This window comes from Microbacterium sp. ARD32, from assembly GCF_031844385.1.
Lineage (GTDB): Bacteria > Actinomycetota > Actinomycetes > Actinomycetales > Microbacteriaceae > Microbacterium.
The window spans coordinates 1-55,961 of the sequence record NZ_JAUZVD010000002.1 but is presented as its reverse complement, the minus strand read 5'-3'; the positions used below and the strand labels follow the sequence as shown (position 1 = coordinate 55,961).

At 67.4% G+C, this 55,961-nt stretch carries 52 protein-coding genes and 1 CRISPR repeat array (1 of these 53 running past the window's edge); of the genes, 24 read left to right on the top strand and 28 right to left on the bottom strand.

Annotation, left to right across the window (positions count from 1 at the left end; translation table 11 throughout):
• The 3 genes in view from Q9R19_RS08495 to Q9R19_RS08485 are tightly spaced (at most 59 nt apart) and all read left to right on the top strand, a layout consistent with a single transcriptional unit that may run on beyond the window.
• Positions 1 to 351: the 3' end of a family 20 glycosylhydrolase gene (locus Q9R19_RS08495; protein WP_311255953.1), read on the top strand. It extends 996 nt beyond the left edge of the window; only the last 351 of its 1,347 coding nucleotides appear in the window; its start codon lies off the left edge, out of view; its stop codon occupies positions 349 to 351.
• 59 nt (positions 352 to 410) lie between these two features.
• Complete coding sequence (locus tag Q9R19_RS08490; RefSeq protein WP_311255952.1) at positions 411 to 1,439, top strand: epimerase; 1,029 nt, start codon at positions 411 to 413, stop codon at positions 1,437 to 1,439.
• Positions 1,439 to 2,500, top strand: coding sequence for a dihydrodipicolinate synthase family protein (locus Q9R19_RS08485; protein WP_311255951.1), 1,062 nt, complete (start codon positions 1,439 to 1,441; stop codon positions 2,498 to 2,500). The genes Q9R19_RS08490 and Q9R19_RS08485 overlap by 1 nt, the downstream gene beginning before the upstream one ends.
• 140 nt (positions 2,501 to 2,640) lie before the next feature.
• Here Q9R19_RS08485 and Q9R19_RS08480 read toward each other — a convergent pair whose 3' ends face one another.
• Positions 2,641 to 2,988: a TraR/DksA C4-type zinc finger protein gene (locus Q9R19_RS08480; RefSeq protein WP_311255950.1), complete on the bottom strand. Its 348-nt coding sequence runs from the start codon at positions 2,986 to 2,988 to the stop codon at positions 2,641 to 2,643.
• A gap of 98 nt (positions 2,989 to 3,086) precedes the next feature.
• Between Q9R19_RS08480 and gnd the strand changes: the two genes are divergently transcribed.
• The 4 genes from gnd to Q9R19_RS08460 all read left to right on the top strand — a co-directional run bounded on the left by gnd (position 3,087) and on the right by Q9R19_RS08460 (position 6,390).
• The gene (gene gnd, locus Q9R19_RS08475) at positions 3,087 to 4,142 is read left to right on the top strand and encodes a phosphogluconate dehydrogenase (NAD(+)-dependent, decarboxylating) (protein WP_311255949.1); all 1,056 of its coding nucleotides are present in this window, start codon (positions 3,087 to 3,089) and stop codon (positions 4,140 to 4,142) included.
• Positions 4,143 to 4,155: 13 nt separating this feature from the next.
• Positions 4,156 to 4,512 carry a DUF5655 domain-containing protein gene (locus Q9R19_RS08470; protein WP_311255948.1) on the top strand — a complete coding sequence of 119 codons (357 nt, stop codon included), beginning with the start codon at positions 4,156 to 4,158 and terminating at the stop codon, positions 4,510 to 4,512.
• Between the two features lie 223 nt (positions 4,513 to 4,735).
• A complete protein-coding gene (locus Q9R19_RS08465) occupies positions 4,736 to 5,323 on the top strand; it encodes a LacI family DNA-binding transcriptional regulator (RefSeq protein ID WP_311255947.1) in 588 nt (195 codons plus the stop codon).
• Positions 5,324 to 5,424: 101 nt separating this feature from the next.
• Entirely contained in the window at positions 5,425 to 6,390 is a 966-nt protein-coding gene (locus Q9R19_RS08460; RefSeq protein WP_311255946.1) for an acetylxylan esterase, read from the top strand.
• 144 nt (positions 6,391 to 6,534) lie between these two features.
• On the opposite strand, the gene Q9R19_RS08455 is transcribed toward Q9R19_RS08460, so the two are convergent.
• From Q9R19_RS08455 to cas3, 11 genes are all read right to left on the bottom strand, one after another.
• On the bottom strand, positions 6,535 to 6,768 hold the full coding sequence (locus Q9R19_RS08455) for a hypothetical protein (RefSeq protein WP_311255945.1): 234 nt from the start codon (positions 6,766 to 6,768) through the stop codon (positions 6,535 to 6,537).
• A gap of 4 nt (positions 6,769 to 6,772) precedes the next feature.
• Entirely contained in the window at positions 6,773 to 6,913 is a 141-nt protein-coding gene (locus tag Q9R19_RS08450) for a hypothetical protein (RefSeq protein WP_311255944.1), read from the bottom strand.
• 7 nt (positions 6,914 to 6,920) lie between these two features.
• Entirely contained in the window at positions 6,921 to 9,233 is a 2,313-nt protein-coding gene (purL, locus tag Q9R19_RS08445) for a phosphoribosylformylglycinamidine synthase subunit PurL (RefSeq protein WP_311255943.1), read from the bottom strand.
• A 274-nt stretch (positions 9,234 to 9,507) separates the two neighbouring features.
• The gene (gene cas2e / locus Q9R19_RS08440) at positions 9,508 to 9,861 is read right to left on the bottom strand and encodes a type I-E CRISPR-associated endoribonuclease Cas2e (RefSeq protein ID WP_311255942.1); all 354 of its coding nucleotides are present in this window, start codon (positions 9,859 to 9,861) and stop codon (positions 9,508 to 9,510) included.
• Positions 9,861 to 10,805, bottom strand: coding sequence for a type I-E CRISPR-associated endonuclease Cas1e (gene cas1e, locus Q9R19_RS08435; protein ID WP_311255941.1), 945 nt, complete (start codon positions 10,803 to 10,805; stop codon positions 9,861 to 9,863). The genes cas2e and cas1e overlap by 1 nt, the downstream gene beginning before the upstream one ends.
• A 4-nt stretch (positions 10,806 to 10,809) precedes the next feature.
• Positions 10,810 to 11,484, bottom strand: coding sequence for a type I-E CRISPR-associated protein Cas6/Cse3/CasE (gene cas6e / locus Q9R19_RS08430; RefSeq protein WP_311255940.1), 675 nt, complete (start codon positions 11,482 to 11,484; stop codon positions 10,810 to 10,812).
• Entirely contained in the window at positions 11,484 to 12,221 is a 738-nt protein-coding gene (cas5e, locus tag Q9R19_RS08425; protein WP_311255939.1) for a type I-E CRISPR-associated protein Cas5/CasD, read from the bottom strand. Before cas5e ends, cas6e begins: the two co-directional genes overlap by 1 nt.
• Before the next feature lie 10 nt (positions 12,222 to 12,231).
• Positions 12,232 to 13,359 carry a type I-E CRISPR-associated protein Cas7/Cse4/CasC gene (cas7e, locus tag Q9R19_RS08420; RefSeq protein ID WP_311255938.1) on the bottom strand — a complete coding sequence of 376 codons (1,128 nt, stop codon included), beginning with the start codon at positions 13,357 to 13,359 and terminating at the stop codon, positions 12,232 to 12,234.
• Positions 13,360 to 13,389: 30 nt separating this feature from the next.
• The gene (gene casB, locus Q9R19_RS08415) at positions 13,390 to 14,040 is read right to left on the bottom strand and encodes a type I-E CRISPR-associated protein Cse2/CasB (RefSeq protein ID WP_311255937.1); all 651 of its coding nucleotides are present in this window, start codon (positions 14,038 to 14,040) and stop codon (positions 13,390 to 13,392) included.
• A complete protein-coding gene (gene casA / locus Q9R19_RS08410; protein WP_311255936.1) occupies positions 14,037 to 15,674 on the bottom strand; it encodes a type I-E CRISPR-associated protein Cse1/CasA in 1,638 nt (545 codons plus the stop codon). The genes casB and casA overlap by 4 nt, the downstream gene beginning before the upstream one ends.
• A gap of 313 nt (positions 15,675 to 15,987) precedes the next feature.
• Positions 15,988 to 18,867, bottom strand: coding sequence for a CRISPR-associated helicase Cas3' (cas3, locus tag Q9R19_RS08405; RefSeq protein ID WP_311255935.1), 2,880 nt, complete (start codon positions 18,865 to 18,867; stop codon positions 15,988 to 15,990).
• 116 nt (positions 18,868 to 18,983) lie between these two features.
• A CRISPR array of direct repeats spans positions 18,984 to 24,533; the repeat unit is 25 nt; unit sequence CTCCCCGCTGCGCGGGGATGATCCC.
• Positions 24,534 to 24,632: 99 nt separating this feature from the next.
• On the opposite strand from cas3, the gene Q9R19_RS08400 reads away from it, so the two are divergent.
• Positions 24,633 to 25,187, top strand: coding sequence for a YrdB family protein (locus Q9R19_RS08400; protein WP_311255934.1), 555 nt, complete (start codon positions 24,633 to 24,635; stop codon positions 25,185 to 25,187).
• 103 nt (positions 25,188 to 25,290) lie between these two features.
• Here Q9R19_RS08400 and Q9R19_RS08395 read toward each other — a convergent pair whose 3' ends face one another.
• A complete protein-coding gene (locus tag Q9R19_RS08395; RefSeq protein WP_311255933.1) occupies positions 25,291 to 26,145 on the bottom strand; it encodes a helix-turn-helix transcriptional regulator in 855 nt (284 codons plus the stop codon).
• Between the two features lie 100 nt (positions 26,146 to 26,245).
• On the opposite strand from Q9R19_RS08395, the gene Q9R19_RS08390 reads away from it, so the two are divergent.
• Complete coding sequence (locus tag Q9R19_RS08390; protein WP_311255932.1) at positions 26,246 to 27,013, top strand: SDR family NAD(P)-dependent oxidoreductase; 768 nt, start codon at positions 26,246 to 26,248, stop codon at positions 27,011 to 27,013.
• Positions 27,014 to 27,149: 136 nt separating this feature from the next.
• Here the strand turns inward: Q9R19_RS08390 and Q9R19_RS08385 are convergent, their stop codons facing one another.
• Both Q9R19_RS08385 and Q9R19_RS08380 read right to left on the bottom strand, forming a co-directional pair.
• Positions 27,150 to 27,635 (bottom strand): pyridoxamine 5'-phosphate oxidase family protein, encoded by a 486-nt coding sequence (locus Q9R19_RS08385; protein ID WP_311255931.1) that lies wholly within the window; start codon positions 27,633 to 27,635, stop codon positions 27,150 to 27,152.
• A 136-nt stretch (positions 27,636 to 27,771) separates the two neighbouring features.
• Positions 27,772 to 28,722 carry a WYL domain-containing protein gene (locus Q9R19_RS08380; protein WP_311255930.1) on the bottom strand — a complete coding sequence of 317 codons (951 nt, stop codon included), beginning with the start codon at positions 28,720 to 28,722 and terminating at the stop codon, positions 27,772 to 27,774.
• A gap of 108 nt (positions 28,723 to 28,830) precedes the next feature.
• Between Q9R19_RS08380 and Q9R19_RS08375 the strand changes: the two genes are divergently transcribed.
• A complete protein-coding gene (locus tag Q9R19_RS08375) occupies positions 28,831 to 29,289 on the top strand; it encodes a VOC family protein (protein ID WP_311255929.1) in 459 nt (152 codons plus the stop codon).
• A 207-nt stretch (positions 29,290 to 29,496) separates the two neighbouring features.
• Here the strand turns inward: Q9R19_RS08375 and Q9R19_RS08370 are convergent, their stop codons facing one another.
• Entirely contained in the window at positions 29,497 to 30,369 is an 873-nt protein-coding gene (locus tag Q9R19_RS08370) for an oxidoreductase (RefSeq protein WP_311255928.1), read from the bottom strand.
• A 26-nt stretch (positions 30,370 to 30,395) separates the two neighbouring features.
• Here Q9R19_RS08370 and Q9R19_RS08365 point away from each other — a divergent pair, with 26 nt between their 5' ends.
• Entirely contained in the window at positions 30,396 to 30,926 is a 531-nt protein-coding gene (locus Q9R19_RS08365) for a helix-turn-helix domain-containing protein (RefSeq protein WP_311255927.1), read from the top strand.
• A 73-nt stretch (positions 30,927 to 30,999) separates the two neighbouring features.
• Here Q9R19_RS08365 and Q9R19_RS08360 read toward each other — a convergent pair whose 3' ends face one another.
• From Q9R19_RS08360 to Q9R19_RS08340, 5 genes are all read right to left on the bottom strand, one after another.
• Entirely contained in the window at positions 31,000 to 32,724 is a 1,725-nt protein-coding gene (locus tag Q9R19_RS08360) for a DNA/RNA helicase domain-containing protein (RefSeq protein WP_311255926.1), read from the bottom strand.
• The gene (locus Q9R19_RS08355) at positions 32,721 to 33,041 is read right to left on the bottom strand and encodes a nucleotide pyrophosphohydrolase (protein WP_311255925.1); all 321 of its coding nucleotides are present in this window, start codon (positions 33,039 to 33,041) and stop codon (positions 32,721 to 32,723) included. The genes Q9R19_RS08360 and Q9R19_RS08355 overlap by 4 nt, the downstream gene beginning before the upstream one ends.
• Before the next feature lie 21 nt (positions 33,042 to 33,062).
• Positions 33,063 to 35,969, bottom strand: coding sequence for a DEAD/DEAH box helicase (locus Q9R19_RS08350; RefSeq protein WP_311255924.1), 2,907 nt, complete (start codon positions 35,967 to 35,969; stop codon positions 33,063 to 33,065).
• Positions 35,970 to 35,977: 8 nt separating this feature from the next.
• Positions 35,978 to 36,376: a (deoxy)nucleoside triphosphate pyrophosphohydrolase gene (locus Q9R19_RS08345; RefSeq protein WP_311255923.1), complete on the bottom strand. Its 399-nt coding sequence runs from the start codon at positions 36,374 to 36,376 to the stop codon at positions 35,978 to 35,980.
• A 99-nt stretch (positions 36,377 to 36,475) separates the two neighbouring features.
• Positions 36,476 to 37,501, bottom strand: a complete 1,026-nt coding sequence (locus Q9R19_RS08340; RefSeq protein WP_311255922.1) for a restriction endonuclease — start codon at positions 37,499 to 37,501, stop codon at positions 36,476 to 36,478.
• 66 nt (positions 37,502 to 37,567) lie between these two features.
• On the opposite strand from Q9R19_RS08340, the gene Q9R19_RS08335 reads away from it, so the two are divergent.
• Together Q9R19_RS08335 and Q9R19_RS08330 are read left to right on the top strand one after the other, a co-directional pair.
• A complete protein-coding gene (locus Q9R19_RS08335; RefSeq protein WP_311255921.1) occupies positions 37,568 to 37,861 on the top strand; it encodes a hypothetical protein in 294 nt (97 codons plus the stop codon).
• Between the two features lie 66 nt (positions 37,862 to 37,927).
• Complete coding sequence (locus tag Q9R19_RS08330) at positions 37,928 to 38,317, top strand: DUF2510 domain-containing protein (protein ID WP_311255920.1); 390 nt, start codon at positions 37,928 to 37,930, stop codon at positions 38,315 to 38,317.
• Between the two features lie 60 nt (positions 38,318 to 38,377).
• Here Q9R19_RS08330 and Q9R19_RS08325 read toward each other — a convergent pair whose 3' ends face one another.
• Positions 38,378 to 39,247 (bottom strand): hypothetical protein, encoded by an 870-nt coding sequence (locus Q9R19_RS08325; RefSeq protein WP_311255919.1) that lies wholly within the window; start codon positions 39,245 to 39,247, stop codon positions 38,378 to 38,380.
• A gap of 231 nt (positions 39,248 to 39,478) precedes the next feature.
• On the bottom strand, positions 39,479 to 39,922 hold the full coding sequence (locus Q9R19_RS08320; protein WP_311255918.1) for a MarR family transcriptional regulator: 444 nt from the start codon (positions 39,920 to 39,922) through the stop codon (positions 39,479 to 39,481).
• 62 nt (positions 39,923 to 39,984) lie between these two features.
• Here Q9R19_RS08320 and Q9R19_RS08315 point away from each other — a divergent pair, with 62 nt between their 5' ends.
• Both Q9R19_RS08315 and Q9R19_RS08310 read left to right on the top strand, forming a co-directional pair.
• Positions 39,985 to 40,353, top strand: a complete 369-nt coding sequence (locus Q9R19_RS08315) for a VOC family protein (protein WP_311255917.1) — start codon at positions 39,985 to 39,987, stop codon at positions 40,351 to 40,353.
• Between the two features lie 52 nt (positions 40,354 to 40,405).
• Positions 40,406 to 41,356 carry a PfkB family carbohydrate kinase gene (locus Q9R19_RS08310; protein WP_311255916.1) on the top strand — a complete coding sequence of 317 codons (951 nt, stop codon included), beginning with the start codon at positions 40,406 to 40,408 and terminating at the stop codon, positions 41,354 to 41,356.
• 15 nt (positions 41,357 to 41,371) lie between these two features.
• Here Q9R19_RS08310 and Q9R19_RS08305 read toward each other — a convergent pair whose 3' ends face one another.
• On the bottom strand, positions 41,372 to 41,578 hold the full coding sequence (locus Q9R19_RS08305; RefSeq protein WP_311255915.1) for a hypothetical protein: 207 nt from the start codon (positions 41,576 to 41,578) through the stop codon (positions 41,372 to 41,374).
• 259 nt (positions 41,579 to 41,837) lie between these two features.
• On the opposite strand from Q9R19_RS08305, the gene Q9R19_RS08300 reads away from it, so the two are divergent.
• From Q9R19_RS08300 to Q9R19_RS08275, 6 genes are all read left to right on the top strand, one after another.
• Positions 41,838 to 42,593 carry a DUF2520 domain-containing protein gene (locus Q9R19_RS08300; protein ID WP_311255914.1) on the top strand — a complete coding sequence of 252 codons (756 nt, stop codon included), beginning with the start codon at positions 41,838 to 41,840 and terminating at the stop codon, positions 42,591 to 42,593.
• Positions 42,590 to 43,456, top strand: a complete 867-nt coding sequence (panC, locus tag Q9R19_RS08295) for a pantoate--beta-alanine ligase (protein ID WP_311255913.1) — start codon at positions 42,590 to 42,592, stop codon at positions 43,454 to 43,456. Before Q9R19_RS08300 ends, panC begins: the two co-directional genes overlap by 4 nt.
• Positions 43,456 to 43,848, top strand: coding sequence for an aspartate 1-decarboxylase (panD, locus tag Q9R19_RS08290; RefSeq protein ID WP_311255912.1), 393 nt, complete (start codon positions 43,456 to 43,458; stop codon positions 43,846 to 43,848). Before panC ends, panD begins: the two co-directional genes overlap by 1 nt.
• Entirely contained in the window at positions 43,845 to 44,711 is an 867-nt protein-coding gene (panB, locus tag Q9R19_RS08285) for a 3-methyl-2-oxobutanoate hydroxymethyltransferase (RefSeq protein ID WP_311255911.1), read from the top strand. Before panD ends, panB begins: the two co-directional genes overlap by 4 nt.
• Positions 44,712 to 45,036: 325 nt before the next feature.
• Positions 45,037 to 45,606 carry a PadR family transcriptional regulator gene (locus Q9R19_RS08280; RefSeq protein WP_311255910.1) on the top strand — a complete coding sequence of 190 codons (570 nt, stop codon included), beginning with the start codon at positions 45,037 to 45,039 and terminating at the stop codon, positions 45,604 to 45,606.
• Positions 45,607 to 45,626: 20 nt separating this feature from the next.
• Positions 45,627 to 47,402, top strand: a complete 1,776-nt coding sequence (locus tag Q9R19_RS08275; RefSeq protein WP_311255909.1) for an AarF/UbiB family protein — start codon at positions 45,627 to 45,629, stop codon at positions 47,400 to 47,402.
• Between the two features lie 24 nt (positions 47,403 to 47,426).
• On the opposite strand, the gene Q9R19_RS08270 is transcribed toward Q9R19_RS08275, so the two are convergent.
• Both Q9R19_RS08270 and Q9R19_RS08265 read right to left on the bottom strand, forming a co-directional pair.
• Complete coding sequence (locus Q9R19_RS08270; protein WP_311255908.1) at positions 47,427 to 48,107, bottom strand: hypothetical protein; 681 nt, start codon at positions 48,105 to 48,107, stop codon at positions 47,427 to 47,429.
• A 53-nt stretch (positions 48,108 to 48,160) separates the two neighbouring features.
• Entirely contained in the window at positions 48,161 to 48,772 is a 612-nt protein-coding gene (locus Q9R19_RS08265; protein ID WP_311255907.1) for a CGNR zinc finger domain-containing protein, read from the bottom strand.
• 103 nt (positions 48,773 to 48,875) lie between these two features.
• On the opposite strand from Q9R19_RS08265, the gene Q9R19_RS08260 reads away from it, so the two are divergent.
• The gene (locus Q9R19_RS08260) at positions 48,876 to 50,105 is read left to right on the top strand and encodes an MFS transporter (RefSeq protein WP_311255906.1); all 1,230 of its coding nucleotides are present in this window, start codon (positions 48,876 to 48,878) and stop codon (positions 50,103 to 50,105) included.
• Here the strand turns inward: Q9R19_RS08260 and Q9R19_RS08255 are convergent, their stop codons facing one another.
• The gene (locus Q9R19_RS08255; RefSeq protein ID WP_311255905.1) at positions 50,106 to 51,023 is read right to left on the bottom strand and encodes an SDR family NAD(P)-dependent oxidoreductase; all 918 of its coding nucleotides are present in this window, start codon (positions 51,021 to 51,023) and stop codon (positions 50,106 to 50,108) included.
• Between the two features lie 99 nt (positions 51,024 to 51,122).
• Between Q9R19_RS08255 and Q9R19_RS08250 the strand changes: the two genes are divergently transcribed.
• Together Q9R19_RS08250 and Q9R19_RS08245 are read left to right on the top strand one after the other, a co-directional pair.
• Positions 51,123 to 51,698: a TetR/AcrR family transcriptional regulator gene (locus Q9R19_RS08250; RefSeq protein ID WP_311255904.1), complete on the top strand. Its 576-nt coding sequence runs from the start codon at positions 51,123 to 51,125 to the stop codon at positions 51,696 to 51,698.
• A gap of 322 nt (positions 51,699 to 52,020) precedes the next feature.
• Positions 52,021 to 52,809: a hypothetical protein gene (locus Q9R19_RS08245; protein WP_311255903.1), complete on the top strand. Its 789-nt coding sequence runs from the start codon at positions 52,021 to 52,023 to the stop codon at positions 52,807 to 52,809.
• A gap of 440 nt (positions 52,810 to 53,249) precedes the next feature.
• On the opposite strand, the gene Q9R19_RS08240 is transcribed toward Q9R19_RS08245, so the two are convergent.
• Positions 53,250 to 55,748: a hypothetical protein gene (locus Q9R19_RS08240; RefSeq protein WP_311255902.1), complete on the bottom strand. Its 2,499-nt coding sequence runs from the start codon at positions 55,746 to 55,748 to the stop codon at positions 53,250 to 53,252.
• Positions 55,749 to 55,961 lie beyond the last annotated feature (213 nt).

Here is a 55,961-nt window from a genome sequence, read left to right as displayed (position 1 = left end):
GAGGTCCTCTCAGAGGAGGCGATCGCCGTCTCGTGGCTGGCCGAAGACGGCGGGCTGGCAGCCGCGGCGCGAGGAGCGCAGGTGATCACTGCCGACCACACCCGCACATATCTCAACTATCTCTCGAGCGAGCGGGATCCGAACCCGTATGCCTGCGGCATCGTGCTCGACGAGGCGACGGCGGCCGGCTTCCGCCCCGCCCCCGATGGGGCGGCCGCGCGCGTCGCCGCGCGCTTCCTCGGGGGTCAGGCGCAGTTGTGGACGGAATACGCACCGCATCGCGAGTCGCGCGAGAGCCTGATGTTCCCGCGGCTGGATCGCATCGCCGAGGCCCTCTGGAACGGTGCCTGATCCACTAACCGCGACGACGCAGATCGCGTCGGCGGATCGAAAGGACGAGAACGATCGCCATGAAACCCTTCACCTCTGAGGCCGAGCTGGAAGAGGCGCTCGCCACGCCGAGTGCCGGTCTGATCGAAGACCTCGAGAACGGCTCGGGCGACCTTGTCATCCTCGGGGCCGGCGGCAAGATGGGACCGACACTGGCGATGCTCGCCCGTCGTGCGCTCGATGCGGCCGGGCGACGCGATGACGCGGTGCACGCCGTGTCGCGATTCGGCGATGCGCAGGTGCGTGCGCGCCTGGAGAGTGCCGGGGTGAACGTCGTCCCGTTCGACCTGATCGAGAACGACGACTTCTCGACGCTGCCGGATGCCCCGAACGTGGTCTTCATGGTGGGCGCCAAGTTCGGCGCCGCCACGGCGCCCTCGTGGGCGTGGGAGGTCAACGCGGCACTGCCCGACCGTGTCGCACGGAGATACCGCGACAGTGCCATCGCGGTGATGTCCACCGGCAACGTCTATCCCTTCGTCGCGCCCGCATCCGGCGGCGCATCCGAGGACACCGCCCCGGCTCCGGTCGGCGAGTACGCCCAGTCGTGTCTCGGCCGCGAGCGCGTGTTCGAGTTCGGAGCGCAGCAGCGCGGCACGCGGGTCTCGATCGTCCGGCTGAACTACGCGATCGACCTGCGCTATGGGGTGCTCGCTGACATCGCCAGTGTGGTGCACGCGGGTCATCCGGTCTCCGTGGCGACGGCGAATGTCAACGTGGTGTGGCAGGGGTATGCGAACGAGATCGTGCTCCGCAGCCTGTCGCACGCGACCGCAGACGTGTTCACCGTCAACCTCACCGGACCCGAGATGCTGAGCGTCGCCTCTATCGCGAGCCGCTTCGGCGAGCTCTTCGACCGTCAGGTGCAGCTCGTTGACGAGCCGCAGCCGACGGCGCTGCTGAACGACTCCCGGCGCTGCATGGCCCTGTTCGGGTACCCCTCGGTCTCCGCGGATGATCTGATCGCTCTTCAGGCCGCGTGGCTCACCGCAGGTCTGCCGATGTCGGCGAAGCCCACCAAGTGGGCCGTTCGCGACGGGCGGTTCTGATGGCCATCCCGCCGCTGCGCGACGCAGCCGCACGCACGCTCGCGAGAGGAGCGGTGATCCCCGCGCATCCGCTCGCCCTCACCGCGGAACGGCGAATGGATGAACGCCGTCAGCGTGCTCTCACACGGTACTACCTCGCGGCCGGCGCGGGCGGTCTCGCCGTCGGTGTTCACACGACCCAGTTCGAGATCAGGGACTCGCAGCATGCTCTCCTCGAGCCGGTGCTGGCGCTCGCCGCGGAAGAGCTCGATGCGCACCACGACCCGGATGTCCTGCGCATCGCGGGCGTCGCGGGCGACGTCCGCCAGGCTGTCGCGGAAGCCGAGCTGGCGCGCGAGCTCGGTTACGACGCGGTGCTCGTCAGCCCGCGGGTGCCCGGAGCGGATCCGAGGATGCTGCTCGATCGTGCACGCGCCATCGGCGAGATCCTGCCCGTGATCGGGTTCTACCTTCAGGCGGCCATCGGCGGGCCGGTGCTCGATCGCGGCTTCTGGCGCGAATTCGCCGCGATCTCCTCAGTGGTGGCTGTCAAGGCTGCGCCATTCGACCGCTACCGCACCCTCGAGCTGGTGCGCGGCGTCGGGGAATCGGGTCGGGCCGACGAGGTCGCCCTGTACACCGGAAACGACGATGCGATCGTCTCGGACCTCATGTCCGAGTTCCACGTCGACTCGCCGCAGGGTCGGCGCACCCTGCGGTTCGCCGGTGGCCTGCTCGGACAGTGGGCGGTGGGCACGCGCGCCGCGGTGGGGCTGCTGGAACGTGCGCGGCGTTCGGCGGCAGCGGATGCCGACGCCCGCGCGAGCCTGCTCAGACAGGGTGCCGACCTGGTGGACGTCAACCAGGCCGTGTTCGATCCCGGCAACGACTTCCGCGGAGTCATCGCGGGCGTGCACGAGATGCTGCGACAGCAGGGGCTGCTCAAGGGAACCTGGTGCCTGGATCCGCAGGAGGCGCTGTCGCCCGGTCAGGCCGAGGAGATCGCGCGGGTGCGCACTGCCTATCCGGAGCTCAACGACGACGACTTCATCGCGCAGCATCTGGACGAGTGGCTGAGCTGACAGGGAGAATCGAGCCCCGGCATTCTCGCCCCTGCTGGACTACCTCGCCCCTGCTCGTTTACGCAACTGCGCAGGGGCGAGGATGCTGAGCGGGGGCGGCGACAGACTCGCGCCGCGTCGGCGACTTACCCGCCGCGCGGTCAAACCGCCTTCTCGGCGCACGGGACGCACAGCTCCGCGAACGGGCGCACCTCCAGGCGGCCGGCCGGGATTGGCTTCCCGCACGAAGCGCAGATTCCGTACGTCCCGGCATCCCACCGCGCGAGGGCGTCGTCGAACCGGCGCACCTCGTCGGCCGCGGCATCCGACAGCGCCGACAGCCGAGACCACTCCGACGACAGCGTCACGCCCTCGGGGTCGTGCTCGTCGTCGTCGTTCGCGCCCTGCCGGTCGCGCACGAGCGCGGCCAGGGCGGATGCCGCGGAGTCGGCCCGCGCGACAGCATCCGCTCTGCGCTCGGCGAGCATCTCGCGACTGATCCCGGTCATGACCACACCCTACGTGCTCTCCCGGGTCGCCGGCTCGGCTTGCCTCACGCCCGACGCGGGAGGACGATGGAAACGCTGTACTGATGCGAGGAGATGCGATGCAACTGGGAATGATCGGACTCGGGCGGATGGGCGCGAACATCGTGCGCCGACTGATGCAGGACGGCCACGAATGCGTGGCGTATGACGTGAACCAGGATGCGGTGGTCACACTCGCCGCCGAGGGCGCGACCGGAGCATCCGATCTGGCGGACTTCGCCTCGAAGCTGCAGAAGCCTCGCGTGGTGTGGATGATGGTGCCCGCGTCGCTGACCGGGACGGTCGTCGAGGAGGTGTCCGCGGTGCTCGAGCCGGGCGACATCCTGATCGACGGCGGCAACTCGAACTACCGCGACGACGTGCGCCGCGCCAAGGCGCTGCGCGAGAAGGGCATCGAGTACGTCGACGCCGGTACCAGCGGTGGCGTGTTCGGGCTGGAGCGCGGGTACTGCCTGATGGTGGGCGGGTCGGATGCCGCGGTCTCGCACATCGAGCCGCTGCTGAAGACCATCGCGCCGGGTGCCGGCGAGATCGAGCGCACGCCCGGCCGCACCGGCGATCTCGCACCCGAGGAGCAGGGCTACCTGCACTGCGGGCCGTCGGGCTCGGGGCACTTCGTGAAGATGGTGCACAACGGCATCGAGTACGGCATCATGGCCTCGATCGCCGAGGGGCTGAACATTCTGAAGAACGCCGACGCCGGCGTGCGCGAGGCCGAACACTCCGCCGAGATCGCGCCGCTGGAGGAGCCGGAGTTCTACCAGTTCCCGATCGACACGGCCGCGGTGTCGGAGCTGTGGCGCCGCGGATCGGTGATCTCGTCGTGGCTGCTCGATCTGACCGCCGCCGCGCTGAACGAGAACCCCGCGCTGGACGGGCTCGCCGGCCGCGTGTCCGATTCGGGTGAGGGCCGCTGGACGGTCAAGGCCGCGGTTGATGTGGGCGTGCCCGTGCCGGTGCTGTCGTCGGCGCTGTTCGAGCGGTTCGCGTCGCGTGATGAGGATCAGTTCGCCAACCAGGTGCTCTCGGCGATGCGCCTGCAGTTCGGCGGGCACAAGGAGCTGCCCGCCGGCGACTCGCTCGAGGCCGGTGGTCGCAAGTCCGAGCTCGGCTGAGGGGTGTGCCGCTGTGCCCAACAGGATGACCTGCGACTTTGGCGACAAGCCCCGCACGCAGGCATACGCCGACCTGATCGTCGAGTTCACCATGGGTCTCGGCGCCGTGCGGCGTGAGGAGAAAGCACAGCTGAGTTTCGCAGTGGGGCGGAAGTTCCTGTGGCTGTGGACTTATGAGAGGACCGCCGACGGCATCCTCGATCTGTCGGTGACCCTCGATCGTGCGATGGCGAATGACGCCTTCCGCAGCGTGACGGAGGTTGCGAAGAACCGTTGGAATCACCACGTCATCGTGCACACCAAGGCCGAGGCGACTAGCGGCGTGCTACACGATCTGATCCGTGCCGGGTACGACTTCGGGAGCGGGTGACGGGCGGGGCCGGATGCTTGTCTGGGCCCCTACATCCATCGAAGGTCTTCTCGATAATGCGGATTACTGACGTCGGTCCGCGTGCCCGCAAGGCCTCCACGGACGGATCCTGCTCATAAATAATGCGCATTATCTCCTTGACCGATCCGTCAGCCTCGTCGCAGACTCGGGAGCCATATGGGCCACCCGGCTCCGCTGACAGCTTCCCGATTGAGGAGGATCGATGCCCCGCCATCGCTTCACCCAGGCTGACGTCGCCGCCGTGGCCGGTGTCAGCCAGTCGACCGTCAGCTTCGTGCTCAACGGCAACGCACCGGCCGGGGTGCGGATCTCGGAGGAGACGCGCACCCGGGTGCTGGAGGCCATCCGCATCACCGGCTACTCGGCCAACCCGGTCGCGCAGCGGCTGGCGGGCGGCCGCAACCAGATTCTGGGCGTGTTCACGTACGAGAAGACCTTCCCTCGTGGCGGCCGTGATTTCTACGGAGGGTTCCTCAACGGCATCGAGCACGCGGCCGAACAGCTGGGTGTGGACATGCTGCTGTTCACCTCGGCGCGGGTCGTCGACGGGCGTCGGCAGCTGACCCGTGACGGCTGGCAGCGGCTCGGTCTGGCCGATGGATGCCTGCTGCTGGGCCAGCGCGAGGATCAGAGCGAGCTGCAGCATCTGCTCGACACGAACTACCCGTTCGTCTTCATCGGCAAGCGCGTCAGCGAGGGGCGCCGACTGCCCTGGGCGGTCGGGCTGCTTCTGCTCGTGGCGGGAGGCGCTGTGCTGCTGATCCGCCGCCAACGCCGGCCGACGGCGTAGCGCCCGAGCCCCGTCGGGCATCCGGGGGCGTCCGTGACCATCGTCCGGACGCCCCTGGATCCGTCGGATCCTTACGCGCCGAGTTCTGGAAGGATGCTGTCATGCCTCGCTTCGATCTGCCCCTCGACCAGCTGCGTACCTACCGGCCGGAGGTCGCCGAGCCCGCCGACTTCGACGAGTTCTGGCAGCGCACGCTCCGCGAGGCGCGTGCTGCGGCGCAGCCGGTGCGGCTCACGCGTATGGACTCCCCGCTGCAGGCGGTCGCGGTGTACGACGTGCTCTTCTCCGGGTTCGGCGGAGACCCCGTCGCCGGCTGGCTGACGCTGCCGGCGGATGGTTCCGACGAGTTGCCGGCGGTGGTCGAGTACAACGGGTACGGCGGGGGCCGCGGGCTGCCGCACGAGCACCTGGCGTGGGCGGCATCCGGTTACGCGCACCTGTTCATGGACACCCGCGGGCAGGGGGCGGGCTGGGGAACCGGAGGGGGCACGGAGGACCCGCACGGGTCTGGCCCGTCGACACCCGGATTCATGACCCGGGGCATCCTCGACCCGCACGAGTACTACTACCGCCGAGTCATGACGGATGCGGTGATGGCGGTCGACGCCATCCGCCAGGTGGAGCGCGTCGACCTGACCCGCGTGTCCGTCGCCGGTGGAAGCCAGGGCGGCGGCCTGACGATCGCCGCCGCCGGGTTGAGCGAAGGATTGCTCGCGGCGATGCCCGATGTGCCGTTCCTGTGCCACTTCGAGCGTGCCGTCGGGCTGACTGACCGGGACCCGTACCAGGAGATCGTGCGGTATCTGGCCGTGCACCGGGAGGCCGCGGATGCCGTGTTCACGACCCTGTCGTATTTCGATGGGGTGAACTTCGCGAAGCGTGCGACGATGCCGGCGCTGTTCTCCGCGGCGATGATGGACCAGGTCTGCCCGCCGTCGACGGTGTATGCGGCGCGCAACCACTGGGGCGGGAACGCCGACATCGTCGACTATCACTTCAACGGGCACGAGGGCGGGCTCGGGCTGCAGTGGCAGCGGCAGGCGGCGTTCCTGGCCGCGCTGCTCTGACGTTGCGGGCCGTGCTGCGCTGAGCCGGTCCGGTTCAGTTGCCGCGTGGGCCGGTCACGGGAACAGCAGGCTCAGCACGGTCGAGCCACCGCCGACGGTGATCAGCGCGATGATCGTCACCCAGGCGACAGGCACACCCAGGGATCAGTCGTCGACGGGCTCGTCGCGCGGGTCGTCGAGCGGCTTCTTCGGCCCGGTGAAGAACAGCAGGGTTCCGGCGATGCCGAGGAGCACACCGATCGAGATCCCGACCGGCGCGAAGCCCTGAGCTCCCGCTGATCCCGACGCCAGCTGCAGCAGGGGCGGCACGATCAGCAGGGCACCGATGACCCACAGTACGATCGCGGTCGTGGCGTATGGGCGTCTGCGGCGCGGCATCCGTTCAGCTTCCCAGCAGCAGGGTGAAGGCGGTCGCGCCGCCGCCGCCGACGATCAGGGCGACGATCGTCACCCAGGCGACCAGGCGGATGCGGCGGTTGCGGCGCTCGCCGAGATCGCCGTAGTCCTCGTCGGTGCGACTCATCGTGCCCTCATCCCGCGACCGGCTCGGTGACCGTCGGGCCGAACACGGCCGGCAGCGTCGCGCGCGAGGACTCGCGCAGCTCGGCGACCGAGATGGTGAAGACGTCCTGCACCTCGAGGGTCGGCTCGGAATCGGTGACGCCGATGCGCAGCACGGGATAGCCGCGTCCTTCGCACAGGCCGCGGAACTTCACGTCGTCCTCGCGGGGGACGGTCACGATCACGCGACCGGTCGACTCGGAGAACAGCGCGGATGCCGCATCCACACCGTCGCGCTCCATCAGCTCGGTGAGCCAGACGCGCGCGCCGAGTCCGAAGCGCATCACGCCCTCGGCGAGAGCCTGGCCGAGGCCGCCTTCGGAGAGGTCGTGTGCGGAGGAGATCAGCCATTCGTCGCGCGCGGCCGAGATCAGCCCGGCCAGGCTCCTCTCGGCGGCCAGATCGACCGCCGGCGGAAGGCCGCCCAGGTGACCGTGCACCACGTCGGCCCACGCCGAGCCGGACAGTTCGGCGGCGGTCGCGCCGAGCAGGTAGATGTTCTGGCCCTCGTCCTGCCAGCCCGACGGGATGCGGCGGGACACGTCCTCGATGATGCCCATCACTCCCACCAGCGGGGTGGGGTGGATCGGCACGTCACCGGTCTGGTTGTAGAACGACACGTTGCCGCCGGTCACGGGAACGCCCAGCTCGTAGCATCCGTCGGCCAGACCGTCGACGGTCTGCCCGAACTGCCACATCACCTCGGGGTTCTCGGGGGATCCGAAGTTCAGACAGTCGGTGATCGCGGTGGGCACCGCGCCGGTCACCGCGACGTTGCGGTACGCCTCGGCGAGCGCCAGCTGCGCGCCCGCGTAGGGGTCGAGCTGGCAGTAGCGGCCGTTGGCGTCGGTGGCGATCGCGAAGCCCAGGCCCGACTCCTCGTCGACGCGGATCATGCCGGCGTCGTCGGGGAACGCCAGCGCCGTGTTGCCGCCGACGTAGTAGTCGTACTGGTTGGTGATCCAGCTGGTGTCGGCCAGGTTCGGCGAGCCGAGCACGGCCAGGAACTGCTCGCGCAGCACCGCCGGGTCGTCGCTGCGGGGGAGCAGCTCCGCCGCATCCGCCTGCAGCGCGTCGATCCACGTCGGGTAGGCGACCGGACGATCGTAGACCGGGCCGTCGACGGCGACGGTGGACGGGTCGACGTCGACGATCCGCTCGCCCTTCCAGTCGATGACAAGGCGGCCGTCGCCGGTGACCTCGCCGAGCACGCTGGTCTCGACCTCCCACTTGTTCACCACGGCCATGAACGCGTCGAGCTTCTCGGGGGCGACGATGGCCATCATCCGCTCCTGCGACTCGCTCATGAGGATCTCCTCGGCGGTGAGCGTGGGGTCGCGCAGCAGCACGTCGTCGAGCGAGACGTGCATGCCGGAGTTGCCGTTGGCGGCCAGCTCGCTGGTGGCGCACGAGATGCCGGCGGCGCCGAGGTCCTGGATGGCCTCGACCAGCTCGCCCTGGTACAGCTCCAGGCAGCACTCGATGAGCACCTTCTCGGCGAATGGGTCGCCCACCTGCACGGCGGGGCGCTTGGTGGGGCCGCCGTCGGCGAAGGTGTCGGATGCCAGGATGCTGGCGCCGCCGATGCCGTCGCCGCCGGTGCGCGCGCCGAACAGCACCACCTTGTTGCCGACTCCGGTGGCGTTGGCGAGCTTGAGGTCCTCGTGGCGGAGCACCCCGACCGCGAGGGCGTTCACGAGCGGGTTCGCCTGGTAGACCGAGTCGAAGACGGTCTCGCCGCCGATGTTCGGCAGGCCCAGGCAGTTGCCGTAGAAGCTGATGCCGGCGGTCACACCGTGCACGACGCGGGGAGTGTCGGGGTGGTCGATGGCGCCGAAGCGCAGGGCATCCATCACCGCGACCGGGCGTGCGCCCATGGAGATGATGTCGCGGACGATGCCGCCGATGCCGGTGGCCGCACCCTGGAACGGCTCGATGAAGCTCGGGTGGTTGTGCGACTCGGCCTTGAAGGTGACGGCCCAGCCCTCGCCCACGTCGACGACGCCGGCGTTCTGGCCCATGCCGACCATGAGGCGTTCGCGCATCTCGTCGGAGACCTTCTGACCGAAGCGGCGCAGGTAGTTCTTACTGCTCTTGTAGGAGCAGTGCTCCGACCACATCACCGAGTACATCGCCAGCTCGCCCGAAGTGGGGCGGCGGCCGAGGATCTCCCGGATGCGGGCGTACTCGTCGTCCTTGAGGCCGAGCGCCGCGTACGGCTGCTCCTTCTCGGGGGTGGCTTCGGCGTTCGCGACGGAGTCGGGGATGTGAGTGGTGGTCACGCGGGCTCCAGAGGAAAGTAGGCGCAGATTCACACCAGTCTATCGGGGTCGATGAAGGAAAAACCCTGATCAGCATCCCGTTCTTCAATGGGTACCCAACAAAACAAAACCTTACACTGTTTGCATAGAATTGGTTGTTCGGCGTAGCGTTAACTACGCATGAGCGTCGCGAGGGATGACCCCAGTGTCAGGTGATGCTTGGTCGACACTCCCAATGTGCTCCCCGCCTGAGCGGGGAATCGGATGTCAGAAATGTTCCCAACGACGATGTTCATCATCGGGACAGCTTGCGACGGCGGGCGGCCGTGCTCCAGCCAGTGGCGGGCGGGCGTCCGCCGCCGGAAGTCTGCGCCGGGTCGTGAGGCCGTAGCATCAGCGTGATGCCCTCGACATCGACCGGCTCCCAGTGATGTCCGTGCACGAGGAACGACAGGCCCTGTTCATTACGAGCAGAGAAGACCATGATCGCCCTCCCGGTGCGCACCATCGTCTGTGTCCGTTCCCAGAGGAGCTCGCGAACGCGCTTGCTCACCTTGCCGACGAAGACTCCCGCCGATATTTCGAGGAGCCATCGGGTCAGGAATCCGCGTAGCCCAGGCGGCACGGCAGTGAGAACGAGAACCAGCATCAGAACGGCACCTCGGCGTAGTTGGAGCCAGCAGCGACCGTGCGCCGCGAGCCATCCCACAGCCTTACGACATTCTCGCCGAGGTCGTCTTCAGCGGTTTCGGCGTCGTCGGGCAGGAGAAGATGTCGGATGTCACGAACGCAGCGATCCAGGATCGCACCACCGTGGAAGCGGTCGCGGAGTCGCCGGCGTGCCTCGCCGCCGATGTCGAACGGCTGCTCGGCAGCGAGTTCGAAGGACAGCGGGATAGTCAGTTCCACTTTGTACAAGTCCGCAATGTCGTAGACGAAGGAGCGAGTGTGGCCGGTGTGCACGAAGCCGAGGCCCGGTGAGCAGCCGAGCGCGACGATCACGGAGTGCACCACGCCGTAGAGACTGGTGTTTGCTGCGGATAGTGCCTGGTTGACAGGATCGCTGTCCTCGTAGGCCTCCACATCGTACGTGCGCCCGTTCCACGGGACTTTGTACTGTTTTGAATGCTCCCGGTATGCCTTCCGGATGCGTGAACCTTCTCTGCCGCGCAGCTGCTGCATGGTCAGTCCACTGGTGTCCTCACCGGGGAATCGCATGGCATACATCTCCCGGGCGACGCGGAGACGCGCGGACTGGTTCGACACCAGGGCTGCCTGAGCGTCCAGCAGACGGGAGCTGTTCGCAAGCGATCGACCGTGGGCGTAGTAACGAACGCCTTCTTCGCCCACCCACACGACCGTGGATCCGCTCTCGGCCATCAGCACCATGGCCTGCTGCGTCACCGTCGTACCGGGACCGAGCAGCAGCGTGCCCAGTGATGCGGCGGGAATGTGGATCACGCCGCGGTCGTCAGTCGCTGTAATGGCATTCGCGTCGCGATGGATCGCGCACTTCTCCAGATAGATGAAGGTCAGTCGATCCTGAGCGCGTACCAGTTCAGGGAGAGTGGGCGGCTTGGCTCCGATCGCCATGATGTCACCGGACCGGCGCGATCGTCATCAACCCGCATCCGTACCCTTTGGCGCGGCCGATGCCGAAACTGAGCGCGTGCACGAATGCATCGCGGTCGCGCACCTCCAGCACGCCTTCGTAGGTGGCGACCCGGAGAGTGACAGACGTCTCGCGGCGGGAGAATGTCAGTGTGCGGCGGTCGACCACGCGGAGGGCGCGCTCGGCCGAGACCGCTTCGTCTTCAGGATCGAAGTTCTCGATGTGAAAGCCTGCCCGCTCCTCGCGATCGAGCAGCCACTGCTCCTGCTGGCTGACGGTGACGTGTCCGTACACCTTGCCGCGCTCGCCAGACGGCAGTCGCGCACTGCGCACCGGATTCGCCGTGAGGCGGAACCCGTAGCGCTGCCCGTTCTCGATCCGGGCGAGCAGCTGATCGTACGGACGCACCTGCCAGGTGTCGCCACGCGTAGGCCATCCAGCCTGCTCGGCGAGATGGGTGAGGTCAGGCGCTTCCGGGCTGACGACGTAGAGCATCGTGCGGTGCTCGTGGCTGTCCAGACGCCAGAGTACGCGGCCCGATGCCCGCGGACTCGGGTCGGGGAACGCGGTGAGCACGGCGGCGTGCAGAGTGTGAGGCGACGACAGCAACGGGCGCGCGTCACGCCGAGCGGGATTGAGCTGAATGCGGGACAGGAACATCAGACCTCCTCCTCGCTCACGAGGAGCATCGGGTCATGGACGGGCAGAGCGAATGCGCCGGGTTCCGGCTGGCCGAGTACCGTGGCGGGTTCCGCTCCGGGCGGGTCGATTCTCAGGATCTGGATGTCACGCCATCCATAGCGCCGGCGGCGTGGATCAAAGCTGATCGGGTCGTCTTCGACGCTGAGGTCGACGGGGCCACCGGGTTCGGCATCGAGCAGCATTTCGAGGAATGTCGGAGCGGCCTCACCGTGACTCCTCGGTTTCTGCCACGGAGCGGTGGTCAGGGCAGTGCGCAGATCGGCGTCGACCATCTTTGTCGGGATCGGTCCCGCGGGAGGAAATGCCCGCCGGCCGAGATACAGGGGGTACCGAGGTCGGCGCAGTGCAGCGTGAATCTCTCCCAGCAATTCGTGGTCGGTCTCAAGACCGACCACGAAGACTGCGTCAGCCAGATAGTAGCGGTGCGACAACGGCATCGAAGTCTTCCCATCGAGCGTGCGCGCGGTCTGGAAGTCGCGCTCGACCCGTCCGGGACGGTCGATCCGAACACCGAATCGGACGCCACGGAAGTGGTCGAGCGTCGCGGTGCGGTCCATTCCGAGCGCCGCGGCCACGAGTCCGAGTACGCCGCTGCGCGTCGGAGCCTGTCCAGTGCTGCGCGTCGCGAAGCGGCTGCTCGTACCCCAAGCCTGTTGCGGCCCGGCGAGGGTGAGAAGCAGAGTGCGAGTGGTCATGATGCGGCGCTCAGAGCCGCTCCGACACGGTCGCCCCGAGCTGCTCGATCGCGTCGCTCAGGGATGCCCGGGGCCCGAGGGCGTCGAGTTCTTCGGTCGCGTCCCCTACACGGACGACCCATGTCGCATCCGGGGTGGTTCCGAAGGCGGCATCGATTTGCTTGGCGTGCGCGGCCAGGCGCGTGCTGGCCAGCTTCAGGCGCTGCGGATCGACGATCGCCTCCTCGTAAGCCCCGACGAGGTTGACGGGTTGCGTGCTGCGCACGCTGATGACCACGCCGTCGGGCAGCGTGCGGTTCGCGAACGTGTTCTGCTTGCCCGTCGGCATGCTGGTGACGAACGACTTCACGAAGGCTTCCACTGCGCGGCGGGTGCCCTCGGCATCGCCGAGGTTGCGCTGCAGAGCATCGACGTCGATGGTCGCGTACCGGTACAGCGTCGAGGCGTTGAACTCGACGGTGCCGATCATGCCGGCGCCCGCGTCCTCCTCGTCGTCAGCCGCCTTGTGGTCGTCCACGGCGGTGAAATAATCGAACTCGTTGTCAACCGCGTGAACGCTGATCGCATGGGCCACCTGGCATGCAGCATCGACGTTGAGATCGGTGGCTTCGGCGACCATGCGCCCGAACAGCGCCAGATCCACCGAGTGTGCGGTGTCGAACGCCTTCTTGACATCGCCGGCCTTGAGATGCGCCTTCGGATCGTCGCTGGCATCCGCTTCGACGCACAGTGAGGCCACCTGGTCGAGCTGTCGCGAGCTGAGGAAAAGCAGGTAGCCGGACTCCTTGGGCAGCGGCTCGTCCTTCGTGGAGCCGCGCGGCTCGGTCAGCTTGACGCGGGCGGCAGCGAACGCCAGTTCTGCGAGCTCCTGCGCACGGGCGGTGTCGATCTCCGGCTGCAGTTCCCGGATTCGATCCCCGAGCAGTTCGACCACGCGCTTGGTGCGCACTCCGAGGTCGCTCTTGTCGAGCACGTCGTCGAAGAGCAGGCGGGTGGCTCGCTTCCACGCCTGGCTCGACACGCGCGCACGGCGGGTGCCACCGTAGTTGGCGGTCTTCGGGCTGCCGGTGTCATCGCGGTTGATGTTGCTCGGTGGAACGGTCTGCAGGATGCTGATGTCGACGATCGTGCGGGTCATGGTAGTTCTCTCCAGTTGTTCGTGTTCGGGTCAGTCGTTGGATGCGACGTCGCCGTCGCGATCGGTGTCGTCATCGGCATCCGGCTCGGTGTCGTCATCGACGTTGGTGCGGTAGAAGTCGCGTCCCCAGGCGAGGCGCACGCCGTCGGCAGTGCGAAGTGAGCGCAGCCGCATGAGGTCGACGGCGAAGCGCCCGTAATCGAGCGGGATGTCGTGGGCACGGAACTGCTGGATGAGTCCGCGGGTGTGGTGCAGCGTCTCCTCCCAGGAGGAGGCCGTGCCCACCGCCGTGAAACGTCGGCGCACGGCGTCCTGCGCGTTCGATCGTTTGCCGAGAAGGCGTGCGGAGCGGCCGAAGGAGTATCCGTTCCGGTGCATCGACGCAGTTCGGTGGGACTGCTGGTGCAGAGCGAAGAGCGTCAGGGCGGCGAAAGCCGCGTACTCGGCGTCGGTGGGGATGTCATCAAGCAAGCCCTGTGGGTTCTTATGCAACCCGGCGATCGTCAGCGGAATGAGTCGCGCGTCCTGCCCGGGATGCTGCGCCACCCCTCGACGGAGCATGGCGAGATCAGCAACGGCTGAGCTGACGTTCTCGCGGTACTCCTTCTGCAGGCGCGTCGCGCGGCTCGCGACATGCTCTCGAAGATGCGCTGAGAGCGGAACTGCTGCGGTGGTGGTCATGCGGCGGCATCCTTTCTGGCCAGCGAACCGAAGGTCTTCGACAGCGCGCTGAGGAACCAGCCTTCAGCGCGGGGGGTGGTGATGAGCTCGGTCTGCCCCAGACGGGAGACCTCTCGTCCGACCCACGCTGTGGGGCCAGCCTGCGCGACGAGCTCCGCGCCGACAGCGCGAAGCACTCCGTAGGCTGTCGACTTCCACGTCGCGATCGCGTCGAGAGCATCGCTGTCGTCGCCGAGGGAGAGCAGCCAGGCACGGTACGGTGCATCCAGGGCGGCCCACGCCGACTCCATCGCCCACGGTGCGCGAGACTCCCCATTCCCTCCGGCGGCTTTCTCCAAGTTCTCGGCGAGCCGGCGCACGGCTCGAACCCCGTCATCGGCCAATCGGACGGCCTCTTCGGCCTGACGGGCGAGCGGTCGGTTGCGCTCACGCAGGAGCGAGAGCGGGAGAAGCACCTGATCGTCGATCACCTCGGCGACCACTGAGCTCTGCGGCCCGTAAACCATGCCGACCGCACGCAGGCGGATTCGCATCGACGGCTCGAGGACGCCTGCGTCGTCGAGCCGGGCGAGCCAGTCAACGACACCGGGAGCAAGCCCGCTGGGCACATCACGCTTCGGAACCACCGGTGCAATGCCAGGCAGCAGCGCACCGATCCCGCGCCACAGCGACCGACCGGGCAGGTGCTCGCGCGGCATAAAGGTCGTCTGCTTCGCGGCCTTGGTCTGGGGCTCACTGAACCGCCAGGCGGACAGCGGCTCCCACGTCTGCATGTTCTGCGGGGTGAGCTTGTCCCCATTGGCGACAAGGCATGCGACCACCCGATCGACTTCAGAGAAGAGTCGGACGCGGCGAGCCTGCCAGGTGTACAGGCGAACCGGCCCGCACGGGATCAGCCCTGGGCGTTCCGCGGCACCGTCGGGTTCCTCCTCCTCCCACGGCGGGATGTCGGCGATCAGATCCCTGTCCGCTGTCGACCCCTGTGGGACGAGATTGAGCAGGAGGGTCTCACGCAGGGTTCGTCCTTGTGCGTAGACCCCGCCGAGCAGACCGCAGAACCCGGTGCCGATCGGGTACCCCTTGCCCCCCTTTACCCGGGGATCGCCGATGGCACCGGATTTGATGCCGGAGATGTCGTACGCCTGTGCGTGCACGAGCCATCGCGCAGCCTCGGCGAAGGACAGGGACTCGGCGCCCTCGCCCGCGCGGTTGGTGAAGAGGCGGTTGTTGCTGGGCAGGTCGGCGATCAGCGGACCGACGTCCTTGCGCTCCCCCTTCGCCGTGGCCAGATCGGCGACCTGGAAGAACGGTCGCTGGTCATCGAAGAGGTTGAAGCGATCCTGATGGTCGTTGAGGTAGACGTCGATGTCGGCCAATGGCAACCCGTCGCGATGCCAGTGTGTCCAGGTGTCGACGGTGATGGCGTCCTCGTGCGCTCGGTAGATGATCGCGAGCAGGAGACGGAGGATCCCGAATGACTGGGTTGGAAGCTCGCCAACGATCTCCCGGATAGAGTCCGCCTGGCGGAAAGCTTCGCGGATGGAGACCTCCCCGTCACTGCCATCCAAGAAGCGCACGAGAACCCATGGGGCCTTGAGTAGATCGAATGATTCTGACGCATGAGTCTGATCCATCAAGAACCTCCCGTTACGTATGTCATTCCTTGTGCTACAAGTCCTGACGACGACGATGTCGGAGGCTGGTGGCACTGTTGCTTGAGAGAGATCGTAGGGCTCGGCACATAGGAAGGTCAAGGGCAAAGTTATCCGTCCCGGTAGCCCTTCCTCTAGACAAACATTGATATATCGAGACTCCCGCCTTTAAGGACGGCCCCGCGGTGGCGGGGAGCACAGCCCTTCGGCTAGTCAAACGGGGTCATCCCCGCTCATGCAGGGAACATGAGTGAGGATCGTAGCGGTATCTCCTGTTGTGCGGATGAGCGCCGGCTCAGGCATCCCGCCGCACGTACTCGAACCCGTTCTCCGCCGTGTAGCGCAGGTCGAACTCGTTGAGCTGTCCCCGGCCCTCGGCATCCAGAACCAGCACTAGTTCCCCCCGGAGCGCATGGCTGGTGTGCCAGCTGGGCAGGTCGAAAGCGCGCTCGAGCGTCTCGATGTGCCGGTCCAGGGCGTTGCCTCGGCACATTCCGGCCGGCAGGCGCAGGAAGCACCCGAGGATCGTCCGCGTCAACGGATGCTTCGGGGCCTCGTTCACGGGAATCTGCATGCCTCCGCCTTCGTACAGCCACGCGGGCGTCCGCAGAATGCCCTCGTCGTCCCGCTGCAGCACGATCACCTCGAGGGTCTCGTCGCCGTCACGCACCGTGCCTCGGCCGGGAGGAGTGAGCTCCGGATCGACATCGGGGCCGTTGATCCATCCGATGAGATCGGCCTCGGTCAGCACATGACCGAGAGTGAAGGATCCCGCCCTCCGCCGGCGCTCGTCGATCTCCTGCTGGCGCTCACGCACAGCATCCGCCAGCGTCTCCCGCCACCCGTCCGGCACGAAGCCGACGTCGTCTCCGTACACCTTCTCGACAAGCGGCGCGATCTCATCGGGGACGGTGATCACACGGCGATCCCGAACCGCGGCGAACGTGCGCAGCAACAGGGCACGGGAGTAGATCTTCTCGCTGCCCTTCTCGAACTCGGGGACATCGCCCGCCTCGTCCATCCCGGTGAGGATGATGCGCGGGGCGCGCAGCGGCGCAGGCCGCTCGCGATCATGCCGATGCAGACGACCTGAACGCTGGAGCAGCAGATCGATCGGCGCGATGTCGGAGATCATCAGGTCGAAGTCGATGTCCAGGGACTGCTCGATCACCTGCGTGGCGACGACGATACTCGTCTGCGGCCGCTGTCCGTCGCGACCGTACCGTTGCAGCAGACCTCGATCCTTCGCGGCGCGATCGAGCCCGAGGAACCGGGAGTGCGCGAGGGTCACCTCGATGTCGGGGAACTCGTCACGCAGCAGCGCTGCGGTCTCCTGCGCCCGGCGCACGGTGTTGCGGATGACGGCGGCATTGCCGCCGTCACGAAGGGCGCCCCGCAGTGTTTCCACCAGAGTCTGTGGATCATCCTCCATCTGATCGATCCGCAGGTCGCGGGACGCCCGCGACGAGGCCGGGGTGACCACGACCGGCGAGCCCTCGGTCGAGCTGACGGTAATGGCGGGATAGCCGATCAAGCCTGCGATATCCGCATACCGACGCTCCTCCGCAGCGACCCGAGCGCGGCGAGCCGCCTTGCGCTCGGATCCCGTCATCCCGGCATCCGTGACCTGCTGCTTTCGGGCATCCCTGCCCTTGTCGTACGCGCACAGATACTGCTGCCGATGCGAAGACGGGAGAGTGGCCGAGAGCAGGATGACCGGCACGTCGTAGGTGCCGAGCCATTCGAGCACGCGGATGAGGAACTCCCGCATGTACTCGTCGTAGGCGTGCACCTCGTCGATGATCACGACCTTGCTCGCGAGGGCGAGATGTCTCAGCATCAGGTATCTGCTGCGGAGGCCCGCGAAGAGCGCCTGATCCACAGTGCCGACGACGAAGTTCGACAGCGGTCCACGACGCGGGTTGCTGAACCAGTGGTGAGCGATCACGGACTCGTGCTCGCGTCGGCGATCTTCGCCGATCGAGCGGAAGTACGCCTCACGCGTCAAACGCTCGTACGAGGGGTTGAGTTCGGAACGTCCGCGGGCGAGGAAGACGTTCGACGGGATGTCGAGCCCGAGGCGCTTCGCCCACGTGAGCACCCGCGAGAACATCCCGTCAGCGGTCGCCTGCGTGGGCAGACCCACGAAGATGCCGCTGGCGCCGAATCTTCCGGCGAGGATCTCCGCGGCGAGCAGCGCGGCCTCAGTCTTGCCGGAACCCATCTCAGCCTCGAGGATCATCAGCTCCGGGCGTTCGAGGCGCAGGGCCTGATCGATGAAAGCGGTTTGTGTGGGGTGCGGAGTCGCGCCTTCGGGAAGATCGAAACGCCGAGTGAGCAGGGCCGCCGCGTCGATGGCATCCGGATCCGGCATCCAAGGAAGCGGGAAATCAAGCTTCCGCCAGGCGTCGGTCACGCGGTTCCTTGTAGCGGCAACGGGCTCCTTGCCAAGCTCGGCGGACGGGAACAGGTCACTGCTCGCGATCCAGTCCGCGACGATGACCAGACTGCTCAGAAGCACCAGGGACGGCTGGGTGATGGATGCCGACCGCCAGGCATCGACCGCTTCCTCGTCGAGGTGTCGCGTCGCGGCATCGTCGAGGAACTCGCGACGTGTCGTCTTCCAGATGCCGTCCCCGATGAGGTGGGTCGAGTCGATCACCCGCATGATGTCCGGATATCCCGCAGGCCGGCCATGGTGAGCTGCGGCGATGCTTGCGATGCGGGCAGCCTGCTGTCGGTCGAAACCGTGCTCGCTCTGCAACCAGGCACGAATCGCGAGGAAGCTCACCAGCTCATGGCGGGCGCCACGGCGCTCGTCACCGTCTTTAAGGCCCGGATCGAGGGGAAGTCCAGCATCCGACATCCGCTTCGCAAGCTCCTCGACCTGTACAGCGAAAGCCGGCGACGCCTTACCGACATCGTGCGTACCCGCGAGCCAGACCAGGAGCTGCCGAGCGGATGCTTCGCTGCCGAATGTCTGCGAGAGCAAGATCTTGATCGAGCGCGGCACCCACTCATCCCAGAGGAGGCCCGCAATGCCAGCCGCGTCGTCGAGGTGCTGGTAGAGAGGAAGCCATCCGGTCAGCGTGAACGCCTGCGCTGGAACTGTGAAGCTCTTCGCCCAGACGGAACTGGCCTGACTGCTGAACCGGGGCGGAACATGCGACTGCATGGGGTGCGTTTCCTGTCTGCTCTTGCGGTGCCGAGGGCGTCGATGACACTGAGAATAGTGGGACGAAAGTGATTCAGGTCGCGGCGGGCAATCGGATAAACTCCTGATCATGTGGTGTGCTCCCCGCTGCGCGGGGATGATCCCCGCTGCCCCGCCTTCATGCCCGTGGTAAACATGTGCTCCCCGCTGCGCGGGGATGATCCCTACTGCGCGTCGTGCGTCGGCTCAGGGCGCGTGGTGCTCCCCGCTGCGCGGGGATGATCCCCGCATCCTCATCGCCAACAACCTCAACTGAACGTGCTCCCCGCTGCGCGGGGATGATCCCTACCAGCTGGAGCACACCATCACCCCCCTGTCGTGCTCCCCGCTGCGCGGGGATGATCCCATCCCAGTAGACGGTTCGGCCCGCGATTGTCAGTGCTCCCCGCTGCGCGGGGATGATCCCCCGGCCCACCGGCTGAAGTTCGTCTCAACGTAGTGCTCCCCGCTGCGCGGGGATGATCCCCTGTACGCGCTGATCGCAAACAGCGTGCTCGTGTGCTCCCCGCTGCGCGGGGATGATCCCCGCAGCGCGAGCGCGGCCGCCTCGAGCGGGGTGTGCTCCCCGCTGCGCGGGGATGATCCCGGGTGCGCGCGGCGGCGGTGACTGCGGTGCGGGTGCTCCCCGCTGCGCGGGGATGATCCCCAGGGCCGCGCCATCATCGCCAACGAGGCCGAGTGCTCCCCGCTGCGCGGGGATGATCCCTTCGAGCGCCTGAGTGATGTCTTCCTCAGCCTGTGCTCCCCGCTGCGCGGGGATGATCCGTGGCTTCATCGCCCCGGAGTTTCCCCTCCGGGGTGCTCCCCGCTGCGCGGGGATGATCCCAGAGTGCTGGGGTTCGGCCTGTTCGACAAGAAGTGCTCCCCGCTGCGCGGGGATGATCCCTGGCGTCGCCCAAGGATGCCGCGTAGTGAGCGGTGCTCCCCGCTGCGCGGGGATGATCCCTTCACCTCACAGCCGAGCGCGTTGCTCAGCCAGTGCTCCCCGCTGCGCGGGGATGATCCCTAGGCCGAAGGGTGTGGTTGCGGTGTCGCTCAGTGCTCCCCGCTGCGCGGGGATGATCCCGCGTCCACCCACCGCCCGCGGGAGCCTCCACGGTGCTCCCCGCTGCGCGGGGATGATCCCTCGTCCCAGTCGTACCCTTCGCCATTGTCCACGTGCTCCCCGCTGCGCGGGGATGATCCTGTGCGCGCGCTGCTGTGTCATGGGTGCAATGTCGTGCTCCCCGCTGCGCGGGGATGATCCCACCTGCCGGGTGTCGTTGTCCACGCCGGGACCGTGCTCCCCGCTGCGCGGGGATGATCCCTGGCAGGTGCCCGAGTGGGAGCCTGACAGGATGTGCTCCCCGCTGCGCGGGGATGATCCCGGGCCGGTGAGCTTCTTCCACTCGTGGATCTTGTGCTCCCCGCTGCGCGGGGATGATCCCCACCGGAGAACCACCATGAACCAGCCCCGCAAGTGCTCCCCGCTGCGCGGGGATGATCCCTCATCAAGCGCTAGGTTTTCCAGGCACTCCATGTGCTCCCCGCTGCGCGGGGATGATCCCGCGAAGATCTTCGAGCTGACGCAGGAGACGCCGTGCTCCCCGCTGCGCGGGGATGATCCCCCCCAGTGCTGCCCCCAAGTGAGGATGCCCTGGTGCTCCCCGCTGCGCGGGGATGATCCCTCCACCATCGTGAGGATGTTCTGCGCCCACTCGTGCTCCCCGCTGCGCGGGGATGATCCCGCACAGATGCGCATGCGGCAGCCTCCGCTCAGGTGCTCACCGCTGCGCGGGGATGATCCCACGAGGGAGCGGGGGCCCCACCACCAGTGCACGTGCTCCCCGCTGCGCGGGGATGATCCCGCATGTTGCTCTCTGAGGTCGTGGAGCCGATCGTGCTCCCCGCTGCGCGGGGATGATCCCTGGCAGGTCGCCGCATGAGAGCCCTTCGCCGCGTGCTCCCCGCTGCGCGGGGATGATCCGGCCGCGTACGACGTCGAGAACGGCAAGCTGAAGTGCTCCCCGCTGCGCGGGGATGATCCCACGGGACGGCCTACTTGCCGGCCGTGGCCGTGGTGCTCCCCGCTGCGCGGGGATGATCCAACCACTGTCCGGTCGTGGCCCGCTGCACCAAGTAGTGCTCCCCGCTGCGCGGGGATGATCCGCTGAGCCACCAGTACGTGACCAGGATTCTCGTGTGCTCCCCGCTGCGCGGGGATGATCCGCTGAGCCACCAGTACGTGACCAGGATTCTCGTGTGCTCCCCGCTGCGCGGGGATGATCCCGCGGACGTGTCGACGCGGATGGACTCCCCCGGGTGCTCCCCGCTGCGCGGGGATGATCCCGCGGGCCGGTTCACCGTGCAGGCCGGGTCGATGTGCTCCCCGCTGCGCGGGGATGATCCCGCCGCCCCGGCACGCACCTGCACGGCACCACCGTGCTCCCCGCTGCGCGGGGATGATCCGTTGGCGACGGCGCCAGAGGTGTCGCTGGTGGCGTGCTCCCCGCTGCGCGGGGATGATCCCTGAAAATGACTCGATCCGAAACGGTATACCTGGTGCTCCCCGCTGCGCGGGGATGATCCCTCTTTGAAGGCCGTGAACATCGGCCTTCTGTTGTGCTCCCCGCTGCGCGGGGATGATCCCCAGCTTCCCGTCGTCTGGCGCGATGCGATCAAGTGCTCCCCGCTGCGCGGGGATGATCCCCGAGACCGACCCGAATCAGCCACGCATTCACGATGCTCCCCGCTGCGCGGGGATGATCCCTGCACGAGCGGTTCCTGCGGGCGTCCCAAGGAGTGCTCCCCGCTGCGCGGGGATGATCCCGTCCCCGCCTGATCGGTGCGGATGGCCTTCTTGTGCTCCCCGCTGCGCGGGGATGATCCCGCGCTGGTCGGTGGGCTGCGGCCCGGCGCGGTGTGCTCCCCGCTGCGCGGGGATGATCCCGTCATCAGTCATCCATCGGAAGGGGCAACGATGTGCTCCCCGCTGCGCGGGGATGATCCCTCAGCAGCGCGCAACGGCATCGGGTTACCTCCGTGCTCCCCGCTGCGCGGGGATGATCCCCGCTTCCACGGCGCGCCGTTGATCGTGGCCCGGTGCTCCCCGCTGCGCGGGGATGATCCCGTCGGAGATGCGGTCGGTGAGGTCACGCAGGAGTGCTCCCCGCTGCGCGGGGATGATCCCCGTGAGTGGTTCCGCGGTCCCGGGTCGATCGCGTGCTCCCCGCTGCGCGGGGATGATCCACTGGCTGAGCAGCCTGATCGCTTCCGCGGGCGCGGTGCTCCCCGCTGCGCGGGGATGATCCCGGATCTCCAGGTGGTTGCAGGGGCCGGTGGCGGTGCTCCCCGCTACGCGGGGATGATCCCAGGTCGGGCCAGTCGTCGACGAATGCGAGCATGTGCTCCCCGCTGCGCGGGGATGATCCCACCCGAAGACGCAGCCGAAGACCTCGGCCAGCGTGCTCCCCGCTGCGCGGGATGATCCCGCGTTGATTGCTCCGCGTGCGATGCCCATGAGGTGCTCCCCGCTGCGCGGGGATGATCCCTGGGCACGCGCCGACAAGATGATGCGCGAGGTGTGCTCCCCGCTGCGCGGGGATGATCCCGGCGCTTACCTGTTCACAGAGGATGCCGTCCTGTGCTCCCCGCTGCGCGGGGATGATCCCCCGACCACAGCATCGAAGACCATACCGAGCCAGTGCTCCCCGCTGCGCGGGGATGATCCCCCGCCGCCTCCACACGCCACCGCGACCCCTGGGTGCTCCCCGCTGCGCGGGGATGATCCCACGCAGCAGCGTGAACGCCGCCGGGGGATCGCGTGCTCCCCGCTGCGCGGGGATGATCCCAGGTCGGCGGGGATCGTCCCGCCGGCCGTGTCGTGCTCCCCGCTGCGCGGGGATGATCCCGGTTCTCCGAAGCACCCGGTCGCGAAGAACATGTGCTCCCCGCTGCGCGGGGATGATCCCTCGCTGTTCGTACGGTTCGGGTGCCGTGCACAGTGCTCCCCGCTGCGCGGGGATGATCCGCACGACGGCGCGTCGGGCTCATCCAGCTTGATGTGCTCCCCGCTGCGCGGGGATGATCCCTCGGCAGACAGGGCGCGGCGGGTGGTGTCGGCGTGCTCCCCGCTGCGCGGGGATGATCCCAGTCTCTTTATGTTCGGTGCGTCCCCGGACTGGTGCTCCCCGCTGCGCGGGGATGATCCCTTGTCAGCGAGGGTGACACGGATCTCGTACGAGTGCTCCCCGCTGCGCGGGGATGATCCCACTGCACCGCGCACGTTCACGGACTCCTACACGTGCTCCCCGCTGCGCGGGGATGATCCCTATGGGAGTGAGTAACAAGCCCGAAGCGGCATGTGCTCCCCGCTGCGCGGGGATGATCCCCGCTACGACGGGCTGACGCTCCCTGAGCACCTGTGCTCCCCGCTGCGCGGGGATGATCCCCGGTAGTACCGCCGCTGCACGTCAAGATCACCGTGCTCCCCGCTGCGCGGGGATGATCCCACCCCGGATTGCGGGTCGGAGATCGACACGCTCGGTGCTCCCCGCTGCGCGGGGATGATCCCCCGTCCACAGTCGGTTCCAGTGTGGACGGTGGGTGCTCCCCGCTGCGCGGGGATGATCCCTTCTCAAGCCAGGTGCGCGGCGCGAGGCTCGTGTGCTCCCCGCTGCGCGGGGATGATCCCACGTTCGTATCGTTCTGGCGGTGGGGTGTGCGGTGCTCCCCGCTGCGCGGGGATGATCCGGTCTTCTTCGGTCATGGGTGGATCATCCCAGAGTGCTCCCCGCTGCGCGGGGATGATCCCCGGTCGCCGTCACGTTGAGGTGTCCCGATCGCGTGCTCCCCGCTGCGCGGGGATGATCCCGTCGCCACCGCCTTGCGGAACGCACCCGGCGTGTGCTCCCCGCTGCGCGGGGATGAGCCCCATGTCCCGTAACGCGGGCGCGCTTGCCTATGGTGCTCCCCGCTGCGCGGGGATGATCCCGCGAACGCGGTCCGGTGGAACGCGACACCGACGTGCTCCCCGCTGCGCGGGAATAATCCCTTGATTCCTCGCTGCTCTGCGAGGGCATCCAGGTGCTCCCGGCTGCGCGGGGATGATCCCCACAACTCCGGGCGCAGCAGGCGGTCGACCACGTGCTCCCCGCTGCGCGGGGATGATCCCCGAGCGGGCGCGCCCTGAGCGCGATGCACGCCGTGCTCCCCGCTGCGCGGGGATGATCCCGCCTGACCGCCCCACATCGCCGCCTTGTACAGGTGCTCCCCGCTGCGGGGGATGATCCCCGGGGCGCGCCGGCTCCCCAGCGACGTCATCGTGCTCCCCGCGCGGGGATGATCCCATCTCTGTCATCGGGCTGGTCTCGGTGATCGGGTGCTCCCCGCTGCGCGGGGATGACCCTGCTGCGCTTCCCACCAGGACACGTCCCGGCCGGTGCTCCCCGCTGCGCGGGGATGATCCCACCCGAAAATGGGTGCACTGAGTACCGGTCCCGTGCTCCCCGCTGCGCGGGGATGACCCGACATCCGGCTTATCCAAGGCGAGACGCCCGACGTTCTCCCCGCTGCGCGGGGATGATCCCCCGTCCGTGTCTTTCGCAGTCACGGCGGCGCAGTGCTCCCCGCTGCGCGGGGATGATCCCTGGCGGCCGCCTTCGTCTCCGCGTCTTCGAAGCGGGTCTATCGGCGCGAAGCCAGAGGGATGCCGGGGTGACGGCGCCACAGCATCCGTTGGCCGCGACGTGGACGAGGCGGATGGAAAACGTCGGTGCCACGGCTCTCTCGCCGACGTTTTCCACCTCGCGCGGCGTGCGGAGATGGAGAACGCCGTCGTCCTGCCGTCGAGGATGGTCGTGCGCCATCATGGAACCGTGCGTGAATCTCGTGAACCGGCCGGTGTGGAGCGCGTCGACGCGGAGTGGGAGGGTTACGCGTCACCTGTCCGTGAGCTCGTCATGCTGAACGCGCTGGTGGCGTTCGCTCTTGAGCTCGCCATGTTCGTCTTCGTCGCCTGGTGGGCAGCGGCGCTCGACGTGCCGTGGTGGGCGAGGGTCCTGATCGCGCTCGTGCTGGTCAGCGGACTCGCTGTGCTGTGGGGTGCATTCGCATCTCCTCGTGCTCGCGTCGTCCTGCCGGTGGCCGGTGTCGTCGCGGTCAAGGTGGTCGCATTCGGAGCCGCGGCGCTGGCGATATCGGGATTGGGTGCTCCGATGGCGGGCGTGGTGTTCGCTGGCGTGGCAGCGGTCAGTGTTGCCGTGACGACATTCGTGAGGGCTCGGCGGAAAAGCCCGGCCTGACCGGACGCCGGCCCTCCAGCGAGACCGTGCCGGCTTCCGCAACCAGCTGGTCAGCTGCCGTCGGCCACACATCGCACCCGCAGCACCAGCGCACGAATGGGGATCATGCGTTCCGGGCTGAACTGAAGTGCTGCGCCCCGACCACGCCGAGCAGGCGCAGCTTCTCGTCGTCGTGGCTGCGCGGCGCCGCGGTGAGCACGAGCAGGGCCTGCCCGCGGTCTTCGGTGAACAGCACCTGGCAGTCCACCTCGATGGCGCCGACCTCGGGGTGCAGCAGCGTCTTGTGGTCGGCGAAGCGCTGTGCGACCTCGTGCCTGTCCCACAGCTCACGGAACTCGGCGCTGTGCCTGCTCAGCTCGGCCACCAGCGTCCCGGCCTGCGACTTCGGTCCCAGTGCGCCGTACGCCGCCCGCAGTCCCGCCACCTGTGCGCGGCTGTTGCGGCCGTGATCTTCCGCCGGATAGTGCGCCCGGGCCGTCTCGGGCTGCAGGAACCAGCGGTACGGTTCGTAGCGCTCGAGACCCGCGAGGCCGACGTTGTCGCCGAGGAGGGCAACGGCCAGGTCGTTCTGCAGGAGCGTCTCGCCCAGGCCGGAGATGATCAGCGCCGGGGTGTCTTGCAGGCGGTCGAACACGCGTTGCAGGGCGGGTGCGATGTGCTCGATGCGTGCGATCCGGTCGGGCACTGCATGCCCCGACATCCGGTACAGGTAGTCGCGTTCGTCGGCGGTGAGGCGCAGGGCTCGGGCCAGGGATGCCAGCAGCTGCGTGCTCGGCTGCGGTCCGCGCTGCTGCTCGAGACGGGTGTAGTAGTCCGTCGACATCAGCGCCAGCTGCGCCACCTCCTCACGGCGCAGGCCGGGAGCGCGACGACGTACGCCCGCGGGCAGGGCGACGTCCTCGGGCTTCAGCTGCTCGCGGCGTCGGCGCAGGAACTCGGCGAGGGCGGGGCGATCCATGACTCCATCATGCGCGCCCGCCGCCGAGGCATCCAGGGATCGCCGATCCCTCGATGAGCGCTCTCTGCCGGGCATCCGAGAACCTGCCGAGACTCGGACCATGCGAATCAACGGAAACACCATCTTCATCCCCGGCGCGACCAGCGGCATCGGCCTCGCCCTCGCCGTGCGCCTGCACGAGGCCGGCAACCAGGTGATCGTCGGCGGGCGGCGCACGCAGCTGCTCGAGCAGATCGCGGCACAGCATCCGGGCATCGACACAGTCCGGATCGACACGACCGATGCCGATTCCATCGCAGCTGCGGCGAGTGAGGTCATCCGGCGCCACCCGCAGCTGAACGTGCTCATCCCGATGGCGGGCATCATGCGCGCCGAGGACTGGACATCGCCTGCAGGCGTGCTCGAGTCGGCCGAGGCCACCGTGACGACCAACCTGCTCGGGCCGATCCGGCTGATCACCGCGTTCCTCGATCAGCTGATGGCGCAGCCGGATGCCGCGATCATGACGGTCTCGTCGGGTCTGGCGTTCGCGCCGCTGCGCGTGACGCCGACGTACAACGCCACCAAAGCCGCGATCCACATGCTGAGCGAGTCGCTGCGACTGCAGCTGGCGGGCACGAGCGTGCAGGTGGTCGAGCTGGTGCCGCCGTCGGTGCAGAGCGACATCATTCCGGGACATCAGGACGACCCATCGGCGATGCCTCTCGATGAGTACGTCGACGAGGTGATGGGGCTGCTGCGGTCTCAGCCGGATGCCGCGGAGATCCTGGTCGAGCGGGTGAAGTTCCTGCGCTTCGGTGAGGTCCGCGGAGACCAGCAGCAGGTCATCGAGGTGCTGAATCGGACGGATGCCGTGGCCGCGGCGTGACGCCGCCCTCAACGGGAGCACCCGGGCCGGCTGCTGCCGGCCCGGGCTTTCCGTAGGCCCGAGTCTGGGGATCTCGGACCTGAGCCGCCCGGGTCTGGGGTCCCCGGGCGGGGCATCTCACCGCTCGTCGTGCTCCTCAGAGCTGAACAGTGCCGCTGTCGCCGCCGTCGACGCGCTCTCCGGTGAGCTTGGACTTCACGAAGCTGAACGCGGCCGCGATCTTTCCGCCGGGGACGTCCCAGTAGTGAGCCGACTCGGCGGTGAACTTCAGCACTCCGACGTCCGGGTCGTCCGGCCCGCCGGGGAACCACGCCTCCACGACGGTGTTCCACAGCTCGTCGATCTTCTGCCTGTTCTCGACCATCCGCGCGGTGCCCGAGAGCGAGACCCACGAGTCGTCGGAGCTGAGGGCGACGTTCGCTTCGCGGTCGATGGCCGGGCCGGCGACCGGTGACGAGCTCTTCGACACGAGGAACCACAGGTCACCGTCGAACTCCGCCTCCTGCACGGTGAGGGGCCGGGAGACGAGCTTTCCATCGGCATCCTGCGTGGTGAGCATCGCGAACCGGAACTGCTTGATCAGGTCCGCGACCTTCTTGCGGTCGTCAGCGACGTCGGTCATATCGGTGCACCCTTCCGTCTCGTCTGTCTTCGAGTCGTCAACGATGCCGCGATGGGTGGGTACCGGCGAGGGGGTTGCATGAGCAGGGTGCGGTCGCTAAGGCGTGCGGACCGTCGGGGAGCGGATGCCGGCGACGTCACGCTCGGGAGGGCGCGGCCTGCCGCAGGCGGTCCGCCAGCTCTGCGGCCGCCGAGACCAGCGCCTCCGGCCCGACGATGCTGAACGGTGCATCGAACCGGGCGGCAGTCGCCAGGATGCCGGTCCACGACCATGAGCCGATGGTGACTCGGCACGATCGTGCGTCGAGTTCCTCGAGCTCACCGTCGCTGATCCAGGGTGCGACCTCGCGGGCGGGCAGCTCGATGTCGATCTGCCCGACACAGGGCCAGCGATCCTCGGCATCCGAACCCTTCGAGCGCGCGGCGAGATAGGTGCGGGCATCCTTCGCCGGGAGTGGTCGCGGGACGAACTCCGGGCCTGGTGGTACGCGGGGCGACAGGCGGTCCAGCCGGAAGATGCGCCAGTCGTCCTTGTCGAGGTCCCAGGCGATCAGATACCAGCGGCTGTTCCGGGCGACCAGGGCGTGCGGCTGGGTGCGCCGGGGCGGGGCACCCTCTTTGCCGTAGTCGAAACGGAGGGTCTGCCGGTTGCGGACCGCGCTGCTCACCGCTTCGAGCACGGCCGGGTCGACACGGCCGCGTTCCTCTGCGTCGATGAAGCGGATGCCGTCGATGCGGTGCCGCAGACGAGAAGGCATCACCTGCCGGACCGTGGCCAAGGCGCGCTCGGCGGCTTCAGCCATCTCGACGCCCGTGGACGGAACGCTCTGCAGGGCCACCGCGATCGCGACCGCCTGTGCATCGTCGAACAGCAGCGGTGGCAACTCGGAGCCGGCTGCCAGCCGGTAGCCGCCGTCGGGACCCTTGATGGCTTCGATCTGGTAGCCGAGTTCGCGGAGCCGGTCGACGTCGCGGCGAACCGTGCGCACCGTCACCGACAGGCGGTCGGCGAGAACCTGGCCCGGCCAGTCGCGCTGCGTCTGCAGCAGCGAGAGCAGTGCCAGCATCCGCGCAGAGCTTCCGGTCATGGATTCATTGTCGCCGAGGTAGAGGACCGAAACTGACCTCTTCTGCGGCCATTGTCTTCTCCTGTGGAGCCCGTTAGAGCGGCTCCGGACCAGGAAGAAGGACAGCCAATGACCATCAAGACGACCACTCATCTGAACTTCCGCGGTAGCGCACGCCAGGCGCTGGAGTTCTACCGGACCGTGTTCGGCGGGCAGCTCGTGGCCGCGACCTACGGCGACTTCGGGATGCCGCAGGAGGCACCCGGTGCCGACAGGATCGTGTTCGGTCAGCTCGAGAACGAGGACGGCTTCCGCATCATGGCGTACGACATCCCGGGAGCGGATGCCGAGGACCCTGGCGCCATGGCGGGCACGACGACCCGCGAGAACGGCGTGACGGTCACCGACCGCACGTTCTTCCAGTCGGTGCGCGGTGAGACGCTCGACGAGATCACCGGTTATTGGAACGGGCTCGCCGAGGGTGCGACGGTGATCGAGCCGCTCGCGGCGTCGGCGTGGAGCCCGGGCTTCGGCATGCTCACCGACCGGTTCGGGGTCACGTGGGTGCTCGACGTGCAGGCGGCGTGAGGCCGGACGGTGCGGCCGGCGTACCCGGTCGCACCATCCCGGTCAAGGTGCTTACTGCACCGACCACCCGCCGTCGGATGCCAGGATCGCGCCCGCGACGGATGCCGAGCTCGAAGCCGCGCTCAACGAGCGCCCGGCGGCGCCGATCCGCGACTGAGCCCGTTCATCGTGATCAGCGCCGGCGGACGTCGCCGCCGGCGCCGTGGTTCAGGAGCTGATGGCGTCGAGGTCGGCGACGTCCTGTTCCGTGAGAGCGACGGCGGCACCGGTGATGTTCTCGCGAAGGTGGGCGACCTGAGAGGTGCCGGGGATCAGGAGGATGTTCTTCGAGCGCTGCAGCAACCATGCCAGGGCGACGGCCATCGGCGTCGCCTCCAATCGAGTCGCCACGGTGGTGAGCGCATCGGCTTGGAGGGGAGTGAATCCTCCGAGAGGGAAGAACGGCACGTACGCGATGCTCTCTGTGGCTAACTCATCGATCAGTGCGTCGTCTGCGCGGTTGGCGAGGTTGTACATGTTCTGCACGCACACGATCGGACTGACATTGCGCGCTTCGGCGACCTGCTCGGCGGTGACGTTGCTGACCCCGAGCTGATCGATCAGACCCTCCTGCTGCAGGTCGACGAGGGTCTGCATCGCTTCGGTGATCGAGCCGGGCTGCGGCCCCTCGGCGTCTCCCATCCGCATGTTCACCAGGTCGAGGCGCTCCACGCCCAGAGATTCGAGGTTCTCTCGCACCTGTCGGCGCAGATCGTCGGGCGTGCGTGCCGTCGGCCAACCGCCCTCGTCGTCGCGGTTCGCACCGACCTTGGTCGCGATCAGCAGCGACTCCGGATACGGGTGCAGCGCCTCGCGGATCAACTCATTGGTGACGCGCGGACCGTACGCATCGCTGGTGTCGATGTGTGTGATGCCCTGTGCGACAGCGTCGCGCAATACCGCGATCGCCCCGTCGCGGTCGGCTGGAGGGCCCATGACCCAGGGGCCGGCGAGCTGCATCGCGCCGTATCCGAATCGCGCGATGGTTCGATCGCCGAGGTTCCAGGTGCCGCCGGGGAGCGTGGTCGGGGTTGCGGTCATCGTATGGTGCCTTCCTCATTCGGATCATGGGCGGATGCCCAGGTGGTTCGGTACCATCTTCGGAGAGCAACTCTCTTCCGGGAAGTACGCACTCTGAAGTGCGTTACCTCCCCAGGCGAAAGGCGATCGCGGTGGCGACCACAACCGCAGCGGAGGAACGGGACCGCGCCAAGAGTGCCTACAATGCGTTCCTTGCGGTGTGTCCGAGCCGCCAGCTCCTGGACCGACTGGCCGACAAGTGGGTCGTTCTTGTGCTCTGCGCTCTCGGAGGGGACAGCCCCAGCGGTACCGGAGAGCCGGTGTCGATGCGGTATTCGGAGCTCTCCCGCCTCATCGCGGGGGTCAGCCAGAAGATGCTCACCCAGACTCTGCGGGCGTTGGAGCGCGACGGTCTGATCGCGCGAACAGTCACTCCGACTGTCCCTGTCACCGTTGACTATGCGCTCACCGACCTCGGCGCCTCGTTGTACCAGACCACGCGCCAGCTGAGGGCGTGGGCGCAGGAGCACATGGATGCCGTGCAGATCAATCGCGACCAATACGACACGCAGCACTGATCCCGTCGGGCATCGCTGAACCGTCGCTCAGCACGTGCGGGATGGCAGACTTCGCTCATGACTTCTGACTTCGTCAGCCGAGCAGTCCCCGGAGTTTCTCCCGCAGCCCCTCATCGCACACGTACACATACGTCCCGAGCATCCCGCGGGTGAGCAGCACTCCGTAGACGTTGCGGATGAAGACCAGCAGGTCGTCGTCGGTGAAAGCATCCTTCAGGTGCCCGGTGTTCTCTTTGCCCTTCTTGTCGCGGTAGGCATCGCGGTCGGCGACGATCTCGCCCGACGGCGAGAGGCGCAAGTCCGGTCCGATGATCACGCCGGCGTAGTTGAGGTCGTAGCCCTGCACGGTGTGGATCGAGCCGACCTCGTCGAGGGAGCCGGGGGAGTTGATCCAGTCCTTGTCGGTGCTGTTCCATCGCATCCGCTCGCCGTCGATCTCGATGTCGAAGGATGCCGGGTCGCGGCGCGACCGCCAGTCCCAGGCGTACCCGGCGACCAGGCGGGACAGGCCGACCTCCCGATCGCGGTCCCGGATCGCGCGGCGCATCTCGCCGAGGTCGTCGAAGAACCGCAGGTCGTAGTCGCCGAGGTCGGGTCTCGCCACAGGAAGCCCGCGCAGCAGCATCCGGATGTATTCGACGTAGTCGGCACCGGCCCGCACCCGCATCTGGGTGCTGAGCGGGTAGTGGCGGTGGGCGGTCTTCGCCGCCCTGAGTTCCGCGGAAAGGGTCGCGGGCGACAGGTCGTGCGGGCGCACGGTCTGCTCGCCGTCGATCAGCAGCAGCTGATGCCGGCTGCGCGCTTTGATCCAGTCGAGCTGGGTGTAGGTCGGGTCATCCGCGCCGAACAGGCGCTGGTTGATCAGGCCGAACTTCTTGTTCTGCACGCCGGAAGCCTGGTTCGCGCGCTGATTCAGGCGGTGGGTCTCATCGATCAGGATCAGGTCGAACACGGCATCCGACTCCCCCACCTGGAACGGCGTCAGCACCATCGCCGGGTCGAGCTTGGGTGTCTTGGCGAAGACCTTCTTCACCGACTGACGCAGCGACTGCTGCGGGATGACCAGCGCCATCCGCAGATCCTGCAGCAGGCGGGCGTTCTCGGGAGTGAACAGCTCGGCGAACATCGAGTCGGGCTCGACGTCGTCGTGGCTGCGGAAGTCGCGGATGTCGGCGAGCAGCTTCATCAGGAAGATCGCGATGATCGTCTTGCCCGTGCCGGGCGCGCCCTCGACGACGAGGGTGGAGGTGTTCTGCGGATGCTGCAGGTCGGCGAGCAGCCCCTCGACGATGTCCTCGACGGCGATGGCCTGGTCGTCGGTGAGGGCTTTGAAGGGGGAGAGCTTGAAGAGGTCGCTGTTCTCGATCTGCGGGATGCTGCGGCTGAACAGCCCTGCTTTGCGGAGCTCTTCGAAGACATCGCGGAAGGACTCTCGGTAGAGCTCTCGGTCGTAGTAGCGCGCGTCGGTCAGGCCGTCGTTGCCGTTGAGGATCTCGTAGCGTCCGTCGCCGTGGAACCAGCGGATCAGGTGCGATTCCAGGTCGAGGCAGACCGACTTGTTGAAGCGCTCGTCGATCACGACGCGGACGTCGGTGAGGTTCTGGTGGCGCTTGGGGCCGGCGAGGTGCTGGCGCATGCGCTTGTGCGCGCTGGTCGTCTCGCCGACGTAGAGCTTCTGGTTGCGGCCCGCGCCGTCGAGCACGTAGACGACGGGCCAGTTGGTGAGCGGCTCGTTGGTGAGGGCCCAGTCGTCGACGTCGTTCCTGTCGAACGGGATGCGCTGGATGCTGAAGGTCATGACTCGGCGCGCTTCTGGATCCGGCCCTGGTTGAGATCTACGGGGTACTTCGCGCGCGTCTTCTCGAGCTTGCTGAGGATGATCTCGTCGATATCGAGGTTCAGGCGGCTGGCCAGATGGATGCAGTAGGTGAGCACGTCGGCGAGCTCTTCTTCTACGCGCTCGTGGTCGGGTGCCTGGCCCCACTGGTACAACTCGAGCAGCTCTGCCGCCTCGATCGAGATGCTCTTTGCGAGATTCTCCGGCGAGTGGAACTGGTCCCAATCGCGCTCGGCGACGAAGGTGCGGAGTGCCTGCAGCGTTGCGGGGGAGGGCATGGGAGGGAGGGTAGCAGGGAGCTATTCCGCGCCTGAGGACGCCGCGGCGTCTGGCGTGAGCCCAGAACTCGTGAAGTAGTCGTACAGGCTCTGCTCGAGCGGGGATTCGAGAGCCAATGCCATGGTCACAACGCTGGTGGCTGCACGGGACATGACGGACTGCTTGGGTGCTGAGGAGGTCACTGGTCCGACGTAGTAGTGATCCGCACCTTCCCCATCTTCCTTCTTCACGAAGAGGTGCATGTCGACGGCGTTGTCCATTATCGGGGTGAGTTCCGCGGAGCGCAGTGTTCGTCCCGAACGAGAGAACCAATGCAGCGTGCTCTCGTTGAGGAACTCGTCGCCGTAGTCGGTAGTTTCGGAGACGTCCTCGTGCTTTTCGTAGGTCACAAAGATTGGACACGTCATCGTCGACAGATCGGTCTTGTACCCAAAGATGGCGCCTTCCTGGTTGGTTGGCCAGTTAAGTAAGCGGCACGCGTCCTTCCGGGAGTATGTTTTCCCAACCTTGAGGGTGCTCGCCCATGAATACGTGTGTCTGGCGATGTAAAGACCTGTATCGATGATGTCCGCAAGATGATCTTTGAATGTCGCGTCGGCAAGGAGCACGGTTGCGTGCGCTGTGAGCCGCACCTCCCTGCCGAGACGTTCGAACAGAGGCGAGCCGAAAGGAACGCGCTTAGCCGGCTTGTAAAACTCCTGTGTCAAGACTCGAACGGCCGAATCGATCGTCGGAGCGTCGTTGGTGCAGCTGTTGTCCAGCAACAGGCGCGCAATCTCGTCAGTCGTTAGAGGCACCGGCGTGGACATGAGTCTCTGAGCAATGAGCAACTCGTGCGGTCGCTTCCCGTTCAGGATCTCGCGGGAAAAGTATGTCAGCGCGGAGCTCTCCGCGACGGATGGCCCCTTGGGGACCTGCTTGGTGGAGTGAAGAAGCTCCCAATAGTTCTTATGTGCGGTCGCGATCGTAACGGGGTCTGCCGTGCCGTATCGGGCGAATTCAAGCAGACGAGGGGTGCGGCCGAGACGGCTCGTGAGGCTAAGGATCTCCTTCTTGAGATTCCTGAGACCGTCGAGCTTCGACTCGGCCAGAGAACGGAAGATCCGTTCCCGCGAGATCTTGTCGAAGTTGACGCTAGACAGGCCCGAGATCGCGCCCGCCTCCTGCGAGTCCATGATTTTCTTGCGGATCGAATCCTTGTTGAGACTGTTATCGCCAAACAGTGCGATCGGGATCAGGTAGTTATTCGTGTAGTTCCCGATGAAGTCGATGACGATCAGATGGTCTTTGCCCGCGGCCTTGCGCAGACCTCGACCGAGTTGTTGCGTGAAGATGATGCTGGACTTGGTCTGACGCAGCATCACGACCTGATTCACTGTCGGTATGTCGATGCCTTCGTTGAAGACATCCACGGTGATGATGTAATCGAGCTCGCCTGCTTCGAGCCGATCGACGGCCGCCTCCCGCGTGTCACTGGAATCGTCGCCGGTCAGAGCAAGGGTGCGGAGCGGGTGGCCATGAACGGCGCGTGCGTTCAGGAGCCGTGCCAGTTCGTGCGCCTCGTCTTTACGACTGCAGAACACCAGCCCACGCACGCGAGCACCGACGTGGCCGTATGTCTCGATGGCGTTGATGATGTGATCGGCGCGCTCGGGAGCGACGAGCGTTGCGAGCTGACTCGCGTCGTCGATGACCTCATCGTCCTTCACGAAGTCAGTGACCCCGTAGTAGTGGAAGGGTGCCAGCATCTGCTCTTCAAGCGCTTGCTGGAGGCGGATCTCGTAGGGAACGTTGAAATCAAAGAGCTCGAAGACGTTGAACCCGTCGGTGCGCTCGGGCGTAGCTGTCATCCCAAGAAGGAACTCGGGCTTCAGACGGTCCAGAACTTTGCGGTAGGAGCCTGCACCGGCGCGGTGAACTTCGTCGATGAGGACGTAGTCGAAGTATGTGGGCGGGATCGAATCGAGATTGTCAGCGTTCGTCAGCGACTGAATAGTGGCAAAGACGTATTTGCGGTCAAGTTCGCGCCTCGACCCAACAAACTTTCCAAAGTCATCCACGGGAGCACCGAGCACACGACGGAACTCTTCGATCGCACGATCCAGGATCTGGTCACGGTGAACGATGAACAGCATCCGCTCTGGCGCGAAGGCCTGAACGTCGAGGGCGGAGAGGATCGTCTTTCCTGTGCCCGTCGCTGAAATGACCACCGCGCGTCTCTCGCCAGCTTCGCGTAGCTTCTGGATCTCGACGAGTGCCTCGGCTTGCATGGTATTCGCGACGATGGGCGGCTGTGTGGCTCCCGGCCGGTTCCCATCGACGCTGATGATCGATGGGCGTGGAGGGGGAGGCGCGTACGTCGCTTCGTACGCGGTGACCCACTCTTCGGTGAGTCGGTTCGAACATGTGAGCTGCGCGTCGACTGCGCGACGTAGTTGATCAACGATGTCACCGTCAGGCAGTGCGGAGAATCGGAGGTTCCACTCCTGATTTGTCAGCAGGGCTGACTCGGTGAGGTTCGAGCTGCCGACGATTGCCGTGGTGCTGTTCGACTGCTCGAAGAGGTAACCCTTGGCGTGGAAGCCGCCGTGTTCGCTCGAGTAGACGAAGACATCGACACCGGGGATGTTGAGTAGTTCACGGAATGCGGCCGGCGAGTTGAAGCCCAGGTACGTGGACGTGATGATCGTGCCCTTGCCTGGGAAATCTAACAACGCTTGTTTGAGCATCGCGACGGCGCTCGTCGTGACGAACGCGGTCGAGAAGGTGAAGGTGAGAGAGCGACGCAACTCGTGACGGATGGCGCGGAGCATCGTGTTCGCGCCGTCGTTGGCGATGAGCAGCGGATGGAAGAGCTGATCGGACTGGACAGATCGGTCGAGGAAGCCGAAGGTGTTGTCGAGCTGCAGTTGTGAAGTCGCGTCCATCTAACGCCCTATGCAGCGAAATCGCGCATGATCTGTTGGACTGCGGGGACGTCGGCTGGCGCCCAGTCCACGCAATCCAACTGCGCCGCGGGGATCCACCGAATCTCGGAATGCTCAGTGAGGCTCGGCTCTCCTTGGACCAAAGTCGCGTAGAACGTCGTGAGGTTCACGACTCCGAAGTCGTATTCGTGGCTCGTCGTCTCAACGTGCTTGCCGACTTCGATCTTGCAGAGCAGCTCCTCCTCCATTTCGCGACGAAGTGCCTGCTCGGGGGTTTCGCCTGCCTCGATCTTGCCGCCGGGGAACTCCCACATACCGGGAAGCGACATCGAGGGACTCCGCTGTGCGGACAGGATAGTGCCATCGCGAACAACTGCGGCGCCGACGACGTTTATCTGCTTCTTCACGTGCTTCTCCGAGTCCTGGCGAGGGTTGCAGTCAGCCTAGCGATGGATGTCGACATCGCGGCCTGCGAACGGGGGCTTGCTCCGCGAGCCGGGTCTTGTTTAGCTGCCAACGCTGTCTGCGACGACCAGCACGTTGGTGAGCGGGATGATGCTTCGCCATTCCTCAGGCAGTGCCGCATAGTTCTCGAGTACGAGGGTGACGAGGTCCTCACCGGTCAGAAGGCGAAGCCCGGGGCGCTGACGCTCGATGGCCAGCGCGTCTCGCGAGTATGTACCGAGTGTGACGAAGAGGGACAGCTCTCCCGGGCCCTGTGTGCCGACCAGCTGCTGCACCTCCGGTGCACTGGTAGTGCCGGTGCGGTGCTTGCACTGCACCTTGATCTGAGGCGGCTCCACACCGAGGGGGTCACGATGCGCGATCACGTCTACACCGCCATCCTGGGAGTACTGGGTGACGCGAGCCTGATACCCGAGCGCGCGAAGGAGCGCTGCCGTGAACTCTTCGAATTCGCGGTGGGTGATGTTGCGATGCAATGTCTCCAGCACGAAATCTCGCGTGTGGCGGGCGATGCGAGAGGCGCGAGGTGTGTTGTCGGAGTCTTCTTCTTCCTGTGACTCGGCTGCGTGGCTGACCTGCTCAGAGACCTCTTCGGGAGAAGACGCAGCGCTGCCAAGAGCAGCGAGGAACTCCTCATCGTGGTTCCGGATGCGGAATACCGTGAGGACGGAGCCGATCTCGTAGAGCGCTGACTGCGTGAACACCGTGCGGGGCAGACCGACCTTCTTCCACTCGACTCGCCGGCGGTGGCGATGTGTGTCGGCCGATGCCTCAAAGTAGTACGGACCGCTGACGATTCCGATATTGATCGTCGAGTCGGGCTTGTACGGCGCAACGATCACATCGCCGTCAGCGATCTCATCGCGAAAGCGAACAAGCACGCCGGCCTGACCAGCAATGGAGCGCGGCTTTGCGTCGGGGTACAGGGCGCCCAACGCGAGCTTGAGGCCTTCACGTCCGTGTGGGATTGAATCGAGGGATGGCAGCCCGTCCCACCCGATGCTGATGAATCCGTCATCGACGAGCTCGGTCGTAAGCGAGTCGTTGTGTACGCCCCACACATTCACTTGGCTGAACCTCCACTGCGATGGACCAGGACGTCCAGGTTATCGGGCAGTGAGAACAGAACGCGCGTGCGCGAGTTCGCGTCGGAGCGCGACTTCGAGAAGTTCTACATCACGCCGTCGCGCACCTATATCGCGATGATCGAGCGCGGGGCCGAGCGACCCAGCGCCTGGGTGCACGTCGGCTTCATCTCCCACCGCAAGACCGACCGAACGCTCGGCGAGATCACGCTGCCGTACAACCGGGTACGCGGTGGCGGCGGATCCAGGCAGCGCGCTCGCGTAGACGCCGAGCCCTCGACCTGCCCGAACCCCGACTGCGGCATGCCGCTTCCGATCAGCGGCGTCTGCGCCTACTGCTGAACGCTCGTTCCAGCCGCTACCGTGGCACGAAACAGACCCCGCGAACGGGTCGGAGAGAGGCATCTGATGGCAGACGCGCAGGCAGGCTGGTACGACGACGGATCCGGAACCATGCGGTGGTGGGACGGACAGCAGTGGACCGATCAGGTGCAGCCGCCGGCGCCGCACGAACCGGGACTGGATGGGTTCATCAACCGAGCCCGCGCGGATGCCGAGGCCGGCGCGCAGCCGCGCCCTGCTCCGCAGGGCATGAGCTACGTCGTGCTGCAGGTCGTTCTCAAGGAGAAGTTCTTCGGCAGCGGGTCCGGCAACCTCGTCGAGCTCGAAGCGGTGATCAACCGGCAGGCGGCACTCGGCTATCGCCTGCACACGATCACGACCGCATCCTCCGGCAGCACCGGCTTCGGCGGCGGTGATCGAATCCAGGCGACGATGGTGTTCGAGAAGCTCGTCTGACCCGCACATCGCCGAAGACCGACGGGTGCGACCGACGAGGGCCGGCCGCACCCGCGCGACTCACGGCGTGACGAACACCTCGTCGGCGAACATCCCCGGCGTCACCCGGATCAGCGCCTGGTCGCCGTCCGGCACGGCGAACGCCACCGAGCCCGTGGCGCTGGCGCCGTTGTACAGCTCGTCCAGCCCGAAGCCGTCCTTCAGCACGACCAGGCTGTCGTAGCTGTTCACGACGTTGCCGGCGCTGGTGACCAGGCCGACCTGCACCTCGGCGGCCAGCCCCTTGTCATCACCGGTGTACGTGACCGTGTAGTTCACGATCTCGTAGTGCGAACCGGCCGGAGCTTCGTCGTTGAACGGGTTCGCGTCGGCCACCACGGCGTTGCCGTCAGCGTTGACGCTGTTCACCACGACGGTCCAGTCGTCGCTGCTGATCTTCGACGACAGCGGGTACGGGTTCTCGCGGGTGCCCTGCGCGGCATCCGCATCAGCGGCCGCCGGCTCCTCGGCATCCGCCGCCTCCTGGGCATCCGCCGCACCGTCGACCGGCTGCGTGACCGTGGTCTCGCCGCTGCCGAACGCCTCGTCGACCGCGTTGCTGAACGACGTGGCGACCACCGCGAAGAACACGATGAACCCGACGATCGTCCCCACGACGGCGACGATCAGGCCGACGATGCCCATCCACTTGCGATCGCCCTTCAGGAACAGCGACACGATGCTGAGGACGAAGGCGATCGGCAGCAGGATCCAGCCGACGATCAGGGCGCCGGGGATGCACGCGAAGATGAACCCCACGATCGCGACGATCATCGCGATCATCGCGACGACGTTCGTCTTCTTCGGTGCGGCCGGCGGGGGCGCCACCGGCGGGACGGGCGGAGGAAGCTGCGGCGCGGGAGCGCCGGCGGGCGGGTTGGGTACGGACATGATGATTCCCCTTCGGAGAGGTGCGCGGGGCACCGGCCTGCCCCGCGACGGATGCCGCAGGGAGCCGGTCTGCGCGCACGCCGAATACCGCCCTGTTCAGGGCGTGAGGATCGGAGTTCGGGGGAGATCTCCGTGGGTCCGCGAGGACCGGCTGGGAGTCACTGTAGGGGTGGTCTCCGACATCGACCGACGTCGGCGCCTGCACAACCGCCTGTCGATGACCGGCGCCGATCAGCCGTCGTCCCGCAGCCCCGTGATCATGCTCCGCAGGCTCGCGAGCGCGGCCGCCTGCTCAGCATCCGTCATGCCGCGCAGCATCCGCTTCTCCACCGATCGCACCGCCGCGCTCGCCGCCTGCAGTGCCTGCCGTCCGCGCGGCGTCAGGCTGGTCGGCAGCACCTTGCCGACCGCCGCCTGCGCGGGGCGGGACACGTAGCCGTCGCGCTCCATCGCCTGCAGCAGCACGTTCATCGACTGGCGGGTCACGAAGGCGCCGCGGGCGAGCTCGGAATTCGACAGACCCGGACGCTGTGCGAGCAGCTCCAGACAGGAGTACTGCGTGATCGTCATCCCCAGCGGGCGCAGCACCGTCTCCATCGCCACTCGCAGCGCGCTGGCCGCCTCCTTCAACAGGTATCCGAGCGACGTCTCCAGATCGATGCCACCTTGACTCATGTCAGCATTCTGACATATCCTCGTCCGTGTCAGAAAACTGACACGTCATCCAGGAGGACACCATGCCCGTCACCGGCCCCGACTTCATCTCTCTGCAGGTGCGTGATCTCGACGCATCCCAGGCGTTCTACGAGCGCTATCTCGGCCTCGTCCGCGCGCCGGCTGGCCCGCCGCACGCCGTCGTCTTCGACACCAAGCCGATCGCGTTCGCGGTGCGCGACATCCTGCCCGGCACCGATCTCGCCTCCGCGGCCCAGCCCGGCGTGGGCGCAGCGATCTGGATGCACGCCACCGACGTCCAGGCGATCCACGACGCGCTGGTCGCCGACGGGCACACCATTGCCGCTGCGCCGATCGATGGGCCTTTCGGTCGCACCTTCACCTTCGCCGACCCCGACGGCTACCTGATCACGCTGCACGACAGGGCGTAGGCGCGAGCGCGGGCGGGCATGAGCGCGCCATGCCGCTCAGTAGGCTGACCGCATGCGCCCACGCGTCATCCACACCGGTCAGGCACTGGTCGACCTGATCGTCGAGGTGCCCGACCTGCCCGCCCGCGGGCACAACGTCATGGCCGCCTCCGACACCCAGTACGCCGGGGGCGCGGTGACCGTGCTGCTCGCGGCCGCGCGCTTCGGAGCAGAGAGTGTGCACGCCGGTGCCATCGGCACCGGTCCGCACGGAGATCTCATCCGAGCCGCGCTCGCGGCCGACGGCATCGCCGCATCCGCCCCGCCGGTCGCCGCCCGCGACACCGGCGTCTGCATCGTGATGATCGAACCCACGGCCGAACGCACCTTCGTCACAACACTCGGCGCCGAGCGCGACATCACCGCGGAATCCCTCGCGACCGCCGACGTTCGGCCCGGCGACCTCGTCTGCATCACCGGTTACTCACTGGCCGTCGCGCAGACCCGCGACCCGCTGCTCGACTGGCTGGACACCCTTCCCGAAGCTGCCCTCGTCGTGCTCGACCCGGGCGCCGCGTTCGCCTCGCTCCCCGCCGAAGTGCGCGACCGGATGCTGGCCCACACCGACGTCTGGACCAGCAACGCCGAGGAGGCCACCGATCTGCTGGCCACGCTCGGGGCATCCGTCGCGCCGGGCGATCACGAGATCTCCGCCCAGGCCGAGGCGCTCGCGCCGCTCCTGCGCACGGATGCCGTGGCCGTCGTGCGCGACGGCGCCGAGGGCTGCGCGGTGCACGCCAACGGCGAGACCAGCGGCATCCCCGGTTTTCCGCAGACCCCGGTCGACACCAACGGCGCCGGCGACACCCACACCGGCGCCCTGCTCGCCGAGATCGCCGCCGGTTCCACCTGGGTCGACGCCTGCCGGCGCGCCAACGCCGCCGCCGCGATCAAGGTCACCCGCCGCGGGCCGACCACCGCGCCGACCGCCGCGGAGGTCGACGAGTTCCTGCGAAGGCAGTGAGGCGGCCCCAGCGTCTCAGGCGATCGGCGGGTACTCCTCATCATGGTTCTGATCGAGAGCGGCGGTACGGGCCTGCTGTCGCTCGTCGAACGTCGGCACATGATCGTCCGGGCGCTCCTCGTCGGTTCCGGTGGACTGCTGACGCGGGTCGTCCTTGCTCAGGTCGGGATCGATCCCCTCGGGCTCGAGCGGATCGGTGGGGAACGGCGTGGGGTCGGACATGATGGTCTCCTGATCGTGGATGGAGCCCTCAGCCTGGCATTGCGCGTACCGCTGACGCAGGGCGGTTGACAACCGTCCTGAGACCCGCACGCGTCGCGATGTCCGGTTCACTCCACCCGCCCGCGACGACGGCCAAGATCAGATTGCGCAGTCAAGGCAGATGTTCTTTAGCGAACAGCTCGATTGTGACCGCCCATCGGTTCGCGGACTGCTCCGGGATTTGGTGCCCACCGACTCCCGGGCGGATACTCATCGCGGAATGAGCGCCTCCCCCGAACCCTCCGCACCCCGCACTGCGACCCTCGCCGTCATCGGCAACGGCCGTCTCGGCGGCGTGCTCGCCAGCGCCCTCCGCCAAGCCGACTGTGCCGTCGCCGGCCCGCTGCGCCGCGGTGAGCCGATCCCGGCATCCGACATCGCCCTGCTCTGCGTTCCGGATGCCGAGATCGTGGCCGCCGCACGAGCAGCCCGCCCGCACGCGTCGCTGCTCGGCCACGTCTCGGGTGCCACGCCACTGGATGCCGTCGACTTCAGCATCCACCCGCTGCAGACCTTCACCGGCGCCGAGGGACCCGAGGTGTTCCACGGCATCGGCGCGGCGATCGCGGGCCGCACTCCGGATGCCGAAGACGCGGCCACCCGGCTGGCGCAGGCCCTCGGCGCCCGCCCCTTCCGCATCGACGACGCCCACCGCGCCGGCTATCACGCGGCGGCATCCATCGCCTCGAACCTGCTGCTGACGGTGCTCGACGCCGCCGAGCAGGCGCTGCGCGCCGCCGGCATCCGCTCCGATCAGGCTCGCGACCTGCTTGCACCGCTGGTCGACCGCACCGTCGGGAACTGGGTCACGGCCGGTGCCGCGGACGCGCTCACCGGTCCCATCGCCCGTGGCGACGACGACACCGTCGCCCGCCAGCGCACCGCGGTCGCGACCGGCACCCCCGATCTCGTCGCGCTGTTCGATCAGCTCTGCGGCAGCACCCGTGCCCTCGCGGCGTCGAAGGCCGCAGCATGAACATCGTCCGCACGGTCGCCGAGATGCGCGCCGGCGTCGCCCGGGCCCGCCGGCAGGGCGGCACCGTCGGGCTCGTCCCGACGATGGGTGCGTTCCACGAAGGACACCTCTCGCTCATGCGTGCGGCACGGGAGAGCAACGACCTCGTCGTCGTCTCGCTGTTCGTCAACCCCACCCAGTTCGGCCCCAGCGAGGACCTCGCGTCCTACCCGCGCGACGAGGCGCGCGACGCCGCGATCGCCGAGCAGCAGGGGGTCGACATCCTCTTCGCTCCCGATGCCGCCGAGGTGTACCCCGACGGTTTCAGCACCGGCATCCATGTCAAAGGGATCACCGAGGTGCTCGACGGCGCCTCCCGCGGCGCGTTCCACTTCGACGGCGTCGCCACCGTCGTCACCAAGCTGTTCGGCATCGTCACCCCCGACGACGCGTACTTCGGCCAGAAGGACGCCCAGCAGGTGCTGGTCGTCCGCCGCGTCGTGCGCGACCTGAACCTCGCCGTGCGCATCCGGGCCTGCCCGATCGTGCGCGAGCCGGACGGTCTCGCGATGAGCTCGCGCAACGTCTACCTCGACGCGGATGCCAGGCGGCAGGCCGCCGCGCTCAACCGCGCCCTCGATGCCGCAGCATCCGTGCACGAGGCCGGCGAGCGCGACGCCGCGACCATCGTCGCCGCCGCCGCGCGAGTGCTGTCGCATGCCGGCATCCGGCCCGACTATCTCGAACTGCGCTCCGCCGAAGACCTCAGCCCGCTCGAGCGCGTCGACCGCGACGCGTTGCTCGCCGTCGCCGCACGCGTCGGCGCGGCCCGGCTGATCGACAACCACGTCCTGACAATCACCGCCGAGGAAGGCGAATCCTGATGCGACGCACCATGCTCAAGTCCAAGATCCACCGCGCGACCATCACCGGCAGCGACCTGAACTACGTCGGCTCGATCACCATCGACGCCGACCTGCTCGACGCCGCGGACATCCTCGAGCATGAGCAGGTGAGCGTGGTCGACGTGAACAACGGCTCGCGCTTCGAGACCTACACGATCGCCGGGGAGCGCGGCACGGGCACGATCCAGGTGAACGGCGCTGCCGCCCGGCTGGTGCACTCCGGTGACACGATCATCGTCATCTCCTACGGCGACTACTCCGCGGAGGACCTGGCCGAGTACGAGCCGCGCGTCGTGCACGTCGACCGTCGCAACACGATCATCCAGATCGACGACGCCGTGGATCAGCTGCTCACGGAAGCCGCGTCATGAGCGCGCACGGATCGGCTCGCGCGCTGACCATCGGTGAGCTGGCTGCGAAGAAGGATGCCGGTGAGCCGATCGTCATGGTCACCGCCTACGACCATCCCAGCGCGCAGATCGCGGACGAGGCCGGCGTCGACCTGGTGCTGGTCGGCGACTCCGCCGCGATGACCGTGCTCGGCTACGACTCGACCGTGCCGGTGACCGTCGACGAGATGCTGATGCTCACTCGCGCTGTCCGCCGCGGCCTGTCACGCCCGCTGCTGGTGGGAGATCTGCCGTTCGGGTCGTACGAGGCATCCGATTCCCTCGCGGTGCAGACCGCGCAGCGCTTCGTGAAGGAGGCCGGGTGCGACCTGGTCAAGGTCGAGCGCGGTGGCAGCACCGTCGACCGGGTGCGAGCGATCGTCGCCGCCGGCATCCCGGTGGTCGGGCACGTCGGCCTCACCCCGCAGAGCGTCACCGCTCTCGGCGGCTACCGCGCACAGGGCCGCACGGCCGAGGCTGCGAAGACCGTGATCGACGACGCGCTCGCCCTGCAGGAGGCGGGGTGCTCGCTGATCGTCGTCGAGGCGGTGCCGTCGCAGGTCACGTCGCTGCTCGTGGAGCGGCTGCGGATCCCCGTGATCGGGATCGGCGCGGGAGCGGATGCCGATGGCCAGGTGCTCGTGTGGCACGACCTGCTCGGCATCTACGACGGGCCCGCGGCGAAGTTCGTCAAGCGGTATGCGGACGTACGGAGTGTGTCGGTGGCCGGGGTGCGCGCGTACGCCGACGAGGTGCGATCCGGGGCGTATCCGGCAGCTGAGCACGGGTACGGGATGCCGGCGGACGAAGTCGCGAAGCTGAGGGAGCTGCTCGCGGGGGAGTGAACCGTGGCGACGCCGGTTGCCCGGGCGCTTCGCGCGGAGATGTGCGCGTGAAGCGGACGGCATCCGGAATTCTCTCCGCGCGAAGCGCACTTCTCCGCGCCAGGCGCGCGGCGGTCGGCGCTTGCGGGTGGTCCAGGTCGCAGTTCGTCCCGGTATCCGGCGCGCATAGCGTGACCGAGTGCGACCTGGACGGCGGAAGGGGAAGAACCGGTCGCAGCGGGGCGGTCGTGCTCGGCCGTGAGGATGCCGTGGAGACCGCCGAACTCCTTGCCGAACGACGCATAGCGACATATCGTTAAGCATCGTTCACGTCTGAGGAGGCATCATGAACGGATCATTCCCCACCGGCGGTTTCGGATTCGGCGCGAGCAACGGGTCGGGCAACCCGCTGGCCGGCGTCTGGGAGGCGATGGATCAGCTGCGCAGCAGCTTCGAGCAGCGCTCCGGCGGCCCGCGCATGGCGCGCGGCGACGTGCGTGCGGCCGTGCTCAGCCTGCTGGCCGAGCGGCCCATGCACGGATACCAGATCATCACCGAGATCGCCGAGCGCTCCGGCGGCGCGTGGAAGCCCAGCGCCGGGTCGGTCTACCCCACGCTGCAGCAGCTCGCCGACGAAGGCCTGATCACCGCCGAGGAGCAGGGCGGTCGCAAGACGTACTCGCTCTCGGAGGCCGGAGTCTCGGCATCGGAGGATGCCGCTGAGAAGCCCGCTCCCTGGGAGACCGCAGGCGGACGCTCCCACGGCCAGTTCGGCGCCCTGCCGAAGGCGGGCATGGAGCTGGCCAGCGCGACCGCGCAGCTGGCCCGCACCGGCACGCCCGAGCAGGTGGCCGACGGCGTCGCCGTGCTCGAAGACGCCCGGCGTAGGCTGTACGCCATCCTTGCCGAAGGGTGACTGATCGAGAAGAGGGCGCCATGACGGATCCGGCGGCCCTTCGACGGGCTCAGGGGCCCAGTGCTCAGGGGCCCAGTGCTCAGGGATCCAGTGCTCAGGGGCCCGGTGCTCCGGAATCCGCGCATCGCGCCCGGTACCGGCGCATCCTCGCCTTCGCCGCGCGCGCGTTCGTTCAGGTGTGGTGGTTCGAACTGATCCTGCCGCGCCTGGGCATGGCATCCGTCGCCGATCGCACGCGCGACGCGCGGATGCTGCGCCTGGCCAGGCGCTTTCGCGCGCTCGCCGTCGGCCTGGGCGGGCTGATGATCAAGGTCGGGCAGTTCCTGTCGTCGCGGTTGGACGTGCTGCCGCCCGAGATCACCGCCGAGCTCGCCGGTCTGCAGGACGAGGTGCCCGCGGTGGCGTTCGCCGAGATCCGGGCATCCGCCGAGGCCGAGCTCGGGATGCCGTTGGAGCGCGCGTTCGCGTCGTTCGACGAGACGCCCGTGGCCGCGGCATCCCTCGGTCAGGCGCACCGCGCCACGCTCACCCCGGCCGACGCCGCCGACACCGGCCTCGACCGCGTCGTCGTGAAGGTGCAGCGGCCGGGCATCGACGAGATCGTGGCGGTCGATCTGTCGGCGCTGCGCCGCGTGGCCCGCTGGGCGCAGCGCGTGCGCATGGTGCGCGACCGCGTGGACGCGCCGGGGCTGGTCGAGGAGTTCGCGCAGACCTGCCACGAGGAGATCGACTACCTGCACGAGGCGGCGAACGCCGAGCGGTTCGCCGACAGCTTCGCATCGGATGCCCGGGTCGCGGCCCCCGCGGTGGTGTGGGAGCGCACCACCCGAAAGGTGCTGACGCTCGAGGACGTCACGGCGATCAAGATCAACGACATCGAGGCGCTGCGCGCGGCCGGCATCGACCCGGCCGAGGTGGCGCAGGTGTTCGGTGACGTGATGCTCGACCAGGTGTTCACGCACTCCTTCGTGCACGCCGACCCGCACCCGGGGAACGTGTTCGTCACGCCGGCGGACGGCGACGCCCCTTCGACGGGTTCAGCGACCCGGGCGCGCCCGTGGCGTCTCACCTTCATCGACTTCGGGATGATGGCCGAGGTGCCCGACAGCATCCGTGCCGGGCTGCGCACGCTCGTGATCGCGGTGGCCGGGCGCGACAGCCGCGGCCTGGTCGCGGCGGCGCAGCAGATCGGCGTGCTGCTGCCGTCGGCGCGCACGACCGAGCTCGAGCGCGCTCTCACCGTGCTGTTCGCCCGGTTCGGCGGCATGGGCTTCAACGAGCTGCGTGACGTCGACCCCCGCGAGCTGGCCGATTTCGGGGCGGAGTTCGGCGAGACCATGCGCTCGCTGCCGGTGCAGTTCCCCGAGCGGATGCTGCTGCTCATGCGCGCGGTGTCCCTGACCTCGGGGCTGTGCAGCGCGCTGGACCCGGCGTTCAACATCTGGGAGCCGGTGCAGCCCTACGCCGCGCGGCTGCTGCGCGATGAGAGCGGTGGCCTGCTGCGCGATCTGGGCGCGCAGACGGCATCCAACGCCGGCACGCTGTGGCGGCTGCCGTCGCGGGTCGACGCGGCGCTGGACCGGCTGGATGCCGGCGCCCTCGTCTTCGACGTCTCCACGCTCGAGAACCGGCTCGACAGGATCATCCGCGTCGCGCATCGCGCAGTCTCCGCCGTGCTCTTCGGCGGGCTCCTCATCGGCGGCACCCTGCTGCTTGCAGCCGTCCCCCCGCTGGGGATCGTGCTGATGTGCGCCTCGGCGGTGCCGCTGCTGCACGCGCTGTTCGGGCGGCGCTGACCGGCACACGACCGTCAGCCCCGCTCAGCCGACGGGGCCGCTCAGCTTCTGGCTGATCTCCACGCGCACGCCGCCGGTGCCGGTCTCGGCCTCGAACTCGGCTTCGCCGTCGCCGTTGCTGTTCTGGAAGCTCAGCTCGATGTCGTCGGCCTGCTCGTCGCGCTTGACGGTCGTCCAGCCGTCGGCGGGAGCGACGTTCGTCACGGCCAGGGCATCCTTGGCGCTGAACTGAAGCGTCGCCGCGCTGCCGACCCGGATGCTGCCGCCGGTGGCGTTCGAGAGCGTGAGCTGCTTCGAGATCTGCATCGTGCCGCCCTCGAGCTCGACCTCGAACTTCCACTCGGTGTCAGGACGGGTGAAGTGCACCTCGATCTCGCCCGGCTTCTCGTCCGCGATGCGGTGCTGCCATCCTTCCGCCGCACGCACGTCGGTGAGCGCGAGTGCGCCGCCGGCCGAGGAGAACTCGACGTCGCCGGCGTCGCCGACCTGCCACGTGCCGTCGCGCAGTTCGTCGACGGCATCCGTCCCCTGCCCTGGGGCGGGAGTGCCGGAGGCCGGTGCGGCGGAGGACGGGGCGGGCGCGGCGGGATCCGACGCGGCGGGGCCTGTCTCGGTGGGCGCGGGGGTTGCGGTGCCGGTGCAGCCGGCGAGCAGGAGCCCGAGGCCCAGCGCGGCCGTCAGCGCCATCGGTGCGGGACTCTTCATGATGATCCGTCCTCTCCGTGATGGCGGGCCATTATCTCCCCTCGGCGCGAGAATCACACCCCGGTTGCGCGCTCGCGATCGCCGTCCCGGCGCCGGTTGTAGTACTCGCGGACCCGGTTGCGGTTGCCGCAGTCGGCGGAATCGCACCAGCGCCGGTTGTGTCGCGGCGAGGTGTCGAGGAACACCCAGCCGCACTCCGCGTCCTGGCACTGGGCGAGGGAGGTCTGCCGATCGTCGGTGAGCAGATCGACGGCATCCAGCGCGATCCGCCGCAGCGGAAGGTCGAGGTCGAGCGGGAACGTCCACCGCCACCCTCTCGCGCCGGGCGCGAGCACGCCTTCGGAGATCGCTGCGCGGTAGGCGTCGACGACAGGACCGGGGTCGGCGCTCTCGTACAGGGCGGCGTAGACGGCGTCGCGGAGCGCGCGGACTTCGTCGACGACGCGGGCGGCGCGACGCGGGTCGCGCAGATGTGCGTCGCGCAGCGATTCCGTCTCGGCGTCGTTCAGGATGCCGAGCTGCAGCGCCCAGTCGAGGATGTCGCCGTAATCGGCCAGGGCGTCTCTGCGCCGATCCGGCGACAGGCGCCAGTGCACGGTGTTCACCAGATCGAGCATCCGGTGCCCGCCGAGCTGGGAGAAGGACTGCGTCCGGCCGGTCGTCATGCAGAGATTCTAACGCCTCATGGGTTGTGCTTCCATTAGATCATCGGTCAGAATCTAATGCATGTCAGTCGAGACACCCATTTCGTCGCGTGCGGACTTTCGGTTGTTCTGGTTCGCGACCGGTGCGTCGTCGCTGGGCGACCAGGTGCGTGAGTTCGCCATCCCGCTGATCGCCATCTCGGTGCTGCATGCCTCGGCGGTCGAGCTCGGCGTGCTCGGCGCCGTGCAATGGGTCCCCTTCCTGCTGCTCGCCCTGCCGCTGGGCGTGGTGATCGATCGGTATCGGCGTCGGCGGATGCTGATCATGTCGGAGCTCTCCCGCGGCGCGGTCGCCGTCGGCGTGCTCGTGGCGGCGCTGGCCGGATGGCTCTCGTTCCCGGGACTCCTCCTCGCCGTCGCGCTCTGGGGTGCGTTCACCGTCGTCTTCGAGGTCGGCTACCAGTCGGCCATCCCCTCGCTCGTCCCCGCATCCGGGCTCAGCAGCGCGAACGCGCGCATCCAGTCGACCTTCGCCGCCGCCGAGGTCAGCGGGCCCGGAATCGGGGGCGTGCTGCTGCAGCTGGTCGGGGCGGCGGCCACGATCGCCGGCAGCGCGGCGACCTACCTGCTGTCGGGTGTCGCCCTGCTGTCGATGCGCGGGCGGGAACCCCGGCCGGCGGGTGAGCGGCGCCGGTTCCTCGCCGAGCTGGCCGAAGGGGCGCGGCACGCCCTGCGCGATCCCTATCTGCGTGCGAACGTCGGGTTCTCGGCGCTGTTCAACCCCTTCTCGCAGTGGACGACGCTGCTGCTCACGCTGTACGCCGTGCGGGATCTCGGGCTGCGGCCCGCACAGATCGGCATCCTCTTCTCGGCGGGTGCGGTCGGCGCGCTTATCGGTGCCGCATCCGCCACGCCGCTCGCCCGCCGGGTGCGACTGGGGCCGCTGATGATGGGCTGCACCGTCGTCGAATGCGTCTCGCTGCTGCTGCTCGCCGTGCCCGACCCGTCCTGGACGGCCGCCATGTCGGTGGCGCTGCTCGCCGGTGCGCTGCTCCTCATCGGCGCGGGCGCCGCGATGTCGGGCGTGCAGCTGGTCACGATCCGTCAGCTGCGCACGCCGGAGCGGATGCTGGGCCGCGTGAACGCGTCGACGCGCACGATCACGTACGGGATGATCCCGCTCGGGGCGCTGCTGGGCGGGTTCTTCGGCGAGTGGCTCGGCGCGCGGGGCGGCATGCTCGTCGGCGGGCTGCTGAGCCTGGGCACGGTCGTGTGGGTGTGGTGCTCGCCGCTGCGTCGGCTCGAGGCGCTGCCGGATGCTGTGGAGGAGCCCGAACGCACTGCTTCTCGGTGATCACATCCCGCCGCGGCCTCCGGCCAGGACGGGCGCGGCGAGCCGCTCCAGCTGCTGCCACACGCGGGTGACGCGGTCGCGATCGGCGCTCGCCGTGTGCGCGAGCGGCTCGAGCCGGACAGGAAGCCCACGCCGGCCGTTCTCCGGCCCGTAGTACTCGCCGCCGGACGCCCCCGGGTCGGTCAGGGCGCGCACGGCCGACCACGCGGCGGCATCCTTCCCCTGCGCCCACGGCGAGAACGGATTGCGCCTGCGCTGCGTCCGCGGGTCGTAGACACCCTTGCGCGCCGGGGTCCGGGCATCCACACCGACGCCCGGATGCGCCACCAGCGAGGCCGCCGGATGCCCATCCTGCCGCAGTCGGCGCTCGAGCTCGTAGGCGAAGAGCTCGGTGACCGTCTTCGCCTGGGTGTAGGTGCGGAAGAAGCCGCGCTGCGGCGCGCGAACATCGTCGACCTCCATTCGGAGCCTGCGCACGAACCCGCTCGAGGCGTGGACGATGCGTCCGTCGAGCACGGGCAGCAGCCGCGTCGCGAGAGCGAAGCCGGCGACGACGTGCGTGCCCAGCATGATCGGGAGCCCGTCGGCGGTCAGGGTCGAGGTGTTCGTCCCCATCGAGCCCCCGTTGAGGAACAGGCCGTCGAGCCGGCCACGGTCTGAGAGCGCGTCGGCTGCGCTCGACACGGAGGAGAGGGATGCGAGGTCGAGCTCGACGGTGCCGACCGATGCATCGTGCACGTGAGTGCGGATGGCGGCGCTGGCGCGAGCCAGCTTCTCGGGTGAGCGGCCGGCGAGGATGACGTCTGCGCCGGCTGCCGCGAGCTGCTCGGATGCGAAGTAGCCGATGCCGGCCGTCGAGCCGGTGATCGCGTACGTGCGGCCGTGCAGATCGGGCAGGTGGTGGGGGTTCCAGGACATGGATGCTCCGAACGTGAAACGGATAGGTGATCCATTTGAGTGTACGGCAATCTGGATGAGGTATCCGTTTCGTGGCAGAATCGGACTATGACTCCCGCTGTGCGCGCTGATGCGATGCGCAGCCGTGCGCGTATTCTGGAGGCCGCGCGGGGATGTGACCCCACCGCGCTGCGGCTGAATGATGTCGCCCGCAGGGCCGGTGTCGGCGTGGGGACGGTGTATCGACACTTCCCGACGACCCATGCGCTGGTCGAGGCGCTCTCCGCGGGAGGGCTCGACAGGTATCGGGAGCTCGCGCGCGAGGCCGCGGAGGAGAGCGATCCGATGCGAGCGCTGGAACTGCTCGTGCGCCGAGGGGTCGCGCTGCAATTGGAGGACGGTGGGTTGCATGTGGTCCTGCTGGCCGCATCCGACAGCGACCCCGAGACCGCATCGCTCAAGCACGAGTTCGCGATGCTGACGGAGCGCATTCTCGACGCGGCGCGCTCGGCCGGCCTCGTCAGGGCGGACCTGACCGCCGACCGGCTCATCCACCTCGTGTGCGGCATCGAGTACGCGGTTCGCACCGACGGAGGCGATCCGGCGTTCTTCGTCGATGTGCTGCTCGACGGGCTGCGCACCGGGGACGGGACGCCTGTCGGACGCAAATCACAAGAATTGTCGGGAACGCGGTGAGATGACACTAGATGTCACGCTCGGGTGCCTCGTTCGCCCCAATCCGGCTCACTTTGTCGTGACACTTTCCAGAGCGCAAAATGTTGATGTCGTCCCTCACCCGAGCGGCCACCGCTCGGAGGGGTTCGTTTGCCGTGCCTGACTGGCGACAGATACCCGAAGGGCGATGCGAGCGTCGTGATTGGCCGACCTGACGCGGATAACCCCGGGTGGAAGCGAGCGCATTGATCCACCCGTATACATGCTGGGCGGCATGAACTGCGTACTTTGCCCAAGTGCGAAGTCGTGCGGGAGCGATCGCCCACGTGCAAGGATCGGCCACATGGATGACCCGATCGCCAGGCTCCAAGAGCTTTCTCGTCACTGGCTGGACACTCGTGATGCCTTCCGGGATGTGATCGAAGCCGGGCCCCCTCAACCCGGGTCAGCTTTCGCCGCTGACCTAGGCCTGGTCCTGGCAAAGGAGAGCACGCTTCCGCAGGCCGCGGCGATGCTGAACTACGCGTTTGATTCGGCGGATGTGCTGGAGCGCATGTGGGATGTTCCCGTCCACCATGTCCCGTCCGACTACGTTCTCATGCGCGCGATGGTCGACAACGCAATCAGAGCGATTTGGCTTGTCGACCCCGATGATCAGCGAGAACGGCTCACCCGGGCTTGGAGGCTCGCTCGTGATGCGCCCATGAGGAGCAAGGCGCGTGCGACAGTGATGCTCAAGGAAGACCCGCAGAGGTCCATCGCTGACGAGCTAAAGGCTACGGCCGCGAACGCCAAGACGTACATCGCTGACCTTGACGCAGCATTCAACAAAGCGCTCGGAACGCTGCCGACCCCCCGGTTCCTACAGGCCGCTGACTTCATCGCCGCGACCGAAAGGCAACCACTCCATGCGGGCATCGATGGAGGGGTAGCGCGGTTCTGGAGTCAACTGAGTGAACTCGTTCATGGGTCAATTGCGTCTACCGAGTATCGGATGATCACCCATCCGCCAGAAGGTCACGTGCGCCTAACGCGCGCGAATGTTGATGACATCGCATTGGCCGCGGGACTTGTAACTCGGATCCTCGATGGAGCGCTCGATCGCTTCTACGCCCGGTTCGACGTCTCATGACTCGATCCTCCGAACACGCTCAGTTGGGCCAGGTCGGGTCGGCGCCTGGCGGGACCAGTGGCCGGACGCGCCTGTCGACGACGCTCATAAAGTCGGCCATCGCCACGTCTTGTGTTCCAGCGGTCATCGCAACGAGGGGTGATTCACGGGCTAGCAGCGTCGCGAAGAAGAGGTCAGCGGGAGGCCGATAGCCGAGGGAGATCTGTGGCGATTGAGTTCGTTCTTGACCCGGACGAGGTCACGGGTCCGACGGCCGGCGGAGCCACTCATTTCTTCAGGTATCCACTGGAAGAGGGGCGCTATCCTTCCGGCCAGTAGTCAGATCACACCCGGTCATTCAGGGAGCTGGCGAGACGAAAGACCGCGAGTGGTCGTTACCATCAGGTTCCTTGAGTTTGGTCAGGGAATGGGCCGGTGGGTGCGCAGATTGCCATCCACCCTTAGCGGGCAGACGTCGTCTTGGCCACCGATTCGAACTCCTGTGCCAGGCCGGCCAAGTCTCTCGAGACCGTCGCGCCTGCGTCCCTAACGACGGCCAGCTGCGCGTAGATGCGGCGCCAGTCAGTTTCCACTCTCTGCTTGAGCAGGATGGACTCTTCCGTGGTGCTATCCGTCACCGCAGTGCGCGACAGCCTCCGCAGCACGCGAAGGGAGTAACGAAGATAGGCAATCCACGTCACCAAGCTGCTACCCATCAGGTCCATGCCCGCCGCGCGTTCGAAGGCGGAAAAGGCCCGCTCGTAGTAATCGGCGACGCTTACTTGAGCCAGAGCGGCCTTCTCAAGCAGAACGGTGCCAAGGGTTGTGAGGCTGTAGATATCGGGGACAATCTCAACGGCGCGAAGAGCGAACGATTCCGCCTTCGCGAGATTGGCGACGTCGGTCCGGCCCGCCCGACGCGCGAGAATCGCACGCTGCTCCCAGTATCGACCGCTCCACTCACCGAACACGTCCAGCAACGAGCCATACCAGGCGTCCAGATCGGCCCCTGGAAACGCTCGGCGTAGATTCTTCTGAGACATAAGCGCGCCCACAAGTAGCGATGTCGGGTTACGCTCGCGCAAACTCTGCTGGCTCAGCCGGGCAGAGACTGAACGCACACCGTCTCGAACAATGCTCGCTGCCGCATCAGTGCCAAGGGATTGAACAGCCGGCTCCAGTGCCATCCATCTGTGCCGAGCCCGAAGCCGGACGCCGTCAGTAGTTAGCAGGCTTGAAAGCTGCGGATCGGATTGCACGGCTCGGACGAGCGCGTCACTCTCTGTGCCGACCATTCGCGCCGCGTCGATGACGAGTAGCTGATGTCCCACCAACGCCGCATAGGCGGCGAAAAGGACGACCTTCAACTTGCCGCCAGAGACGTCATCAAGCAACTCGCCGAGCCGGTTGCCGAATCCAGGCGCGTTCTCGATCTGTGCCATCGAGTCGAAGAGATCTCTGTTCCTGAAATGAGCCAACCGCCCGGCATCGGTCTTGCTCTCCAGGACGCCCAGACGACCAACGCGACCGAGCGCATCGACGAGGTGGGCGGCGTCAGAGCCGCTCAGACGCCCAGCAATGTTGCCGATACGACCGTGAGCCAGGTTCGCTGGTCGCACCCTCCCGAGTATCTTTGCCTCGTTCTCAAGCAGGTCGACCGCGAGGCATACGACGCTCAGGCCCGCCGCGCGAGCCTCAGTCACCAAGCGGTCGATGTCATCAGCCACGTCCGCCATTCCGTCAAACATCAGCGCAATCGACTTGCCGTCGGCTGCGAACCCCAGGACTGCGTCGACATCGATCCGCCCCGACTCTCGAAAGAAGAAAGTGCGCCACGAAGCCCCGCGCATGTGTTGCGCTAGTACGAGAAGGCCCGTCGAGCGCCCTGTGAGTCGGCGTCCGGTGTACGCCAGAACTGAGGCGGACGAGATCGACTTTCCTATCTGATTTGCGTCCATTTTCGCCTGAGTCACCCAGCCGAGTTCTGCGGGCAGACCGCGCTGGATATCCTCCCAGAGAGGCTCATCCCCGCCGAGGAAGTCGTGTTGGGTCTGGAGTTTGGCTGGTACGTCAGCGCGCAACTCCTCGAACTGCTGACCCACCCGCATGCCAAGCTCAAGTTCATTCTCGAGATCGTGCTCGAGGTCGAGCCCAGTCAGTTCCGCCCATTCGAGGACAAAATCCTCGGCGGTCATCTCGACGGGAACCAGGCCCCAACGGATTAGGTCATCACGCGTAGCCGGCGAGATCGTCCGTGCTACGTAGAAGCTCGGCGCAGGGTTCGTAGGACTTCTACGAGCGATAACCGACTCAATGTCGGGTTCGTCACGAAGTCGAGCTCCGAGGATCACGAATGGCGAGTTTCCGTAGGAGTCGCGAAAGTTGACGGGCCAGGCGGCTCGGGCCGCTGCCGAGCCAGCATATTCGCTGAGGGAGAAGACCAACTTTCGCGTCTCGGCTCGATCGACGACACCATGAAGGTGGATGACACTAAGCGCCCGGCCCTGCCGGTATGCATCGTCCCAGTTGAGGGTCTGCAGCGAGCGCGTCGTATCCGTCGCGACCGACAGATGGGCTGCTTCGTAGGTATCATCGACGTTCAGCGTCCAGACCGAACTCCAGGGACTCCGCGCGTAGTACGCCATCCAGTACGGCGGCTTCACATTCCAGAACCGGCTCCTAAACCAGCTGTAGACGGCGTCTTCGCCCGCCTTTTCGACAGCGCGATCGTAAACGCGCCACAGCCAGTCGTCTACCTCTGCAATGACACCGAACTCGGAGCAGAGTTGCTCGATCAACTTGCCGCTGCCAGGAAGCTGACCGCCCGCAGGGCTTATGGAGTCGAGACTCGCGCCCGCACCAAGCATGAGGTGATACTCACCGTTGCGGGCTGCCCTCCTCAATGCGAGGCGCTGGTCGTCGCTGAGGTCAATCGGGCTGCGCTTGGCATCAGCATTCACGCCCTCAGCATGCCAGAGACATCCACATTCCTGCCGCAACACCCCCGTTGGCCCCGCCATTGATCGGGCGTGTACGCGCATAGGGAGGGCGCTCTCGAGGTCGCATGCGCCTCCTTCGACGCCTAAGGGTTGGATGTCCCGTACGACGTTCGTGTCCTTCGCTGATCCGGCGGACCATGATCTCGTACCGTCCGAGGGTGAAGGCGTTAGCCA

Excerpts from the sequence above, each read along its gene's own strand:
- Q9R19_RS08490 (WP_311255952.1), top strand. The coding sequence starts at position 411 with ATGAAACCCTTCACCTCTGAGGCCGAGCTGGAAGAGGCGCTCGCCACG.
- Q9R19_RS08485 (WP_311255951.1), top strand. The coding sequence starts at position 1,439 with ATGGCCATCCCGCCGCTGCGCGACGCAGCCGCACGCACGCTCGCGAGA.
- Q9R19_RS08480 (WP_311255950.1), bottom strand. The coding sequence starts at position 2,988 with ATGACCGGGATCAGTCGCGAGATGCTCGCCGAGCGCAGAGCGGATGCT.
- gnd (WP_311255949.1), top strand. The coding sequence starts at position 3,087 with ATGCAACTGGGAATGATCGGACTCGGGCGGATGGGCGCGAACATCGTG.
- Q9R19_RS08465 (WP_311255947.1), top strand. The coding sequence starts at position 4,736 with ATGCCCCGCCATCGCTTCACCCAGGCTGACGTCGCCGCCGTGGCCGGT.
- Q9R19_RS08460 (WP_311255946.1), top strand. The coding sequence starts at position 5,425 with ATGCCTCGCTTCGATCTGCCCCTCGACCAGCTGCGTACCTACCGGCCG.
- Q9R19_RS08455 (WP_311255945.1), bottom strand. The coding sequence starts at position 6,768 with ATGCCGCGCCGCAGACGCCCATACGCCACGACCGCGATCGTACTGTGG.
- Q9R19_RS08450 (WP_311255944.1), bottom strand. The coding sequence starts at position 6,913 with ATGAGTCGCACCGACGAGGACTACGGCGATCTCGGCGAGCGCCGCAAC.
- cas2e (WP_311255942.1), bottom strand. The coding sequence starts at position 9,861 with ATGCTGGTTCTCGTTCTCACTGCCGTGCCGCCTGGGCTACGCGGATTC.
- cas1e (WP_311255941.1), bottom strand. The coding sequence starts at position 10,805 with ATGGCGATCGGAGCCAAGCCGCCCACTCTCCCTGAACTGGTACGCGCT.
- cas6e (WP_311255940.1), bottom strand. The coding sequence starts at position 11,484 with ATGTTCCTGTCCCGCATTCAGCTCAATCCCGCTCGGCGTGACGCGCGC.
- cas5e (WP_311255939.1), bottom strand. The coding sequence starts at position 12,221 with ATGACCACTCGCACTCTGCTTCTCACCCTCGCCGGGCCGCAACAGGCT.
- cas7e (WP_311255938.1), bottom strand. The coding sequence starts at position 13,359 with ATGACCCGCACGATCGTCGACATCAGCATCCTGCAGACCGTTCCACCG.
- casB (WP_311255937.1), bottom strand. The coding sequence starts at position 14,040 with ATGACCACCACCGCAGCAGTTCCGCTCTCAGCGCATCTTCGAGAGCAT.
- casA (WP_311255936.1), bottom strand. The coding sequence starts at position 15,674 with ATGGATCAGACTCATGCGTCAGAATCATTCGATCTACTCAAGGCCCCA.
- cas3 (WP_311255935.1), bottom strand. The coding sequence starts at position 18,867 with ATGCAGTCGCATGTTCCGCCCCGGTTCAGCAGTCAGGCCAGTTCCGTC.
- Q9R19_RS08395 (WP_311255933.1), bottom strand. The coding sequence starts at position 26,145 with ATGGATCGCCCCGCCCTCGCCGAGTTCCTGCGCCGACGCCGCGAGCAG.
- Q9R19_RS08390 (WP_311255932.1), top strand. The coding sequence starts at position 26,246 with ATGCGAATCAACGGAAACACCATCTTCATCCCCGGCGCGACCAGCGGC.
- Q9R19_RS08385 (WP_311255931.1), bottom strand. The coding sequence starts at position 27,635 with ATGACCGACGTCGCTGACGACCGCAAGAAGGTCGCGGACCTGATCAAG.
- Q9R19_RS08380 (WP_311255930.1), bottom strand. The coding sequence starts at position 28,722 with ATGACCGGAAGCTCTGCGCGGATGCTGGCACTGCTCTCGCTGCTGCAG.
- Q9R19_RS08375 (WP_311255929.1), top strand. The coding sequence starts at position 28,831 with ATGACCATCAAGACGACCACTCATCTGAACTTCCGCGGTAGCGCACGC.
- Q9R19_RS08370 (WP_311255928.1), bottom strand. The coding sequence starts at position 30,369 with ATGACCGCAACCCCGACCACGCTCCCCGGCGGCACCTGGAACCTCGGC.
- Q9R19_RS08365 (WP_311255927.1), top strand. The coding sequence starts at position 30,396 with ATGGGCGGATGCCCAGGTGGTTCGGTACCATCTTCGGAGAGCAACTCT.
- Q9R19_RS08360 (WP_311255926.1), bottom strand. The coding sequence starts at position 32,724 with ATGACCTTCAGCATCCAGCGCATCCCGTTCGACAGGAACGACGTCGAC.
- Q9R19_RS08355 (WP_311255925.1), bottom strand. The coding sequence starts at position 33,041 with ATGCCCTCCCCCGCAACGCTGCAGGCACTCCGCACCTTCGTCGCCGAG.
- Q9R19_RS08350 (WP_311255924.1), bottom strand. The coding sequence starts at position 35,969 with ATGGACGCGACTTCACAACTGCAGCTCGACAACACCTTCGGCTTCCTC.
- Q9R19_RS08330 (WP_311255920.1), top strand. The coding sequence starts at position 37,928 with ATGGCAGACGCGCAGGCAGGCTGGTACGACGACGGATCCGGAACCATG.
- Q9R19_RS08325 (WP_311255919.1), bottom strand. The coding sequence starts at position 39,247 with ATGTCCGTACCCAACCCGCCCGCCGGCGCTCCCGCGCCGCAGCTTCCT.
- Q9R19_RS08320 (WP_311255918.1), bottom strand. The coding sequence starts at position 39,922 with ATGAGTCAAGGTGGCATCGATCTGGAGACGTCGCTCGGATACCTGTTG.
- Q9R19_RS08315 (WP_311255917.1), top strand. The coding sequence starts at position 39,985 with ATGCCCGTCACCGGCCCCGACTTCATCTCTCTGCAGGTGCGTGATCTC.
- Q9R19_RS08310 (WP_311255916.1), top strand. The coding sequence starts at position 40,406 with ATGCGCCCACGCGTCATCCACACCGGTCAGGCACTGGTCGACCTGATC.
- Q9R19_RS08305 (WP_311255915.1), bottom strand. The coding sequence starts at position 41,578 with ATGTCCGACCCCACGCCGTTCCCCACCGATCCGCTCGAGCCCGAGGGG.
- Q9R19_RS08300 (WP_311255914.1), top strand. The coding sequence starts at position 41,838 with ATGAGCGCCTCCCCCGAACCCTCCGCACCCCGCACTGCGACCCTCGCC.
- panC (WP_311255913.1), top strand. The coding sequence starts at position 42,590 with ATGAACATCGTCCGCACGGTCGCCGAGATGCGCGCCGGCGTCGCCCGG.
- panD (WP_311255912.1), top strand. The coding sequence starts at position 43,456 with ATGCGACGCACCATGCTCAAGTCCAAGATCCACCGCGCGACCATCACC.
- panB (WP_311255911.1), top strand. The coding sequence starts at position 43,845 with ATGAGCGCGCACGGATCGGCTCGCGCGCTGACCATCGGTGAGCTGGCT.
- Q9R19_RS08280 (WP_311255910.1), top strand. The coding sequence starts at position 45,037 with ATGAACGGATCATTCCCCACCGGCGGTTTCGGATTCGGCGCGAGCAAC.
- Q9R19_RS08275 (WP_311255909.1), top strand. The coding sequence starts at position 45,627 with ATGACGGATCCGGCGGCCCTTCGACGGGCTCAGGGGCCCAGTGCTCAG.
- Q9R19_RS08270 (WP_311255908.1), bottom strand. The coding sequence starts at position 48,107 with ATGAAGAGTCCCGCACCGATGGCGCTGACGGCCGCGCTGGGCCTCGGG.
- Q9R19_RS08265 (WP_311255907.1), bottom strand. The coding sequence starts at position 48,772 with ATGACGACCGGCCGGACGCAGTCCTTCTCCCAGCTCGGCGGGCACCGG.
- Q9R19_RS08255 (WP_311255905.1), bottom strand. The coding sequence starts at position 51,023 with ATGTCCTGGAACCCCCACCACCTGCCCGATCTGCACGGCCGCACGTAC.
- Q9R19_RS08245 (WP_311255903.1), top strand. The coding sequence starts at position 52,021 with ATGGATGACCCGATCGCCAGGCTCCAAGAGCTTTCTCGTCACTGGCTG.